Annotated in this window: 52 protein-coding genes and 2 tRNA genes (2 of these 54 running past the window's edge); 29 read left to right on the top strand and 25 right to left on the bottom strand. The window is 67.1% G+C overall.

All coding sequences use genetic code 11. The annotated features are described in order from the left end of the window. From AC07PR_RS18510 to AC07PR_RS18485, 6 genes are all read left to right on the top strand, one after another. On the top strand, positions 1–415 hold the 3' portion of the coding sequence (locus AC07PR_RS18510; protein WP_377160123.1) for an ABC transporter ATP-binding protein. It extends 428 nt beyond the left edge of the window; the window shows 415 of its 843 coding nt (coding positions 429–843); the start codon falls outside the window, past its left edge; it ends in the stop codon at positions 413–415. Then, complete coding sequence (gene mlaE / locus AC07PR_RS18505; protein WP_377160125.1) at positions 412–1,191, top strand: lipid asymmetry maintenance ABC transporter permease subunit MlaE; 780 nt, start codon at positions 412–414, stop codon at positions 1,189–1,191. The genes AC07PR_RS18510 and mlaE overlap by 4 nt, the downstream gene beginning before the upstream one ends. Before the next feature lie 61 nt (positions 1,192–1,252). Further along, complete coding sequence (mlaD, locus tag AC07PR_RS18500) at positions 1,253–1,741, top strand: outer membrane lipid asymmetry maintenance protein MlaD (RefSeq protein ID WP_377160127.1); 489 nt, start codon at positions 1,253–1,255, stop codon at positions 1,739–1,741. Then, positions 1,738–2,811 carry an MlaA family lipoprotein gene (locus AC07PR_RS18495; protein WP_495136141.1) on the top strand — a complete coding sequence of 358 codons (1,074 nt, stop codon included), beginning with the start codon at positions 1,738–1,740 and terminating at the stop codon, positions 2,809–2,811. The genes mlaD and AC07PR_RS18495 overlap by 4 nt, the downstream gene beginning before the upstream one ends. A gap of 127 nt (positions 2,812–2,938) precedes the next feature. Next, entirely contained in the window at positions 2,939–3,583 is a 645-nt protein-coding gene (locus AC07PR_RS18490; RefSeq protein ID WP_483107856.1) for an MlaC/ttg2D family ABC transporter substrate-binding protein, read from the top strand. Between the two features lie 4 nt (positions 3,584–3,587). Beyond that, the gene (locus AC07PR_RS18485; RefSeq protein WP_431100213.1) at positions 3,588–3,902 is read left to right on the top strand and encodes an STAS domain-containing protein; all 315 of its coding nucleotides are present in this window, start codon (positions 3,588–3,590) and stop codon (positions 3,900–3,902) included. Positions 3,903–3,984: 82 nt separating this feature from the next. Here AC07PR_RS18485 and AC07PR_RS18480 read toward each other — a convergent pair whose 3' ends face one another. Together AC07PR_RS18480 and zwf are read right to left on the bottom strand one after the other, a co-directional pair. Next, positions 3,985–4,845 carry a MurR/RpiR family transcriptional regulator gene (locus AC07PR_RS18480; protein ID WP_377160135.1) on the bottom strand — a complete coding sequence of 287 codons (861 nt, stop codon included), beginning with the start codon at positions 4,843–4,845 and terminating at the stop codon, positions 3,985–3,987. 10 nt (positions 4,846–4,855) lie between these two features. Continuing rightward, positions 4,856–6,301 (bottom strand): glucose-6-phosphate dehydrogenase, encoded by a 1,446-nt coding sequence (gene zwf, locus AC07PR_RS18475; protein ID WP_377160137.1) that lies wholly within the window; start codon positions 6,299–6,301, stop codon positions 4,856–4,858. A 228-nt stretch (positions 6,302–6,529) separates the two neighbouring features. Between zwf and tal the strand changes: the two genes are divergently transcribed. Genes tal through AC07PR_RS18460 form a run of 3 tightly spaced genes read left to right on the top strand, consistent with a single transcriptional unit; the run spans position 6,530 to position 9,765 of the window. Next, a complete protein-coding gene (gene tal / locus AC07PR_RS18470) occupies positions 6,530–7,480 on the top strand; it encodes a transaldolase (protein WP_431100211.1) in 951 nt (316 codons plus the stop codon). Next, the gene (gene pgi / locus AC07PR_RS18465) at positions 7,477–9,105 is read left to right on the top strand and encodes a glucose-6-phosphate isomerase (RefSeq protein WP_495136140.1); all 1,629 of its coding nucleotides are present in this window, start codon (positions 7,477–7,479) and stop codon (positions 9,103–9,105) included. The genes tal and pgi overlap by 4 nt, the downstream gene beginning before the upstream one ends. A 39-nt stretch (positions 9,106–9,144) precedes the next feature. Continuing rightward, positions 9,145–9,765 carry an HAD family hydrolase gene (locus AC07PR_RS18460; protein ID WP_483107853.1) on the top strand — a complete coding sequence of 207 codons (621 nt, stop codon included), beginning with the start codon at positions 9,145–9,147 and terminating at the stop codon, positions 9,763–9,765. 38 nt (positions 9,766–9,803) lie between these two features. Here AC07PR_RS18460 and AC07PR_RS18455 read toward each other — a convergent pair whose 3' ends face one another. The 8 genes from AC07PR_RS18455 to AC07PR_RS18420 all read right to left on the bottom strand — a co-directional run bounded on the left by AC07PR_RS18455 (position 9,804) and on the right by AC07PR_RS18420 (position 16,885). Then, entirely contained in the window at positions 9,804–10,013 is a 210-nt protein-coding gene (locus tag AC07PR_RS18455; protein WP_377160145.1) for a DNA gyrase inhibitor YacG, read from the bottom strand. Between the two features lie 56 nt (positions 10,014–10,069). Next, entirely contained in the window at positions 10,070–10,825 is a 756-nt protein-coding gene (gene zapD / locus AC07PR_RS18450; RefSeq protein WP_088407952.1) for a cell division protein ZapD, read from the bottom strand. Between the two features lie 70 nt (positions 10,826–10,895). Then, positions 10,896–11,489, bottom strand: a complete 594-nt coding sequence (gene coaE / locus AC07PR_RS18445; protein ID WP_377160147.1) for a dephospho-CoA kinase — start codon at positions 11,487–11,489, stop codon at positions 10,896–10,898. A gap of 19 nt (positions 11,490–11,508) precedes the next feature. Further along, positions 11,509–12,453 carry a prepilin peptidase gene (locus AC07PR_RS18440; RefSeq protein ID WP_495136139.1) on the bottom strand — a complete coding sequence of 315 codons (945 nt, stop codon included), beginning with the start codon at positions 12,451–12,453 and terminating at the stop codon, positions 11,509–11,511. Next, the gene (locus AC07PR_RS18435; RefSeq protein ID WP_377160151.1) at positions 12,454–13,689 is read right to left on the bottom strand and encodes a type II secretion system F family protein; all 1,236 of its coding nucleotides are present in this window, start codon (positions 13,687–13,689) and stop codon (positions 12,454–12,456) included. Between the two features lie 125 nt (positions 13,690–13,814). After that, positions 13,815–15,548 carry a type IV-A pilus assembly ATPase PilB gene (gene pilB, locus AC07PR_RS18430; protein ID WP_483107850.1) on the bottom strand — a complete coding sequence of 578 codons (1,734 nt, stop codon included), beginning with the start codon at positions 15,546–15,548 and terminating at the stop codon, positions 13,815–13,817. A gap of 305 nt (positions 15,549–15,853) precedes the next feature. Continuing rightward, positions 15,854–15,930: transfer RNA gene (locus tag AC07PR_RS18425), tRNA-Pro, on the bottom strand. Positions 15,931–15,955: 25 nt separating this feature from the next. Further along, positions 15,956–16,885, bottom strand: coding sequence for a polyprenyl synthetase family protein (locus AC07PR_RS18420; RefSeq protein WP_431263802.1), 930 nt, complete (start codon positions 16,883–16,885; stop codon positions 15,956–15,958). Between the two features lie 374 nt (positions 16,886–17,259). Between AC07PR_RS18420 and rplU the strand changes: the two genes are divergently transcribed. The 4 genes from rplU (at position 17,260) to proB (ending at position 20,481) form a co-directional block, all read left to right on the top strand. Continuing rightward, positions 17,260–17,571, top strand: a complete 312-nt coding sequence (rplU, locus tag AC07PR_RS18415) for a 50S ribosomal protein L21 (RefSeq protein ID WP_297531896.1) — start codon at positions 17,260–17,262, stop codon at positions 17,569–17,571. A 38-nt stretch (positions 17,572–17,609) separates the two neighbouring features. Further along, positions 17,610–17,867 (top strand): 50S ribosomal protein L27, encoded by a 258-nt coding sequence (gene rpmA / locus AC07PR_RS18410; protein ID WP_088407914.1) that lies wholly within the window; start codon positions 17,610–17,612, stop codon positions 17,865–17,867. Between the two features lie 232 nt (positions 17,868–18,099). Next, positions 18,100–19,296 carry an Obg family GTPase CgtA gene (cgtA, locus tag AC07PR_RS18405; RefSeq protein ID WP_431100203.1) on the top strand — a complete coding sequence of 399 codons (1,197 nt, stop codon included), beginning with the start codon at positions 18,100–18,102 and terminating at the stop codon, positions 19,294–19,296. Positions 19,297–19,335: 39 nt separating this feature from the next. Then, entirely contained in the window at positions 19,336–20,481 is a 1,146-nt protein-coding gene (gene proB, locus AC07PR_RS18400; RefSeq protein ID WP_377160156.1) for a glutamate 5-kinase, read from the top strand. A gap of 89 nt (positions 20,482–20,570) precedes the next feature. Here the strand turns inward: proB and AC07PR_RS18395 are convergent, their stop codons facing one another. Beyond that, the gene (locus AC07PR_RS18395) at positions 20,571–21,284 is read right to left on the bottom strand and encodes an RNA pyrophosphohydrolase (RefSeq protein ID WP_377160158.1); all 714 of its coding nucleotides are present in this window, start codon (positions 21,282–21,284) and stop codon (positions 20,571–20,573) included. Between the two features lie 136 nt (positions 21,285–21,420). Between AC07PR_RS18395 and AC07PR_RS18390 the strand changes: the two genes are divergently transcribed. The 3 genes from AC07PR_RS18390 (at position 21,421) to AC07PR_RS18380 (ending at position 24,977) form a co-directional block, all read left to right on the top strand. Then, positions 21,421–23,163, top strand: coding sequence for a proline--tRNA ligase (locus AC07PR_RS18390; protein ID WP_495136138.1), 1,743 nt, complete (start codon positions 21,421–21,423; stop codon positions 23,161–23,163). Further along, positions 23,160–24,260, top strand: coding sequence for a DUF418 domain-containing protein (locus tag AC07PR_RS18385; protein WP_495136137.1), 1,101 nt, complete (start codon positions 23,160–23,162; stop codon positions 24,258–24,260). Before AC07PR_RS18390 ends, AC07PR_RS18385 begins: the two co-directional genes overlap by 4 nt. A gap of 75 nt (positions 24,261–24,335) precedes the next feature. After that, positions 24,336–24,977, top strand: a complete 642-nt coding sequence (locus tag AC07PR_RS18380; protein ID WP_483107847.1) for a lytic transglycosylase domain-containing protein — start codon at positions 24,336–24,338, stop codon at positions 24,975–24,977. A 24-nt stretch (positions 24,978–25,001) separates the two neighbouring features. Here the strand turns inward: AC07PR_RS18380 and AC07PR_RS18375 are convergent, their stop codons facing one another. The 6 genes from AC07PR_RS18375 to hemA form a co-directional block, all read right to left on the bottom strand. Next, a complete protein-coding gene (locus tag AC07PR_RS18375) occupies positions 25,002–25,595 on the bottom strand; it encodes a UbiX family flavin prenyltransferase (protein WP_483107846.1) in 594 nt (197 codons plus the stop codon). Continuing rightward, on the bottom strand, positions 25,595–25,909 hold the full coding sequence (gene grxD / locus AC07PR_RS18370) for a Grx4 family monothiol glutaredoxin (RefSeq protein WP_377160166.1): 315 nt from the start codon (positions 25,907–25,909) through the stop codon (positions 25,595–25,597). Before grxD ends, AC07PR_RS18375 begins: the two co-directional genes overlap by 1 nt. Before the next feature lie 180 nt (positions 25,910–26,089). Next, positions 26,090–26,707 (bottom strand): hypothetical protein, encoded by a 618-nt coding sequence (locus AC07PR_RS18365; protein ID WP_377160168.1) that lies wholly within the window; start codon positions 26,705–26,707, stop codon positions 26,090–26,092. Positions 26,708–26,913: 206 nt separating this feature from the next. Then, positions 26,914–27,753: a peptide chain release factor N(5)-glutamine methyltransferase gene (gene prmC, locus AC07PR_RS18360; protein ID WP_495136136.1), complete on the bottom strand. Its 840-nt coding sequence runs from the start codon at positions 27,751–27,753 to the stop codon at positions 26,914–26,916. Then, entirely contained in the window at positions 27,750–28,841 is a 1,092-nt protein-coding gene (gene prfA, locus AC07PR_RS18355) for a peptide chain release factor 1 (protein WP_431100194.1), read from the bottom strand. The genes prmC and prfA overlap by 4 nt, the downstream gene beginning before the upstream one ends. A 121-nt stretch (positions 28,842–28,962) precedes the next feature. Then, the gene (hemA, locus tag AC07PR_RS18350) at positions 28,963–30,291 is read right to left on the bottom strand and encodes a glutamyl-tRNA reductase (RefSeq protein WP_431100193.1); all 1,329 of its coding nucleotides are present in this window, start codon (positions 30,289–30,291) and stop codon (positions 28,963–28,965) included. A 140-nt stretch (positions 30,292–30,431) separates the two neighbouring features. Here hemA and AC07PR_RS18345 point away from each other — a divergent pair, with 140 nt between their 5' ends. Continuing rightward, entirely contained in the window at positions 30,432–30,704 is a 273-nt protein-coding gene (locus AC07PR_RS18345) for a hypothetical protein (RefSeq protein WP_495136135.1), read from the top strand. Between the two features lie 49 nt (positions 30,705–30,753). Here the strand turns inward: AC07PR_RS18345 and miaB are convergent, their stop codons facing one another. The 3 genes from miaB to AC07PR_RS18330 form a co-directional block, all read right to left on the bottom strand. After that, positions 30,754–32,094 carry a tRNA (N6-isopentenyl adenosine(37)-C2)-methylthiotransferase MiaB gene (gene miaB / locus AC07PR_RS18340; RefSeq protein ID WP_495136134.1) on the bottom strand — a complete coding sequence of 447 codons (1,341 nt, stop codon included), beginning with the start codon at positions 32,092–32,094 and terminating at the stop codon, positions 30,754–30,756. A gap of 20 nt (positions 32,095–32,114) precedes the next feature. After that, positions 32,115–32,579, bottom strand: a complete 465-nt coding sequence (locus AC07PR_RS18335) for a hypothetical protein (RefSeq protein ID WP_495136133.1) — start codon at positions 32,577–32,579, stop codon at positions 32,115–32,117. A 171-nt stretch (positions 32,580–32,750) separates the two neighbouring features. Next, on the bottom strand, positions 32,751–33,416 hold the full coding sequence (locus tag AC07PR_RS18330) for a L,D-transpeptidase (protein WP_495136132.1): 666 nt from the start codon (positions 33,414–33,416) through the stop codon (positions 32,751–32,753). 466 nt (positions 33,417–33,882) lie between these two features. Here AC07PR_RS18330 and AC07PR_RS18325 point away from each other — a divergent pair, with 466 nt between their 5' ends. Genes AC07PR_RS18325 through AC07PR_RS18315 form a run of 3 tightly spaced genes read left to right on the top strand, consistent with a single transcriptional unit; the run spans position 33,883 to position 39,840 of the window. Further along, positions 33,883–37,134, top strand: a complete 3,252-nt coding sequence (locus AC07PR_RS18325) for an efflux RND transporter permease subunit (RefSeq protein WP_483109302.1) — start codon at positions 33,883–33,885, stop codon at positions 37,132–37,134. After that, positions 37,124–38,344: an efflux RND transporter periplasmic adaptor subunit gene (locus tag AC07PR_RS18320; RefSeq protein WP_495136131.1), complete on the top strand. Its 1,221-nt coding sequence runs from the start codon at positions 37,124–37,126 to the stop codon at positions 38,342–38,344. Before AC07PR_RS18325 ends, AC07PR_RS18320 begins: the two co-directional genes overlap by 11 nt. 26 nt (positions 38,345–38,370) lie before the next feature. Beyond that, positions 38,371–39,840: an efflux transporter outer membrane subunit gene (locus AC07PR_RS18315; RefSeq protein WP_495136130.1), complete on the top strand. Its 1,470-nt coding sequence runs from the start codon at positions 38,371–38,373 to the stop codon at positions 39,838–39,840. A gap of 25 nt (positions 39,841–39,865) precedes the next feature. Here AC07PR_RS18315 and AC07PR_RS18310 read toward each other — a convergent pair whose 3' ends face one another. Together AC07PR_RS18310 and AC07PR_RS18305 are read right to left on the bottom strand one after the other, a co-directional pair. Then, entirely contained in the window at positions 39,866–40,174 is a 309-nt protein-coding gene (locus AC07PR_RS18310) for an addiction module antidote protein (RefSeq protein ID WP_495136129.1), read from the bottom strand. Between the two features lie 3 nt (positions 40,175–40,177). After that, a complete protein-coding gene (locus tag AC07PR_RS18305; protein WP_483109301.1) occupies positions 40,178–40,366 on the bottom strand; it encodes a type II toxin-antitoxin system RelE/ParE family toxin in 189 nt (62 codons plus the stop codon). A 448-nt stretch (positions 40,367–40,814) separates the two neighbouring features. Here AC07PR_RS18305 and AC07PR_RS18300 point away from each other — a divergent pair, with 448 nt between their 5' ends. Then, positions 40,815–42,287 carry a pectate lyase family protein gene (locus tag AC07PR_RS18300; RefSeq protein WP_495136128.1) on the top strand — a complete coding sequence of 491 codons (1,473 nt, stop codon included), beginning with the start codon at positions 40,815–40,817 and terminating at the stop codon, positions 42,285–42,287. Between the two features lie 167 nt (positions 42,288–42,454). Here the strand turns inward: AC07PR_RS18300 and AC07PR_RS18295 are convergent. After that, positions 42,455–42,531: transfer RNA gene (locus AC07PR_RS18295), tRNA-Met, on the bottom strand. A 100-nt stretch (positions 42,532–42,631) separates the two neighbouring features. Here AC07PR_RS18295 and ftsY point away from each other — a divergent pair. Continuing rightward, positions 42,632–43,870: a signal recognition particle-docking protein FtsY gene (gene ftsY, locus AC07PR_RS18290; RefSeq protein WP_495136127.1), complete on the top strand. Its 1,239-nt coding sequence runs from the start codon at positions 42,632–42,634 to the stop codon at positions 43,868–43,870. Between the two features lie 177 nt (positions 43,871–44,047). On the opposite strand, the gene ffh is transcribed toward ftsY, so the two are convergent. After that, entirely contained in the window at positions 44,048–45,442 is a 1,395-nt protein-coding gene (gene ffh, locus AC07PR_RS18285) for a signal recognition particle protein (RefSeq protein ID WP_377160192.1), read from the bottom strand. Positions 45,443–45,487: 45 nt separating this feature from the next. Between ffh and AC07PR_RS18280 the strand changes: the two genes are divergently transcribed. The 7 genes from AC07PR_RS18280 (at position 45,488) to AC07PR_RS18250 (ending at position 55,843) form a co-directional block, all read left to right on the top strand. After that, a complete protein-coding gene (locus tag AC07PR_RS18280) occupies positions 45,488–46,321 on the top strand; it encodes a cytochrome C assembly family protein (RefSeq protein ID WP_377160194.1) in 834 nt (277 codons plus the stop codon). A 50-nt stretch (positions 46,322–46,371) separates the two neighbouring features. Continuing rightward, positions 46,372–46,686: a PP0621 family protein gene (locus AC07PR_RS18275; protein ID WP_495136126.1), complete on the top strand. Its 315-nt coding sequence runs from the start codon at positions 46,372–46,374 to the stop codon at positions 46,684–46,686. 14 nt (positions 46,687–46,700) lie between these two features. After that, positions 46,701–48,449: a sensor histidine kinase gene (locus tag AC07PR_RS18270; RefSeq protein ID WP_495136125.1), complete on the top strand. Its 1,749-nt coding sequence runs from the start codon at positions 46,701–46,703 to the stop codon at positions 48,447–48,449. Further along, positions 48,439–50,091, top strand: coding sequence for a sigma-54-dependent transcriptional regulator (locus AC07PR_RS18265; RefSeq protein ID WP_483107835.1), 1,653 nt, complete (start codon positions 48,439–48,441; stop codon positions 50,089–50,091). The genes AC07PR_RS18270 and AC07PR_RS18265 overlap by 11 nt, the downstream gene beginning before the upstream one ends. Positions 50,092–50,636: 545 nt before the next feature. Continuing rightward, a complete protein-coding gene (locus AC07PR_RS18260) occupies positions 50,637–53,564 on the top strand; it encodes a ribonucleoside-diphosphate reductase subunit alpha (protein WP_495136124.1) in 2,928 nt (975 codons plus the stop codon). Between the two features lie 281 nt (positions 53,565–53,845). Then, a complete protein-coding gene (locus AC07PR_RS18255; RefSeq protein WP_377160204.1) occupies positions 53,846–55,018 on the top strand; it encodes a ribonucleotide-diphosphate reductase subunit beta in 1,173 nt (390 codons plus the stop codon). A 219-nt stretch (positions 55,019–55,237) separates the two neighbouring features. Continuing rightward, a complete protein-coding gene (locus AC07PR_RS18250) occupies positions 55,238–55,843 on the top strand; it encodes a histone (protein ID WP_377160206.1) in 606 nt (201 codons plus the stop codon). A gap of 148 nt (positions 55,844–55,991) precedes the next feature. Here AC07PR_RS18250 and AC07PR_RS18245 read toward each other — a convergent pair whose 3' ends face one another. Next, on the bottom strand, positions 55,992–56,491 hold the 3' end of the coding sequence (locus tag AC07PR_RS18245; protein WP_495136123.1) for a zinc-ribbon and DUF3426 domain-containing protein. 1,018 nt of this gene lie beyond the right edge of the window; only the last 500 of its 1,518 coding nucleotides appear in the window; the start codon falls outside the window, past its right edge; it ends in the stop codon at positions 55,992–55,994.

Raw genomic sequence — 56,491 nt, 5'->3', positions numbered from 1 at the left:
TGCCCGCGACCTGATGCCGAACGAGGTGTCCGGCGGCATGGCACGTCGCGTTGCTCTGGCGCGCGCGATCGCCCTGGATCCGGATCTGGTGCTGTACGACGAACCCTTCGCGGGCCTGGACCCGATCTCGCTGGGCGTGACTGCGCGGCTGATCCGCGATCTCAACGACGCGTTGGGCCTGACCAGCGTGATCGTCTCCCATGACATCCACGAGATTTTCGGCATCGCCGATCACGTCGTGATGGTGGCCAACGGCGGTGTCGTCGCCCAGGGGACGCCGGACGAGTTGCGCCACAGCACGGATCCGCTGGTGCATCAGTTCGTCAATGCCGAAGCCGACGGCCCGGTGCGTTTCCACCAGCCCGCCAAGCCTGTCCGCGAGGACTTCGGTCTTCCGCAGGAGGCATCGGCATGATCGGTTTCGCCACTTCGATCGGGCGCGGCCTGCGCCTGAAGCTTGGCGATTGGGGCGCCTCGGCCCGGCTCCTCGGTACGCTGATGCTGCATCTGGGCGCCTGCCTGCGCCGCTTCTCGCTGGTGCGGGAGCAGATCTACTTCCTCGGCAACCGTTCGCTCTCCATCATCGGCGTGTCCGGACTGTTCGTCGGTTTCGTCCTGGCACTGCAGGGCTATTACACGCTGCAGCGCTATGGATCGGCGGAGGCCGTCGGCCTGCTGGTTGCCCTGAGCCTGGTGCGCGAACTCGGCCCGGTCGTGGCGGCTTTGCTGTTCGCTGGCCGCGCTGGGACCTCGTTGACCGCCGAGATCGGCCTGATGAAGGCCGGCGAGCAGCTCAGCGCCATGGAGATGATGGCTGTCGACCCGGTGCAGCGTGTGCTCGCGCCGCGCTTCTGGGCCGGCTTCATTGCGATGCCACTGCTCGCGGCCGTGTTCTCCGCAGTCGGCATCATTGGCGGCTGGCTCGTGGCCGTGCCGCTGATCGGCATCGACGCGGGTTCGTTCTGGTCGCAGATGCAAGGCGGCGTCGACGTGTTCAAGGACGTCGGCAACGGGTTCGTCAAGAGCGTCGTGTTCGGCGTGACGGTCAGCTTTGTCGCCCTGTTGCAGGGATACGCCTGCAAGCCCACGCCCGAGGGAGTGTCCCAGGCGACGACGCGCACCGTGGTGCTGTCGTCGCTGGCGGTGCTGGGTCTGGATTTCATCCTGACCGCCATGATGTTCTCGATCTGACGCGCAGCGCGCGATCCATCGACACCACAATCGAATTCAAGAGATATCTCGGAGTTGCCTGATGCAATCCTCTCGTTATGACGCGCTGGTCGGATTCTTCGTGCTGCTGGGCGGCGCGGCCCTGCTGTTCCTGGCCCTGAAGGCGGGCAACCTGCTGTCGTTGAACTTCCAGGACACGTACACCGTGACGGCCAAGTTCGACAACATCGGCGGACTGAAGCCTGGTGCGGCCGTGAAGAGTGCGGGCGTTGTCGTCGGCCGGGTGGGCACCATCAGCTTTGACGACAAGAGCTTCCAGGCGCGTGTGATCCTGAACATGAACCAGGGCGTCGCGTTTCCGAAGGACAGCTCGGCCAAGATCCTCACGTCCGGCCTGCTGGGCGAGCAATACATCGGCCTCGAGCCGGGTGCGGAAGAAAAGAACCTCGCCACGGGCGACATCATCACGCAGACGCAGTCGGCCGTGGTGCTGGAGAACCTGATCGGCCAGTTCCTCTATAACAAGGCGGCCGACGCGTCCTCGACGCCGGCCTCGGGAGAGAAGCAATGACCACCACCACCACGGTCGGGATCGCCGGAGCGGCCCGGACTGAACTCGCGGCTGCGCTGCTGAGTGCCACGCTGCTAGGCGCGGCGGCACCAGCGATGGCGCAGACGGAGCAGCCGCTTGAGCGGCCCCACACGTTTGCCTTGACGGCGCTGCCCGTCCATCAGGCCATCGAGCAACAGCAGGCCGTCGAGCAACAGCAGGCTGACGAATCGAAGGCTGCTGAGCCGCAGGCCGACCAGGAAGAGAAGACCCAGGATCAGGCAGCAGTCGCGGCGTCCGCGGCCTCCGCCGCTGCGCCTGCGTCAGGCGCCTCGTCCGCTGAGCCTGCCGCGGCGGGACAAGCCGGCGCGGCTGCGGCTGCGGCCCAGGATGCGCCAGCGCCGGGCCCGCGGGTGCGCAATCGCCTCGACCCCTGGGAAAGCTGGAACCGCAAAGTCTTCAACTTCAACGAGAAGCTCGACGAGAACCTGCTGCGTCCCGTCGCCACGGCGTACTCGGACCTCGTGCCGCAGCCGGCGCGTCAGGCCGTGGACAACTTCTTCGGCAACTTCTCGGACGCCTGGTCGGCGGTCAACCTGTTCCTGCAGGGGCGCTTCAAGACTGGTGCATCCCAGACGATGCGCGTGGCCGTGAACTCGGTGTTCGGCATCGCCGGCCTGATCGACATCGCCACGCCCGCAGGCCTGGAGAAGACCTCCGAGGACCTGGGGCGTACGCTCGGCTACTGGGGCGTCAAGACAGGTCCGTACATCGTGTGGCCCTTGCTGGGGCCCTCGTCGTTGCGTGATTCGGTGACGCTGCCGGCCAACATCTACTACTCGCCGGCCTATCTGTTCGACGATGGCGAATACAAGTTTGCGATCTCGGCGCTTCAGCTGATCAACACCCGCGCCAACCTGCTGCGAGTGACCGACATGCTGGATGGCATCGCGCTGGACAAGTACACCTTCGTGCGTGACGCCTACATGCAGCGTCGCAACGTCAAGACGCACAAGGAACAGGAAGAAGACGATGACTATGAAGTCATCACCCCGGACGAGAAGCCGGTCAACCCTCAAGGCGATCGCTGAGCGACGCGTGAGAGATCGTTGAGTGTCGCAACAACCGGTAACGCCCATTGGGCGCGGCCGGTGAACCGGTACCGAACTTGCCGCGTTGTGATCCGGTCCGTGTCATGAAGAGAAAGAAAGGACAAGCATGAATGCCACCAAACGACTGCTGCTGGGCGCGATCGTCTCGATCGCCGCGCTGAGCCCGCTGGCCTCCTTCGCAGCCGACAGCTCGGCGCCAGATCAGTTGATCCGCGATCTGTCGATCGAAACGCTGGACGCCGTCAAGGGCGACAAGGCCATCCAGGGCGGCGACGTCAACAAGATCATGCAGCTGGTCGACAGCAAGGTGATGCCGCACGTGGACTTCCAGCGCATCACCGCAACGGCGGTGGGCCGCTTCTGGCGCCAGGCGACGCCGGAGCAGAAGCAGCGCCTGCAGGACGAGTTCAAGACCCTGCTGGTGCGCACGTATGCCGGCGCGCTGACGCAGGTCAAGGATCAGACGATCGCGATGAAGCCGATGCGCGCGGCGCCCGAGGACAAGGAAGTCATCGTGCGTACCGAGATCCGCGGCAAGGGTGACCCGATCCAGTTGGACTACCGCCTGGAAAAGCTGGATTCCGGCTGGAAGATCTACGACGTGAATGTGCTGGGCATCTGGCTGGCGGATCAGTACAAGAACAGCTTTGCGCAGGAGATCAACGCCAAGGGCATCGACGGCCTGATCAAGTCGCTGGCCGAACGCAACGCGCGTCCCGCGACGGCTGCTTCGGGCGCGAAGAAGGGCTGACGCGATGCTGAAGCTGCCGTCGCGGCTGCGTCTCGAGAACGTGCCTGAAGAATGGGTGCGGCTCGAGAGCGCGCTGCGCGCCGAGTTGGCTCAGGTTGGCAATGCCGCCGGACGCAGCGTGACCTTGGATGCCAGCGGGCTGATCGACTTCGATTCGGCGGCGCTGAGCTTGCTGCTCAGCGCGCTGCGTCTGTGCGGTCAGGACGGTTGGCAACTGACGCTTCAGCAGGCGCCGCGCGAGTTGCGCGAGTTGGCGCGCGTGTACGCGCTGGAACATCTGTTCTGGGCCGATGCGACGGCTCCCGCCGAGATGGTGTGACCTTCTGTCGCACTGAATGAAATCGGGCCGCTGATGCGCGGCCCGATTGTTTTTCAGCGTCGCGTGCCGACGAGCATGGGAGTCACTGTGCGTAACGCTTGGTGCGGAGGTTGCGTTTGATCTCCTGCAGCATTGGACGCAGGTTTTCGCCCAGTCGCAAAGCGACGCCGGTGGTCAGCACGTCCACGACGATCAGGTGCAGCAGCCGCGACACCATCGGGCTGTAGCGGTCGTAGTCTTCCGGGTGATCGACCGCCAGCAACACCTGGCCTGGCAACTGCCCCATCTGGGCCAGCGGCGAGCCGCTGGCGGTGATGATGATCGTCGTCGCCCCCTTCTTGCGGGCGATCTCGGCGGCATCCATCAGGTCGCGACTGCGTCCCGAGTTGGAGATGATCACCGCGCAGTCGCCCGAGCCCAGCATCGTTGCGCTCATCAGCTGCACGTGGCCATCGCTGCAGGCGAAAGTATTGGCCCCGAGCCGGAAGAACTTGTGCTGCGCGTCCTGCGCCACGATCCCGGAGTTGCCGACGCCGTAGAACTCGATGCGCTGACGCTGACGGGCCGTCTCGGACAGTGCCGCAATGGCGCGTTCGAAGGCGTGGCTGGCGGCGTCGTTGCGGTAGTGGAGCAACGCCGCGACCGCGTTGTCGACGACCTTCACGATCAGATCGCCGGGCTTGTCGTCCTCGTCGACGGCGCGGTGCACGAAGGGCACGCCTTCATTGACGCTGCCGGCGAGCTTCAGCTTGAAGTCGGCCAGGCCGTCATAGCCGACGCTGCGGCAGAAGCGCACGACGGTCGGCTTGCTGACATGCGAGCGATCGGCGAGTTCGCTGACCGGCAAGCTCGCGAACGAGCGCGGATCGGCCAGCAGCAGCTTGGCGACCCGCTGTTCGGCGGGCGGCAGCGCGGGCAGCGCGGCCTTGACTCGTTCGAGCATGCTCATCGCTTCAGCATTCCTCGATCCAGGAGTGGCCGTCGCGCGCCACCAGCGCGCTCGAGGCGGGAGGGCCCCAACTTCCGGCGACGTAGGTGCGTGGTCCGGTGCTGTCCTGCTTCCAGAAGTTCAGGATCGGCTCGACCCAGCGCCAGGCCTGCTCCTGCTCGTCGCTGCGGACGAAGAGGTTGAGGCGTCCGGCGATGGCGTCCAGCAGCAGCCGTTCGTAAGCGCCGACACGGGTGTGGGCGAAGGCCTTGTCGAAGTCCAGGTCCAACGAGACAGGGCTCAGGGCCTCTGTGCTGGAGCCGCCCTTGTTGGCCATCAACTGCAGCTCCAGGCCGTCCTCGGGCTGCAGCTTGATGATCAAGCGGTTGGGACAGCTGCTGCCCGGGAAGATCGGATGTGGCACCGGGCGGAAGTTGATGACGATCTGCGCGTCCCGCGCGGCGAGGCGTTTGCCGGTGCGCAGGTAGAAGGGAACGCCTGCCCAACGCCAGTTCTGGATCTCCGTCTTCAGGGCGACGAAGGTCTCGGTGTGGCTATCCGCGGGGATCTTGCCCTCGTCCAGATAACCCGGCACCGGCTTGCCCTCGGCGTTACCGGCACGGTACTGGCCACGCACCACGTCGCGCGCGACGCTCTCCGCGGTGAACGGCTTGAGCGCGCGCAGCACCTTCAACTTCTCGTCGCGGATCGCATCGGCGTCGTTGCTGGAGGGGGCCTCCATCGCAATCATCGTCAGCAGTTGCAGCGCATGGTTCTGGATCATGTCGCGCAGCGCGCCGGTGCCGTCGTAGAACGGACCGCGTGTGCCCACGCCCAAGCCTTCGGCCAGCGTGATCTGGATGTTGGCGATGCTCTCGCGTCGCCACAGCGGTTCGAACAGCGCGTTGCCGAAGCGCAGCGCCATCAGGTTCTGCACCGAAGGCTTGCCCAGGTAGTGATCGATACGGAAGGCCTGCGTCTCCGAAAACACCGAACGCACGACGCGGTTGATCTCCTGCGCGCTGGCCAGATCGTGGCCCAGCGGCTTCTCCAGCACGACGCGCACGTTCGCGCCGTTGAGGCCCGCAGCGCCGAGCTGCTGGCAGATCTGCGTGAACAGGTGGGGACTCGTCGCCAGATAGAACACGACGGTGTCTGCGTTGCGCTCGCCCAGCCACTCCTTCAGCCGCGCATAGTGGTCGGGCTGGGACAGGTCCATGCGCCGGTAATGCACCAGCTCGGAGAAGCGGGCGAATTCTTCGTCGTTCGGCCGCTTGCCGGCCTCGACCTCCTGGAAGCGCTCCTTGAGCCATTCGCGATAGCGCTCGTCGGATTGCTCGTCGCGGGCGACGGCCAGGATGCGGCCGCCTTCGGGCAGCTTGCCGTGGCGGAACGCCTGGAAGAGCGCGGGCATCAGCTTGCGCCAGGTCAGGTCACCAGTGCCACCAAAGAAGACGAGGTCGAAGGACATGAGCGCGGCACCCCGCATCGGGGCGTAAGAGTTGTTGGCGATGTCTTGATGTAACGAAGTTACCGGAATTATGATGCCCCAGTTTCTTGGGCCGGTCAACGGCGCGGCGCCTCGGAAGGCGGGCGCCGCAAGCAGTTCTAATACGGGTTTCCCTGTCGTCGTCGAGGGGCAAAGCCCATGCCTCCGACGCGTCCCGTCCGTTCTCGATCGCCTCAGGCGCCTACGCTCATGAACCAGCTCGAACAACTCAAGGCCTTCACCACCGTCGTCGCCGACACCGGCAATTTCAAGCAGCTGGCGCAGTTCACGCCGCGCGATGCCACGACGAATCCGTCGCTGATCCTGAAGGCGGTGCAGTCGCCGGACTACGCCCATCTGCTGGAGGACACCGTCGCCGCCAGCAAGACCGATGCGTTGGATCTGATCGTCGACAAGGTGCTGGTGGCCTTCGGCCTGGAGATCCTCAAGGTCGTCCCGGGCCGCGTGTCGACCGAGGTCGACGCCCGACTGAGCTTCGACACCGTCGCCACGCTGGCGCGCGCGCGCCGCCTGATCCAGATGTATGAGGACGCGGGCATCGGCCGCGACCGCGTGCTGATCAAGGTCGCGTCGACCTGGGAAGGGATCCAGGCCGCGCGCGAGCTGGAGCTCGAAGGCATCCACACCAACCTGACGCTGCTGTTCTCCTTCTGCCAGGCGGTGGCCTGCGGCGAAAACGGCATCCAGCTGATCTCGCCCTTTGTCGGCCGCATCTACGACTGGTACAAGAAGGCTGCCGGCCCGAACTGGGACGAGGCCGCCAATGCCGGCGTCAACGACCCTGGCGTGAAGTCGGTCGCCGCGATCTACAACTACTTCAAGAAGCACGGCATCCAGACCGAGGTGATGGGTGCAAGCTTCCGCAACATCGGGCAGATCCAGGCGCTCGCCGGCTGCGACCTGTTGACGATCAGCCCCGATCTGCTCGCCCAGCTGCAGGGCAGCGAAGCGCCGCTGGCGCGTGCGCTCGACGCCGACGCCGCCAAGGTCCAGGACTTGCCCAAGGTCTCCTTCAACGAGGCGGCCTTCCGCTTCGCCCTCAACCAGGACGCCATGGCCACCGAGAAGCTGGCCGAAGGCATCCGCCTGTTTGCCGTCGATGCCGGCAAGCTGGACCAGATGATCGAAAGCCTGCGATGACCGAGTTCCCGCGTTGCGACCGCAGCCCGACCTGGGCGGCCTTGCAAAGTCATTTCCAGCAATCCGGGCGTGCGTTCGACGTGCGCCAGGCCTTCGCGACCGATGAGGGCCGCTTCGCGGCCTGGTCGCTGCAGGCGCCGGAAGTGTTTGCGGACCTGTCGAAGAACCGCATCGACGCTCGCACGCTGGAACTGCTGCTGACGCTGGCCCGGGACGTTCAGCTGGAGTCGCAGCGCGAGGCGCTGTTCAACGGTGATCCCATCAACGCGACCGAAGGCCGCGCCGTGCTGCACACGGCGCTGCGTGCGCCGGCGGGGCTGGGGCCGCACTCGGACGAGGTGCAGGCTTCACTCGCGCGCATGCTGGCCTTCGCCGACTCGGTCCGCGATCAGGCGAGGAGCGGCATCACCGACATCGTCCACATCGGCATCGGTGGCTCGGACCTCGGGCCGGCCATGGTCGTGCAGGCCCTGCAGTCGTATGTGCCGGCTGGCCTGACGCTGCATTTCGTGTCGAACGTCGACGGGCACGACCTGGCCCCGGTGCTGCGCGGTCTGGACCCGAAGACGACACAATTCGTCGTCGCCTCCAAGACCTTCACGACGCAGGAGACGCTGGCCAACGCGATGGCAGCCAAGGCCTGGTTCCAGCAGAACGGTGGTACCGACATCGCGAAGCACTTCGCCGCCACGACCAGCAATGCGAAGGCCGCCGCCGAGTTCGGCATCACGACGACCTTCGGTTTCTGGGACTGGGTCGGTGGGCGCTACTCGCTGTGGTCGGTGATCGGGCTGCCGATCGCGATCGCGGTGGGCTCGGCCCACTTCCGCGCGCTGCTGGCCGGTGCGCATGCCATGGACCAGCACTTCCGCAGCGCTCCGCTGGAAAAGAACCTGCCGGTGCTGCTGGGCCTGCTGGACGTCTGGTACCGCAACTTCCACGGTTTCACGAGCCGCTCGGTGGCGCCGTACCACCAGGGGCTGCGCCGGCTTCCGGCCTATCTGCAGCAGCTGGAGATGGAAAGCAACGGCAAGGGTGTCGATCGCGCGGGCAATCCGCTGAGCTTCGCGACCAGTCCGGTCGTCTGGGGCGAGGCTGGCACCAATGGCCAGCATGCCTACTTCCAGATGCTGCACCAGGGGACCGATGTGATCCCGGTGGAGTTCATCGCCGTGAAGACGCCGAACTTCGGCCCGGAGGTCGGCGGCGAGCTCCTGGACAAGCTCAAGGATCAGCACGTGAAGCTGCTGGCGAACTGCCTCGCGCAATCGCAGGCGCTGATGCAGGGCAAGACCGCGGAGGCCGCGCGTGCGGAGAAGGCGCCGACCGCGTCGCAGGATCTTGATCCGGACGTCTTGGCACGGCATCGGAGCTTCACCGGCAACCGGCCGAGCACGACGCTGCTGCTCGATGCGCTGACGCCATCGTCGCTGGGCGCGTTGATCGCGCTGTACGAGCACCGCGTGTTCGTCAGCGGTGCCGTGTGGAACATCAACAGCTTCGACCAGTGGGGCGTGGAGCTGGGCAAGGCGCTGTGCAACAGCCTGCTGCCGCGCTTGACCAGCGGCGATGTGTCGGGCTTGGATGCCTCCACGGCCGGACTGCTCGCCAAGGTGCGCGGCTGACCTATCTTCCCGATTCCCACGCAGTAGAGAACCCGTCAGATGAAGATCGTTTTTGATTTCGGCGCGGTGCTGTTCCGCTGGCACCCGCCGAGTTTCCTGGCCCGCGTCTGGGCCCACCGTGTCGCCGACGAAGTCGAAGGCGCGGCCATCGCCAAGGACTTCTTCCAGGCCTACAGCGGCGATTGGGGGGCGTTCGACCAGGGTCTGGCCGATGCGCCGACCACGGCCGATCGCATCCATGCGCGCACCGGCTGGTCGCGCGAGGACATCGTCGCCGTGATGGAGGCGGTGCCGTCGGAGCTCAAGCTCATCGAAGGGACCGCGGCGCTGATCCAGGAGTTGAAGGCACAGGGTCACACGCTGCACTTCCTCTCCAACATGCCGGAGCCTTATGCCGACTACCTCGAGCAGAGCTTCCCGCTGAAGGAGTGGTTCGTCTCGGGTGTCTTCTCGGGCCGCGTGAAGCAGTCGAAGCCGTCACGCGAGATCTTCGACCTCGCGCTTGAACAGTTCGGCGCCAAGCCCGAAGAGGTGCTGTTCCTCGACGATCATCCGGCCAACATTGCGGCAGCAAAGGAACTCGGCTGGCACACACACCTGTTCACGACGCCGGAACTGGCGCGGGAAGACCTGGTGCGTCGGGAACTGCTTCCGGCTTGAAGGACGTCGGCTGGCGCGCAGCCCGCGCGTGAAGCGGCCTACTTCGAGGCGTCGTCCTCGTCGATCGTCGTCGGCGGCGCGGCCACACGGAAAGATTCGTCGGACCAGTGGCCCAGATCGATCTGGCGGCATCGCTCGCTGCAGAACGGGCGCCAGAGATTGCTTGGTGCGAACAGGCTGTCACCGCCGCAGGTCGGGCAGGGCACGATGCGGGGCGCCGGCGTGGCGGGGATGAATTTCTCGGTCATGACGAATTCGGAACTGCGGCGTGCGGCGGGGCGCATTCAGCGCCGAGCGCACCAGGTCAGGAACACAGGGTCAGTTCGAAGGTGGCGTCCACGGGCGCTGGTTTCAAGCGTCCGTCCTCGTCCTGGCGCATCAGCCGGATCGAGACCATCAGACGGTGGCCGCTGATCTCCGGAATCAGGCCCAGGCTGGGGTCGATGCGCATGCGCAGCATGTGGAAGCTGCGCCCCGGCGGCAGGCTCTGCTGGTACTGGCCGCCGTGGGCGGCCACCTTGTGCGGCGAGCCGCTGTCCCGCAGCAGGCCCAGCAGCACGTTCAGCGCTTCGGCCAACGGCATCAGCGTCTGTGCCCACTGCATCAGGTCGTTGCGGCGACGCACTGGCAGCAGCTGCTGCCACGCGTAGTAGGCGGGCAGGTCGAACTCGCAGGTGCCGCCCGGGATCGAAATCCGGCTGCGGATGCTCATCAGCCACTCGTTGGTCGTGAGCGCATGACCGGCCTTGCCGGGCAACTGGTTGAGCTTGTCGAAGGCGGCATCGATGCGGCCGACCACCTCGTCCAGCACGGCTTCAGACACCGCGGGATTGCCGCGGTAGCTGTTGAACTGCGTGCGGTGGCGCTCCAGCTCCTTGAGCAGGTCGGCCTTGAGGTCGGCACGCGAGGCGACGTCCATCACCTCGAAGATGGTGGCCAACGCGAAGTGGTGATCCATCGCGGTGTCGCGCGCCATCAACTGACCGAGCCGATCGAACAGGTGTTCGAGTCTGAGCATCGTGCGGATGCTCTCGTTGAACGGGTATTCGTAGAGGACCAAGTCGACATCCCTTTGCGGCAAGTGACCATTGTTCCACAGTGTCACAGTGCCCCCCGATCCGGTAGCGGGGTCAGAGCAGGGGACTGGTCAGCAGCATGCGGACTTCTTCTTTCAACTGTTCGAGCGTGAGACCGTCGTTGTGGATGACCGCGTCCGCGGCGGCTCGGCGTTGAGCGCGCGTCGCCTGCTGCGCCAGGATGGCGCGCACGGCCGGCTCGCTCAGGCCTGATCGCGCGATCACGCGGGCGAGCTGAGTCTCTTCCTGGCAGTCGACGACCAGCACGCGGTCGACCAGGCGCCGCCAACGGCCGGATTCGACCAGCAGCGGCACATCGAACACGACCCGTTGCCCCGGCGTCGCGAGCGCTGCCTGCCGCGCCGTTTCCGCGCCGATCATCGGATGCAGGATGGCTTCGAGCGCGCGTTTGGCCTCCGGGTCCCGGAAGGCCAGTTCCCGCATCGCGGCCCGGTCCAGCGCACCGTCAGGCGCGACGAAGGTCGGACCGAATCGCATCGCGATGGCCGGCATCGCGCCGCCGTCAGGCAGGGTGAGTGCGCGGGAAATCGCGTCGGTGTCGATCAGCAGCGCGCCGCCCAGCGCCACCAGTGCCGACGCCACGGTGCTCTTGCCGCTGCCGATGCCGCCGGTGAGACCGATGCGCACGAGTTGCTCCGAGGAGAGATCAGACTGGCTGAAGTCCCAGCCAGACCGCGACCTTCGCAGTCCCGAGGAGCAGCACCGCAAGTCCGCCGCCGGCCAGGAAAGGCCCGAACGGCACATAGCGACCCTCGCGCAATCCCCCTCGGAGTTTCAGTCCGATGCCCACGAAGGCGCCGATCAGCGAGGCGAACAGCGCGACCGGCAGCACCATCTGCCAGCCCAGCCACACCCCCAGGGCTGCCAGCAGCTTGAAGTCGCCGTAGCCCATGCCTTCCTTGCCGGTGGCCAGCTTGAACACCCAGTAGATGGACCATAGCGAGAGATAACCCACGAGCGCCCCGATCAACGCATCGGTCAGCGAGACCGGAATCCATCCGGCGTACGCCGCGATCAGGCCGGCCCACAGCAGGGGCTGGTTGATGCTGTCGGGCAGCAGCGTGGTGTCCCAGTCGATGCCGGCCAACGCGACCAGCGCCGCGGCGAAACCGCAATACAACAGGCTGGTCGGCTGAGGGCCCAGGCGCCAGGCGATGCCCGCGAACAGAAGGCCGGTGAGCAGCTCGACGAACGGGTAACGCGCGGAGATCGGCGCCTTGCAGGACGCGCATTTCCCACCCAATCGCAGCCATCCGAGCAGTGGCAGATTCTCGTGCCAGCGCAACTGGTGGCCGCAATGCGGGCATCGCGATGGCGGACGGACCAGCGAGAACGCGGGCTGGCGATCGAGCGACTCCCGCAAGGGGCCCGCCGCGGCCGCCAGGTGACGCGCCGCGGCCTCGTCGAGTCCGGCGTGGGTGCGCAGATCGCTTTCCAGCGCCAGTTGGTCAGCGCAGTCGGACAGCCACTCGCGGTGCAGCATCACCGGCAACCGGTAGATGACGACGTTGAGGAAGCTGCCGACACACAGGCCGATGAGGCCAAGGAACGCGGGCGAGAGCAACGCGTCCAGCAGAGCCGGGTCCAGCACTTACACCACCGCGCCCAGCTTGAAGATCGGCAGGTACATCGAGATCACGATGCCGCCGATCAACGTGCCCAGGAACACGATGATGATGGGTTCCATCAGGCTGGACAGCGCCTTGACGGCGTCATCCACCTCTTCTTCATAGAAGTCGGCCGCCTTGCCCAGCATGTGGTCCAGCGAGCCGGATTCCTCGCCGATCGACGACATCTGCAGGACCATGATCGGGAAGATGCCGGTCGTCTGCATCGATGTGGTCAGCGAAGCGCCGGTCGACACGTCTCGCTGGATCTTTTCGGTCGCCTCGACGAATACCGCATTGCCGGAAGCGCCCCCCACCGAGTCCAGGGCCTCCACCAGCGGCACGCCCGCAGCGAACATCGTTGCCAGCGTGCGTGTCCAACGTGCGACCGCCGACTTGTAGATCAACTGGCCGAACACCGGGATTTTCAGCAGGAGCCGGTCCATGAACTTCTGCATCTTCTCCGAGCGTTTCCAGCTCTGGAAGAAGAAGTACAGGCCACCGCCGATGACGCCGAAGATCAGCCACCAGTACGCGACGAAGATCTCCGACATCGCCATCACGAACAGCGTCGGAGCCGGGAGGTCAGCACCGAAGGACTTGAACACGTCCTTGAAGGCCGGGATCACGAAGATCATGATCACGGCCGTCACGACGAAGGCCACGATCAGCACCGCGATCGGATAGGTCAGGGCCGACTTGATCTTGCCCTTCAACGCAACGGTCTTTTCCTGGTAGATCGCCAGACGGTCCAGCAGGGCTTCCAGGATACCGCCCTGCTCGCCGGCCTCGACCAGGTTGCAGTACAGCGCGTCGAAGTAGAGCGGGTGCTTGCGGAAAGCGGCCGACAGCGAAGTGCCGGTCTCGACGTCCTGACGGATGTCGGTCAGCAGCTTGGTCAGGCGGGGATTCGGGCTGCCGCGGGCGACGATGTCGAACGACTGCAGCAGCGGGACGCCCGCGCGCATCATCGTCGCGAGCTGACGTGTGAAGACCGAGATGTCCTTCTGCTTGATGGACTTGCCGCCGGAGCTGCGCCGCTTCTTGATCTTGCTGACCAGGATGCCCTGGCGCCGCAGCGACGCGCTGATGACGGCTTCGCCGCCGGCCCGCATCTCTCCGCGAACGATCTTGCCGTTGCGGTCCTTGCCTTCCCATTCGAAGACGTATTCCTTGATGCCCTTGGCCGCGCTCTTGGCGCCTGCGGTGGTCGTCGCCATATCACCTCCTGCCGTCGCGCCAGACGAGTGGCGCTCCCAATCTTTGACTCGTTCGATCGGTCCTGGTGACCTGACGCCGGACATGCGAACGCGGCGCCCGAGGACGCCGCGTCATGCTCCCAGTGTCATTCGTTGGTGGCCGCCAGCACCTCTTCCAGTGTCGTGACGCCCGCCCGGACCTTGACCAGCCCGGACTGCCGCAAGTCCCGCACGCCATCCGCGCGGGCTTGCTGGGCGATGTCCACGGCCGTTCCCTCGGACAGGATGATCCGCTGGATCGCCTCCGTGATGGGCATCACTTGGTAAAGGCCGACGCGTCCACGATAACCATTGTTGCAATTCGAGCAGCCGACGGCCCGATAAGGCTTCCAGCTGCCGTCGAGGTCCGACTCCACGAAGCCGGCGCGAAGCAGTGCTTCGCGCGGATATTCGGCCGGCGCCTTGCAGTTCTCGCACAAGCGGCGCGCCAATCGCTGTGCGGTGATCAGCAGCACGCTCGAGGCGATGTTGAATGGCGCGACGCCCATGTTCAGCAGGCGGGTCAGCGTTGTCGGCGCGTCGTTGGTGTGCAACGTCGACATCACCATGTGACCGGTCTGTGCAGCCTTGATGGCGATGTCCGCCGTCTCCAGATCCCGGATTTCACCGACCATGATGATGTCGGGATCCTGGCGCAGGAAGGCCTTGAGCGCGGCCGAGAAGGTCAGCCCCGCCTTGTCGTTGACGTTGACCTGGTTGATGCCGGGCAGGTTGATTTCCGCCGGATCCTCGACGGTGGAGATGTTGGTGCCGGGAACGTTCAGGATGTTCAGGCAGGTGTACAGCGACACCGTCTTGCCCGAGCCGGTCGGCCCGGTGACCAGGATCATTCCGTAGGGCCGCTGGATGCAATGCAGCAGCCGTTCTTTTTCAATCTTCTCGTAACCCAGGGCCTCGATGCCGAGCTTGGCCGAGGAGGGGTCCAGGATCCGGATCACGATCTTCTCGCCGAACAGCGTCGGCAGCGTCGAGACCCGGAAGTCGATCGCCTTGGAGCCGAACTTCAGCTTCATCCGGCCGTCCTGGGGGACGCGGCGTTCGGAAATGTCCATCCGCGAGATCACCTTGATCCGCGATGAGAGCTTGTCCTTGATCGCGATCGGCGGCTGCGTGATCTCGCGCAGCTCGCCATCGACCCGGAACCGGACGCGGTAGTGGTATTCGAACGGCTCGAAGTGCAGGTCCGAGGCCCGCATGTTGATGGCGTCCACCAGCATCTTCTGGAGGAAGCGCACGACCGGCGCATCCTCGACGTCGGTGATTTCCTGCGTTTCCTCGGGCGGTGGTGCGTCGTCCTCGGCGATGTCGAAGTCGAAGTCCTCGCCGGAGATCGCCTCCAGGGCCTCGGCGGTCGAAGCGGCGGCGATGCCCAGCAGTTTCGTGAGCTTGTCGTGCTCGACGATGATCCATTCAGGTGTCAGCTGGGTGGCGAATTTGATGCGCTCGACGACTTCCTGCTCGGTCGGATCCGCCCCGCCGATGAACAGCCGGTTGCCACGGCGCGCCAGTACCACGACCTGATACTGCGCCGCGAGCTTCGCGTCGATGATGTTCTGCGGCAGCTTGTGCCCGTCGACCGCATTCAGATCCAGCAACGGCAAGGCGAGCGCATGCGACAGCGTGTGGGCGAGGTCCGTCGGCGAGACGGTGCCCGAGGCCATGACCGCATTGATGAAGCTGGTCTTCTTTTCCCGCGCGAGTTTGACCAGATCCTCGGCCGCCTGCGGCTTGAGCTTGCCGGCGTGCACGAGCACGCGGGCAACGCCTGACAGGGCGGACTGAGGGGGTTCGGCCAGAGTGGTGTCCACGGATATCGCCATCGGGTAGGGTCTTGCCGGATGCCGGCGCGCGCGCCGGAGCAGCCCCTCACTTTACCCCCATGAACGGAGGGCCGGCAGCAGGGGCTGTCCTGGCTTTCACTGAAGTCAGACGCTTCGTGCAATTTCGGCCTTGGTCACTGGAAATTGAGCGCGAAATGTGCGAGACACCCCACTGCCGCCGGCTTCTGCGCAAGGCCTGACCCTCGGATCGTCGGAGCATCGCGCGACGACGCCTTGCGTGGCGTGATCTGGCGCGCAAAGAAAAACGCCGCGAATCTTGCGATTCGCGGCGTCATCGATGTGCCTGGTCGGGGTGAGAGGATTCGAACCTCCGGCCTCTACGTCCCGAACGTAGCGCTCTACCAGGCTAAGCTACACCCCGTTTTGTCACTCGATCGAGAGTCTGTTCAAGAACTTCTCTCCACCGACTGAGCCGCAAATTCTAGCAGGCTTTCTTTCCACTTGGAAAGAGGCAGTGCGGACAAATGTTGTCTCGCCTGTGCGACTTCCGCGCGGGCGGCTTCGCGCGTCGCTTCCAGCGCGCCGGTGCGGCGCACGATCGCGACGATGTCCTGCAGGCGCTCGACCTCGCCGTGCTCGATGGCGTGGCGGATCAGCGCGCGGTCGTCCTCGGTGCCGCGCTCCATCGCGATGAGCAACGGCAGCGTGGGCTTGCCCTCGCGCAGGTCGTCGCCGACGTTCTTGCCCAACGATTCGCTGGTGCCTTCGTAATCCAGCGTGTCGTCGATCAGCTGGAAGGCTGTGCCCAGGGCGCGGCCATAGCCGGCGCAGGCTTCCTCCAGCGCGGGCGGGGCATCGGCCAGCACCGCGCCGAGGCGCGCACTGGCCTCGAACAGCTTGGCCGTCTTGTAGCGGATGACACGCAGATAGCTGTCCACCGCGACGTCCGGATCATGCATGTTCATCAACTGCAGGACTTCGCCTTCGGCGATCACGTTGGTCGCGTCCGCCAGCACTTCCAGCACGCGCATCCGGTTCACGGACACCATCATCTGGAAGGCGCGCGAATACAGGAAGTCGCCCACCAGCACGCTCGCCGCGTTGCCGAACAGCGCGTTGGCGGTCTGCTTGCCGCGACGCAGCGCGGACTCGTCGACGACGTCGTCATGCAACAGCGTCGCGGTGTGGATGAACTCCACGACCGCGGCGAGTTCCCGGCTGGCGGGGGAGTCGGCATCCAGTGCGTTGGCGAACATCAACACCAGCTTGGGCCGCATCCGCTTGCCACCGGCGTGGATGATGTAGGCGGAGATCTGGTTGATCAGGGCGACGTCCGAGCGAAGCCGCTGCGCGATCACGGCGTCGACTTCATTCATCTGCGCATTCAGCGCCTCGAGGACCTCGGTAACTGGGGTAGAGGCAATGGGCTGCACTCTGGACTCACTGTGAGGGGAAGCGCGGATTATAGGAAGGTGCGGACGCGGGCCCGTCCGTGAAGTCCACGCCTTCGCACGGGCGCGTCGTCGTTGCCAGTGGGGCGGGTTCCGGCGCGTGTCGCATCGGCCGCGGATTTCCGCGGACGCGCTGCGGAAGGCCGGTGGTTGCGGGCTTTGCGGCTGCTCAGGGTTTGCATCAGTGCAGCAGGTTGTGCTACATTCTTGGGCTCCGCATCTTTGTGCGGTGTTTTTTCTTGGGCGGTCGGCAGGCGCTTCTGGCACCTGATGCGCCGCTCTCATGTGAAAGGGCTGATATGTACGCGGTCATAAAAACCGGCGGCAAGCAATACAAAGTTGCTGCTGGCGAAAAGATCAAGGTAGAACAGATTGCTGCGGACGTTGGCCAAGAGATCGTGATTGACCAGGTGCTGGCCGTCGGAAACGGCGCGGACCTGAAGATCGGGACTCCCTTGGTTGCGGGTGCAAGCGTCAAGGCCACTGTGGTGGCTCACGGCAAGCACGACAAGGTGCGCATCTTCAAGCTGCGTCGTCGCAAGCACTACAAGAAGAGCCAAGGCCATCGCCAGACGTTCACCGAGCTGGAAATCAGCGCGGTCAACGGCTGATTCCCTGACTCTCTCGTAATCTGATCAAGGAGTAATCCATGGCACAGAAAAAGGGCGGCGGCTCGACACGAAACGGCCGCGACTCGAAGCCGAAGATGCTTGGCGTCAAGGTGTACGGCGGCCAGACCATCTCGGCTGGCTCGATCATCGTCCGCCAACGCGGCACGAAGTTCCACGCTGGTACCAACGTGGGCATGGGCAAGGACCACACGCTGTTCGCGCTGATCGACGGCACGGTGTCCTTCACCGTCAAGGGCGAAAACAGCCGCTCCACGGTCGTCGTCACGGCGATCTGAGCGACTTGATGTCCTGACGCCGCGACGCGGGAGACCTGGTCTCCCGTGTTCGGCGGACCCAGAGCCCCGGCATCGTCCGGGGCTTTGTTTTTCTCGGTGCCTGATACCGTCGGGCGCCGCGCCGACCGCGAGTCCCGGCGAAACCTGACTCGCTCCGATTCAAAGCATGGCCTCGCGCGGGAGCGCGGGGGCGTGAATTACGATAGCCCCGCTCCGGGACTGAAGGCCATCCATGAAGTTCGTTGACGAAGCCACCATCGATATCGCCGCCGGCAACGGCGGGGCGGGCTGCGCCAGTTTCCGCCGCGAGAAGTTCATTCCGTTCGGCGGTCCGGACGGCGGGGATGGCGGCCGCGGCGGCAGCGTCTTCGCGGTGGCCGACCGCAACCTGAACACGCTGATCGACTACCGCTACGCGCGCCGCCATGAGGCCCGCAACGGCGAGGCTGGCCGTGGCTCGGACCAGTTCGGCGCTGCCGCGGACGACATCACGCTGAAGGTGCCGGTGGGCACCATCGTGCGCGACCTGGAGACCGACGAGATCATTGCCGAGCTGCTCGAGCCCGACGTGCCGGTGCTGCTGGCCAAGGGCGGCGACGGCGGCTTCGGCAACCTGCACTTCAAGACCTCGACGAACCGGGCGCCGCGTCAGAAGACGCCCGGCTGGCCCGGCGAGATCAAGAAGGTGAAGATGGAGTTGCGCGTGCTGGCCGACGTCGGCCTGCTAGGCCAGCCCAACGCCGGCAAGTCGACGCTGATCGCGGCTGTGTCGAACGCACGTCCGAAGATCGCCGACTACCCGTTCACGACCCTCTACCCGAATCTGGGCGTGGTGCGTGTGGGTCCGGAGAAGAGCTTCGTCATCGCCGACATCCCGGGCCTGATCGAAGGTGCCGCAGAAGGCGCCGGCCTGGGCCATCAGTTCCTGCGTCACCTGCAGCGCACGCGCGTGCTGCTGCACGTGGTCGACCTGGCGCCGTTCAACCCGGACGTGGACCCGGTGGCCGAGGCCAAGGCCATCGTCAAGGAACTGAAGAAGTACGACGAGGCGCTGTACGAGAAGCCGCGCTGGCTGGTGCTGAACAAGCTGGACATGGTGCCCGCGGAAGAGCGCGCCGCCCGTGTGAAGGACTTCGTGAAGCGCTACAAGTGGAAGGGGCCCGTCTTCGAGATCTCCGCGCTGACGCGCGAGGGCTGCGAGCCGCTGATCCGCGCCATCTACGAGCACGTGGCAGCGATCCAGTCACCGCCGGTGGAAGACCCGGATGCACGGTTCGACGCACCGACGATCGATCCGCCCAAGGCCTTCCAGGAAACGCGCAAGACGCGCGCCACGAAGGCCAAGGTGATCAAGGCGGCGAAGGCTGAGAAGGCCGACAAGGCGGAAAAGCCGCCCGAGCGCGATCCGCGCTTCGATCCGCTGCCCTGACTTCCGTCTTCGACCTCACGGCACCCTGAACCTCCGCGCATGAGCAACGACAACTTGAACGGCCACTCGACGGGTGTCTTGAAGGACGCACGACGCATCGTCGTGAAGGTCGGCTCGAGCCTGGTGACCAATGAAGGCCGTGGCGTCGACGCCGAGGCCATCGGCAACTGGTGCCGGCAGCTCGCGGAACTCGCCCGCGAAGGGCGGGAGGTGGTGATGGTGTCCAGCGGCGCGATCGCCGAGGGCATGAAGCGCCTGGGCTGGGCGAGCCGGCCCAAGGAACTGCACGAACTGCAGGCTGCGGCGGCCGTCGGCCAGATGGGCCTCGCGCAGATGTACGAGACCAAGCTTCGTGAGCAAGGCTTGACGAGCGCGCAGGTGCTGCTGACGCACGCCGACCTGGCCGACCGCGAGCGCTATCTGAACGCGCGTTCGACATTGCTGGCCTTGCTGCAGCATCGCGTGCTGCCGGTGATCAACGAGAACGACACCGTCGTCAACGACGAGATCAAGTTCGGCGACAACGACACGCTCGGCGCGCTGGTCGCGAACCTGGTCGAGGCGGACGCGCTGGTGATCCTCACGGACCAGAAGGGCCTGTACTCGGCGGACCCGCGCAAGGATCCGAACGCCCGCTTCATCGATCGTGCGACGGCGGGCAAGCCCGAGCTCGAAGAGATGGCCGGCGGTGCGGGCACCAGCATCGGGCGCGGCGGCATGATCACGAAGATCCTGGCCGCCAAGCGCGCGGCCAGCAGCGGCGCCAACACCGTGATCGCCTGGGGTCGCGAGCCCGATGTCCTGCTCCGCCTGGCGGCCGGCGAGGCCATCGGTACGGCGCTGATGGCATCGACCGCGAAACTCGCGGCGCGCAAGCAATGGATGGTCGATCACCTGCAGTTGCGCGGGAAGGTCGTCGTCGACGCGGGCGCGGCGATCAAGTTGCGGGAAGAGGGCAAGAGCCTGCTGCCGATCGGCGTGCAGGAGGTGTCGGGTGAATTCCATCGCGGCGACGTCATCGCGATCGTTGATCTGGCCGGGCAGGAGCTCGCACGTGGCCTGACCAACTACGGCAGTGCGGAGGCCCGGCTGATCGCGCGCAAGCCGTCGTTCGACATCGAGCGCGTGCTGGGTTACGCGGCCGAGCCCGAGCTGATCCACCGCGACAACCTGGTGCTGCGCTGACGCAGCGTCAATGCGGCGCCGAAGCGCGAACACCAAGAACAATGGCGCCCGAGGGCGCCATTTTCATTTCCACGGCGGGTTGCGGGCCGTCAGTCCTTCGCGGGCTCCACCGGACCACCATGGGCCGCCGCGGGGGGGGCGACCTCACGGGCGTCGCGCGATTCCTGATGGGAAACCTCTGCATGCGCGGTGCCGTCGTGCTCATGGGGCCGGTGATCGAAGCGCTCATGCCGGTGATGGTCCTGATCACCATGGTCGCCATGTCCGCCCTGGCGGTCGCCGCGCGGAGGCGGCCGCATGCCGGCGCGCAGGTAGCGGTTGTGGTGATTCAGGCGCGGCAGGAAACGCGCCAGTTCAGTCAGCGCCATCTGATACACGCCGCGCTTGAATTCGATCACAGCCTCCAGCGGCACCCAGTACTCGTTCCACCGCCAGGCATCGAACTCGGGATGGTCGGTGGCGCGCAGGTTCATGTCGCTGTCACGCCCCATCATCTGCAGCAGGAACCAGATCTGTTTCTGCCCGCGGTAATGACCGCGCGCGTCGCGCCGGATGAAGTGGTCGGGAACCTCGTAACGGAGCCAGTCCCGCGTGCGCGCGATGATGCGCACGTGGTCCGCAGTGAGGCCAACTTCCTCATGCAGCTCCCTGAACATCGCCTGCTCGGGCGTCTCTCCATGCTTGATGCCCCCTTGGGGGAACTGCCAAGAATGGGTGCGTATGCGCTTGCCCCAGAACACCTCGTTCTTGTGGTTGAGCAGGATGATGCCGACGTTGGGCCGGAAGCCTTCACGGTCGAGCATAATCAACCTTCAAATCATTCGTTGGATTGATTATTGCACCGGGGCTGCAACCCGGCGCGATCATCGCTAACCCTCGGTGATGCACGGTTTTTTCCGCGGCGGCCTGGCTGACCGCGGACTTTTATTTTCTGCGCCCATGAAAGCCTCCCAGTTCTTCATCTCCACGCTCAAGGAAGCGCCCGCCGATGCGGAAATCGTCAGCCACAAACTGATGATGCGGGCCGGCATGATCAAGCGCCTGGGCGCGGGCATCTACAACTACATGCCGATGGGCCTGCGGGTGATCCGCAAGGTCGAGAACATCATCCGCGGCGAGATGAACCGCGCTGGCGCGGTCGAACTGCTGATGCCGGTCGTGCAGCCGGCCGAGCTGTGGCAGGAGACGGGTCGCTTCGACAAGATGGGCCCGGAGCTGCTGCGCGTGAAGGATCGCCACGGGCGTGACTTCATCATCCAGCCGACGTCGGAGGAGGTCATCACCGACATCGCGCGCCAGGAGCTCCGCAGCTACAAGCAGCTGCCGAAGAATTTCTATCACATCCAGACGAAGTTCCGCGACGAGCGCCGCCCCCGCTTCGGGATCATGCGCGGCCGCGAGTTCACGATGAAGGATGCGTACTCGTTCGACCGCGACAAGGAGGCGGCCGGTCGCAGCTACGACGCCATGTACACGGCCTACGGCAGGATCTTCGACCGCCTGGGTCTGCAGTACCGCGCGGTGGCGGCGGACACCGGCGCGATCGGTGGCGATCGCTCGCATGAGTTCCAAGTCATCGCCGAGACCGGCGAGGACGCGATCATCTATTGCCCGACCAGCGACTACGCGGCCAACATCGAGTTGGCCGAGGCGCTCTCGCTGATCGCCACCCGCGGCGCCGCGACGCAGACGCTGGCGAAGACGCCGACGCCCGGCAAGGCCACCTGCGCCGATGTCGCCGAGCTGCTGAAGCTGCCGCTGTCGCAGACGGTGAAGTCGCTGGTGCTGGCGACCGACGAGCTCGACGAGCACGGCACGATCGTCAAGTCGCAGGTCTGGCTGCTGCTGGTTCGCGGCGATCACGACCTGAACGAGGTGAAGGTCGGCAAGCTCGAGGGCCTGAAAGGCGGTTTCCGCTTCGCGACCGCCGCGGAGATCGACGCCCACTTCGGCTGCAAGCCCGGCTACCTCGGCCCGATCGGCCTGAAGCAGCCGCTGAAGATCATCGCCGACCGGACCGTCGCGAACATGGCGGACTTCGTCTGCGGCGCCAACGAGGCCGACTTCCACTTCACCGGTGCGAACTGGGGCCGTGACCTGCCCGAGCCCGACCTGGTGGCCGACATCCGCAACGTCGTCGAAGGTGATCCCTCGCCGGACGGCAAGGGCGTGCTGGCGATCCAGCGCGGCATCGAGGTCGGCCACGTCTTCTATCTCGGCACGAAGTATTCGGCCGCGATGAACGCGAGCTACCTCGACGAGAACGGCAAGCCGCAGCTGATGGAGATGGGTTGCTACGGCATCGGCGTGACCCGGATCCTGGGTGCGGCGATCGAACAGAACCATGACGAGCGTGGCATCGTCTGGCCCGACGCGATCGCGCCCTTCACCGTGGTGGTCTGCCCGATCGGCATGGATCGCAGCGACGATGTGAAGGCGGCCGCGACCAAGCTGCACGAAGAGCTGCTGGATCTTGGCATCGACGTGCTGCTGGACGACCGCGGCGAGCGCCCCGGCGCGATGTTCGCGGACTGGGAGCTGGTCGGCGTGCCGCACCGCGTGGTGATCTCCGATCGCGGCCTCAAGGAAGGCCAGGTCGAGTATCAGGGCCGCCGCGATGCCGCCGCGACCAAGCTGCCGCTGGCCGAGGTCATCGCTCATCTGAAGCAACGCCTGGCGTGAATCCGGCCCGTCCGCCGCAGCGCGTCGCGGCGGTGGACGCGCTGCGCGCGATCGCACTTTTCCCGGTGATCGCCGTCAATTGGGTCGGCTACCCGGCCCTGCCGGATGCCGGACCGCTCAGCCCGCCATCGCCGGCCGATGGGGTCGTGGCCCAGGTGATCTCCTGGTTCCTGCATGCGCTCATCGCGGGCAAGGGCATCGCGCTGCTCGCCTTCCTGTTCGGCTACAGCCAGGGGCTGTCCCAGTCGCGGGGCGATGAGGCCTTGGGCAAGCGCCGGCGTCGGCTGGTCAAGATGCTGACGCTCGGCCTGCTGCACGGGACCTTTCTCTACATGGGCGACATCCTGACGCTCTACGCCGTCGCCGGCGCGGTGCTGGCGATCTGGGCCGGGCATTCGATGGCGATGCTGAAGGTTCGACTGCGCGTGTTGATCGCGCTGGAACTCGCGGTGATCGCGCTCACCGTCCTGATGGCCAGCATGCCGCTGTCAGGCGAGCCGTCGATGCCGCTGTCGGCGCCGGCGTCATGGGGCGACTGGACGCTGCGCAACGCGGGACACTTCCTCGCGTCGACCATCGCCTTCGCCACCCTGGGTCTGCCGACGCCGCTGCTCTTGATGACCGCGGGATTGATGGCGGCACGCTTGCGGCTGTTGTCCCACCCGCGCTGGGAGCCTGCGCTACGGCGTTGGTCGCGCCGCTGGCTCTGGCCGGCGGTGGCGACGAACATCGCGTTCGCCACGCTGCTCTGGCCCGGGCTGCGAGATGGCGACACCTCCGTCACCAGCCGCTACGCGATCTTCTATCTCTATCCGACGATGCTGCTGTTGAGCGCCGCCGTGCCCGCGCTGGTGCTGCGGTTGCGCGGCAATCCGCGACTGCTGAACGCGCTCGCGCCGCTGGGGCGGCACACGCTCACGCTGTATCTCTCCAGTTCGGTCCTGAGCTTTGGGCTGTTCGGCGGTGCCGGCCTGGCGTGGCAGCCGGGGACGGTGGTGGTGGCCGGTCTCGCGCTCGCGTACTGGACCGGGGGCCTGCTGCTCGCACGGGCGCGCGGTCCGAGACCTTTGCCGCTGGAGCGCTGGCTGTCCCGCTGACGGCGGCGGCTCGCGCCGTTATGCTGCCGCGCCTCTTCCTTCCGCATTCCGATCGATACCGATCCCGCTGTTCCCGTGACTGATCCTGGCTTCAAGACGATTGCCCCGACTTCGCGCCGCGCGCTGCTGCTCGCCGGCGCGGCCGTCTGCCTGCCGCGCCAGGCGCTCGCCGGCGCCCAGGTGGAGGAGCCGTTGGCCGACGCGGTCCGCTCCGCGCTGTCCGCGGCGATCGCCTCGGACGCGCCGCCCAAGCCGCATTTCGATTCGATCGAGCCGCGCCTGGCTTACCTGCGCTGGCTCGGCGAAATGAGCGAGCGCATGAAGCGCAAGAAGAGCGAGACGCAGACGCGGATCGAGTTTCTCGAGACCATCTGGTACGAGAGCGCCCGCGCGGGCCTCGAGACGGCGCTGGTGCTGGGACTGGTGCAGGTGGAGAGCGGTTTCCGCAAGTACGCGATCAGCGTCGCGGGCGCGCGCGGCTACATGCAGGTGATGCCGTTCTGGACGCGCTCGATCGGCGATGGACAGGTCTCGCGGCTGTTCCACATGCAGACCAACCTGCGCTTCGGCTGTGTGATCCTGCGGCACTACCTCGACCGCGAGAAGGGGGACCTCTTCCTCGCGCTGGGACGCTACAACGGCAGCCGTGGACGGCCCGAATACCCCAACATGGTGATGGGCGCCCGCAAGGCCTGGCTGATGCCTGGGCAGACCTGACGCCAGGTCAGGCCCGATCTCAGATCAGGATTGAGGCCGCAGGCCCAGCCACGCCTGCGGCGTCGCGCCGGGCAGTTGCGCCAGTTCGAGCACGCGCTCGACGGTCTCCGCCACCATCTCGTCGATCGACTTGGGCTTCAGGTACAGCGCCGGCAGCGGCGGAAAGATGATGCCGCCCATCTCGGTCACCGCGGTCATGTTGCGCAGGTGGGCGAGGTTGAACGGCGTCTCCCGCACCATCAGGATCAGCCGCCGGCGTTCCTTGAGCGTGACGTCGGCGGCTCGGGTCATGAGGTTGTCCGACAGCCCGTGCGCGACCGCGGCCAGCGTGCGCATCGAACAGGGCGCGACAACCATCGCGGCGGTCGGGAAGCTGCCGCTGGCGACACAGGCACCGACGTCGCCGGGCGCGTAAGCGAAGTCCGCCTCGCGCTCCAGCGCGTCGCGTGCGAGCCCCAGTTCATGGTGGGCGTTGAGCACGCCGGCGGGGCTGAGGATCAGGTGGGTCTCAGCGCCGATCGCCCGGGCCCGGCGCAGCAGTTGCAGCCCGTAGGCGGCGCCGGTCGCGCCGGTGATGCCGACGATCAGGCGTGGCCGAGGCGCCGCAGCTGCCGTCATCAGGCCTTGGCCAGCAACTGCTGCAGCTCGCCGCTCTCGTACATCTCCATCATGATGTCGGAGCCGCCGACGAATTCGCCGTCGATGTAGAGCTGCGGGATCGTGGGCCAGTTGGCGTAGTCCTTGATGCCCTGGCGGACGCTTTCGTCCTCGAGCACGTTGAAAGTCTTCAACTCGCTGGCACCGCTGGCCTTGAGGATCTGGATCGCGCGCCCGGAGAAGCCGCACATCGGGAACTGCGCAGTCCCTTTCATGAAGAGCACGATGCGGTTGCCCTTGACCAGGTCGTCGATGCGTTGCTGAACGTCGCTCATGGCGGAGATCCTCTGAAAGCTGATGCGGGAAGGCGTATGCGCTGCACGGCAGGATCCGTTCCGGGCTACGAAGCCTGGGCCGGCGCGGTGCCGCGCGATTCGTGGATTATCAAGCAGCGCGCAAGCCCGCGCTGCGCAGGGCTCAAGTCGCTCGCGCGGCGTCCGGCCAGCGGGAGAGGATCAGAAGCTGTAGCTGACGCCGAACTGGACGACCGGCTTGTAGCGCAGGTCCTGCGACAACTCGCCTTGCGGGGCGCTGTTGCCCAGGCGAAGGCTGGAAGCACCACCGCCCACCACGCCGACGTCGGCGCTGAAACCCCAGCCGCCGCGCAGCGAGTAGCTGGTATAGCCGACGCCCACGTAGGACAACGACAGGTTGGGCTCGCGCTCCGGTCCGGTGAGCAGACTGAGGCTCCGACGGCCGGCCGACAGCGATGGCGAGACCGCCGCGCTCTGGCCCAGTGCCAGGCCGGAACTGCTCTGCAGCAACGACATCGGGCCGAGCATCAGCCCGCCGGTGGCCCGCAGGCCGCCGCGCGTGCCGGCGCCCAGGCCGGATCCGGTGAGGTAATAGTCCGCCAGCAGGTTCGCGCTCAGCAGGCGGCTGCCATTGCGGGCGTCGAAGGAGAGACTGCCGCTGTCCTGGCTCTGGCTCAGCTGAAGCCGGCCTTGCCAGTTGGTGAACGCCTTGCGATCCGGTTTCAGTTGCAGGCCCTGTTGAGCCCAGGCGGCGCCAGCCATGCAGACACTGCCGGCCAGGACCACGGCAACGCGCAGGAGCAAGGGGGCGGCGCTCATGACAGGTCTCCCAGACAGACGACGAACCCGTTTCAAGATGGATCAAAACGGGCACCAAGTCAGACCATGCTACGCCCGCCCCGATGACCGCGCCAGATCGAGTTGAGGGGGATTCCCGGCACTGTTGCGGATTCCCGGCGCGGTTTCTCGCAGTGTGGAAACAGTCTGTGAGCCGCGCCACATTCCTGTGAGGCGCGGCACATTCCTTACGCCGTCCAGCGGCCGCCGGTGGCGCGGGCTTGGCCGCCCAGGTCGCGGCGGTTCTCCACGTCGACGAAGCCGCGTGCGCTCAGCAGATCGGCCACCGCGTCGGACTGGTCATACCCGTGTTCCAGGAGCAGCCATCCGTTGGCGCGCAGCCAGACCGGGCCTCCCTCGATCAGTTGCCGCAGATCGGCCAGCCCGTCGCCTTCCGGCGTCAGCGCCATGCGCGGCTCGTGCCGCAGGGCGTCGAGGTGATGATCGTCGCCGGCAACGTACGGCGGGTTACTGATGATCAGGTCGAACGCCAATTGACCCGCCAGCGGCTCATACCAGCTGCCGAGATGCGCGTCGACCGACAGGCCCAGCCTGCGCGCGTTGTCCTGGGCGACGGCGAGGGCCCCGGCGCTGGCGTCGACCATCCGGACGTCCGCTTCGGGGCGTCGCGACTTGATTGACAGCGCGATCGCACCGGTGCCCGTGCCCAGGTCGACAACTCTCGGCGCGGGCAGGTCGGCGATCCGTTCGAGGGCCCATTCCACGAGCACCTCGGTGTCCGGCCGCGGGATCAGCGTGTCCGGCGTGACGCGCAGCGTCAGGCCGAAGAATTCCTTTTCGCCGCTCAGGTAGGCGAGCGGCACGCCGTCGAGGCGGCGGGCGAGCCATTCCTGGAAGCGCTCACGCCGCGGCGCATCGAGCGGATCCGTGTCGTGTGCGATCAGCCAGGCGCGCGAGACGCCCAGCAGCGCCTGCAGCAGGTATTGCGCCTCGCCGCGAGGCAAGCCAGCGGTGATCGCGGCGCGTTCGGCTGCTGCAACCGTCATCGCATCGTTGGAAGCGCTCATCCCTGGCCGCCTTCCAGCGCCGCGAGCTGTTCCGCGGCTTGTGCCTGTTGCAGGCCGAGCAGCACGTCGGCGAGATCGCCGTCCATGATCGCGCCGAGCTTGTAGAGCGTCAGATTGATCCGATGGTCGGTCAACCGTCCCTGAGGGAAGTTGTAGGTGCGGATGCGGTCGCTGCGGTCGCCGCTGCCGATCAGGCTCTTGCGCTGCGCGGCTTCCTTGGCGGCACGCTCGTTGCGGTCCTTGTCGCGCAGCCGCGCGGCGAGCACCGCCATCGCCTTGGCCTTGTTGCGGTGCTGGCTGCGGTCGTCCTGGCACTCGGCGACCAGACCGGTCGGCAAGTGGGTGATCCGGATCGCGCTGTCGGTCTTGTTCACGTGCTGCCCGCCCGCGCCGCTCGCGCGGAAGGTGTCGATGCGCAGCTCGGCGGGGTTGAGCTGGATCTCCTCGGCCTCGTCGGGCTCCGGCATCACCGCGACCGTGCAGGCGCTGGTGTGGATGCGGCCCTGCGACTCGGTGGCGGGCACCCGCTGCACGCGGTGGCCGCCCGACTCGAACTTCATCTGCCCGTACACGCCGTCACCGTCCAGGCGCATCACGATTTCCTTGTAGCCGCCGAGGTCCGATTCACTCGCCGACAGCACCTCGCAGCGCCAGCCCCGGCCCTCGGCGAAGCGCGTGTACATGCGGGTCAGGTCGCCCGCGAAGAGCGCCGATTCGTCGCCGCCGGCGCCGGCGCGGATCTCGAGGAACGCGGGCCGATCGTCGTCCGGATCCTTGGGGATCAGCGCGAGCTGCAGTTCCTGATCGAGTTGCGCCAGATCCGCTTCGGCGCCGGCGATCTCCTCGCGCGCCATCTCGATCATGTCGGCGTCGCCGCTGTCGAGCAGCTCGCGGGCGGCGGCAAGGTCCTGCTCGCGCTGGACATAGCGGCGGTAGCGCTCGACCAGCGACGACACCTCCGACTGCTCGCGCGTCAACGCGCGATAGCGCTTCATGTCGGCGGCGACGCTGCCGTCGGCGAGCGTGCTGTCCAGTTCCGCCAGCCGATAACCGAGGCGGTCGAACTTCTGGCGCAGGGCGTCTTTCATGGGCGTGGGCAGGGGAAAAGCGGAGGGACGACGGTGCGGTCCGTGGACCGCGAGCGGAAAGGCACGGCGTGCCCCGAAGAGAGCGACCGGAGCCGGTCGCCCGTGCGCGAGGAACGCGCCGCTACGAATCCGCTTCGTCGCCGAGTGCGTCCGGACGGGCGCCCGACGCCTTTGCGCTGCCGCGCAGGAACAGGCGCGACACCGTCTGCGCCATCTGCAGCCGCTGCTCGCCATCGCTGCCGTTGAGCTCGGCCATCGCGCCGTGCAGCATCTTCTGCGTGAGGCCGCGTGCCAGCGCGTCCAGCACATCGTCGATGTCCTCGCCCTTGGCGATCAGCTTGCGTGCGCGCTGGATCTCGGCCTGACGCCAGCTGTCGGCCTGCTGGTGCAGGGCCTGGATCAGCGGGACCGTGTGGCGCTGGCCCAGCCAGTGGACGAAGCTCTGGACGCCGGTCTCGATGATGGCCTCGGCCTGCTGGACCGCGGCTTGGCGCTTCTCGCCGGCGGTCTGGACCAGCTTGGACAGGTCGTCCACGGTGTAGAGGTAGACGTCGTCCAGCTTGGCCACTTCCTGCTCGATGTCGCGGGGGACCGCCAGGTCGACCATGAACATCGGCTTGTGGCGGCGCTTCTTCAGGGCGCGCTCGACGGCGCCGAGGCCGATCAGCGGCAGGCTGGACGCGGTGCAGGAGATCACCGCGTCGAATTCGTGCAGGCGGTCGGGCAGGTCCGCCAGCCGGAAGGCTTCACCGCTCAACTGATGGGCGAGCTTCTCGCCGCGCTCCTGCGTGCGGTTGGCAATGGCGATCGCCTTCGGCCCCTTGGCTGCGAAATGCGTGCCGACCAGTTCAATCATCTCGCCCGCGCCGACCAGGAGCACCCTGATGTCAGTGAGGTTCTCGAACAGTTGCGAGGCCAGTCGCACCGAGGCCGCGGCCATGCTGATCGAATGGCTGCCGATCTCCGTGGAGCTCCGGACTTCCTTGGCCACCGAGAAGCTGCGCTGGAACAGCTGGTGCAGCGTCGTGCCGAGCGTGCCGGCCGAATCCGCCTCACGCACGGCCTGCTTGAGCTGGCCGAGGATCTGCGGTTCGCCCAGCACCATCGAGTCCAGCCCGCTGGCGACCCGGAAGGCGTGCCGCGCGGCGGCGCCGTCCTCGACCACGTACGAGTGGTCCATCAGCGTCGAGCTGCCAACCCCGCCGACCTGAGCCAGCCAGTCGACGGCGGGGCGGACCATGTCGGCGTCGCCGGCGACATAGAGTTCGGTGCGGTTGCAGGTCGAGAGGATGGCCGCTTCAGCCGCGGCGGTGCGGCGGCGGTGGGGCGTGCCGATCTGGTCCTGGAAGCGCAGCAGCGTCGGGGCCAGTTGCTCGAGCGTGAACGCGAAACGTCCACGCAGATCGAGCGGCGCGGACGTGTGGTTCAGACCCAGGGCAAAGACGGACATGCAGCGATTATAAAATTCCCGCCCGACCCGTGTCTCGCACGGGCCTTGGCGGCGCGCTCATCGCCCCGGGATGCGTCAAGAATGACGTCGCTCGACCGCCGTCCTGTTACATCTACCCCTCGCGCGGAGCGTACCGACCTGTGGATCCACTCGACGCCGTCTGGCATTTCGGCAACCTGTTCCTGCCCGCCTGGGGTGTCGCGGCGCTGATGGCGTCAGCGCTCAAGCTGATCTGGCGTGAGACCGTCTCCGGCATGCGTTGGCGCACGCTGGCGTCCTGGGGCGGGCTCGGCGGCACGTTCGGCCTCTGCGCCGCGTTGATGCTCACCGGCCGCGACGGCACGATGGCCGGCTACGGCCTGATGCTGATCGGCATCACCGCCACGCAGTGGGGCGTCAGTTACAAGCGCTGAGGGAACGCGCTACCGCTTTCGAGGGAGGGGCCGCCGCCCCTCCAACGCTTCAGCCCGGGAGATCCTCGGTCACCGGCACCTCGCCGCGCAGCGAATGCGCGAAGGCTTCGGTGATGTGCATCGGGATGATCTGGTGCATCAGCCGCTCGTGGCCCTTGAAGTTGACGATGCGGTTGCACTCGGTGCGGCCCATCAACTCGGTGGCGTCCTTGCGGGCATGACCTGACACCAGCACAGGCACGGTCTTGCCGACCATGCTGTGGTTGTAGCGGATGGCGGTCGCCTCGATCTCGGCCTGCAGCTCCTGCAGGCGGCGGACCTTCACCTCGTGCGGCGTGTCGTCGGCGAGGTTGGCGGCCGGGGTCCCGGGACGCGGGCTGAAGATGAAGCTGAACGACGCATCGAAGCCGACGTCCCGCACCAACTGCATGGTCTTGGCGTGGTCCTCGTCGGTCTCACCGGGGAAACCGACGATGAAGTCCGACGCGATGCGGATGTCCGGTCTCACCGCGCGCAGCTTGCGGACGATGCTCTTGAACTGCAGCGCGGTGTAGCCGCGCTTCATCGCCATCAGGATGCGGTCCGAGCCATGCTGCACCGGCAGGTGCACGTGGTTCACCAGCTTGGAGATCGTGCCGTAGGCGTCGATCAGGCGCTGGCTGAACTCGTTGGGGTGACTGGTCGTGTAGCGGATGCGCTCGATGCCGGGGATCTCGGCGACGTATTCGAGCAGCAGCGCGAAGTCGGCGATCTCGTCGGTGCCGCCCATCGATCCGCGATAGGCGTTGACGTTCTGGCCCAGCAGCGTCACTTCCTTGACGCCCTGGTCGGCCAGTCCGGCGACTTCCTCGAGCACGTCCTCGAAGGGCCGGCTGACCTCCTCGCCGCGGGTGTAGGGCACGACGCAGTAGGAGCAGTACTTCGAGCAGCCTTCCATGATGGACACGAAGGCGGACGCGCCCTCGACCTTGGCCGGCGGCAGGTGGTCGAACTTCTCGATCTCGGGGAAGGAGATGTCCACCTGCGGGCGCAGCTGCTGCTGGCGCTGGGCCAGCATCTGCGGCAGGCGGTGCAGCGTCTGCGGACCGAAGACGACGTCGACGTAGGGGGCGCGTTCGATGATCGCCGCGCCTTCCTGGCTGGCGACGCAACCGCCGACGCCGATCATCACGCCCTTGGCCTTCAGGTGCTTGATGCGGCCGAGGTCGGAGAACACCTTCTCCTGCGCCTTCTCTCGGACGGAGCAGGTGTTGAACAGCACCAGATCGGCCTGCTCGACGTCGGTGGTGGGTTCGTACCCTTCGGCGGCGCGCAGGACGTCGGCCATCTTGTCCGAGTCGTACTCGTTCATCTGGCAGCCGAAGGTCTTGATGAAGACTTTCTTGCTCATGGCTTCAAGGCCTCACGACATCAGGGCTTGCGCCAGACCTGGCTGGCCTGGTCGAACACCAGCTTCGAGGCCTGGTCCGGCGTGGTCGGCCAGGACTTGTTGGTGAGCTCGACCTCGCTCAGCAGCCAGATCTCCATGAGCAGGCCGTTGATGTCGCGGGTGTAGAGCACGGTGGCCTTCTGCTCGTAGAGCGAGCCCGGCGTGGCGACCAGATCGACCGCGTTGCGGATGCGGGCGCCGGGCGCGAGCCGCGCCGGCTTGCCGTTGAGCAGCACGTCGGGCGTGACGCCGAAGACGATCTCGCCGCGCAGCGCGCGCTGCGGGAAATAGCGGTGGCCCGGGGCGATCTGGGCCTGGGCGGAAGTCGGCGTCGCGATCGCGGCGACGCCGCCGAACGTGGCGACCAGCGAGAACAGGGCGGTGCTGGCGGCCGCCGCCATCATCGAGCGACGGCGGGGCGGGACGGGCGGGGCACAGCGGTACATGGTGTAGATCCAGTGGCTGCGGAAATGCGCAAGGGCGCAAGTGTAGCGGGCGTGGTCCCGTCGCCGGCTGGGGCGGGCTCCCGGTTTCCGATGGTGGCCGGGCGGTCCGGAGCGATTCAGAGGGCCGCTCGAAGACGGGTCAGTGGGGGCTCAGGGCGGCCCAGGCGCGGCTCAAAGGCGCCCGCTGGCCGTGTTCTGTGCCACGGCCGCGGAGGCCGGTTCGGGCAGCACGTAGACGACGCCCGGCCCATGGCCGAGCACCGGCGCGACGACGCGGTCGAAGAAGTCGCCCGTCACGACCACGCAACCCAGCGAGATCCGGTTGTCGTCCGGCGACAGCGAGGCGAGCCGCTCGGCACGGCGCTCGTAGGCCGGGCCCGGGCGCAGACGGTGGATGGCGAACGCGGCGTCGTAATCGACCCAGATGACGGTCTCGCCCTTCAGATTGGGACCGGGTTGGCTGTCGTAGCGACCGGAAGGGGTGGTCCGCAAATCCGGCGGGATGCCGGTGCTCACCATCTGACCCACGCCGGGCGCGACCGTGTCGCCGCGAGCCAGGCCCAGCAGCGCCGATGCGGCACCGATCAGATGGCCATCGGCGCTGAAGACGAAGAGTTTGGCTTCCTTCTTGTCGACGACGGCGAAGGGCAGGCCCTTGGCGTCGGCGTGTTCGAAGGCGACCCGGGCCATGGCGCGGGCCTCGGGGGACGCCGCTTCGCCATGGAAGTCGACGGTGGCCGGCGCCATCTGCGCAGAAGGCTGCGAAAGCTGCGTCCGGAGTGCGGGCTCGGCGTTGACGCCTGGAGCGACCGTCGACAGTGCGACGGCCGCTGCCATCGCCATCCATGCCTGTACCGCTTGTTTGGACTGACCCAACGACCCGATCGACTTCATGCTGCCCGATGTCTTTCTGGCGGACGGTCTTGCTTGCTCCGGCTGGGGCCGGGCGGGTCCGCTCGGGCCGCATATTAAGGAGCAACCGGGTGTTTCAACGGTCGATCTGTCGGCAAAAACGGCAGGACTTTCCCGGGAATTTGTAAGGCGTGCGCGTTGCGGCACGAGTTGGCGTACGTTAGGTACGAGATAGGAACTTCCGTCCGGTCGCTGCCCGCTTTTGCGACAGGTTTCGCACCACCTCGATGCCTGCCGCCCAAACGCGGGGTGCGATCCCCCGTACGCGTACGGTCATTACCGATCAGCAATACAGGGCGGCGCGTCGACACACAAAATCCGCGCTCTGCATGACCGGGAAGCGGTCAAAGAAGAGAGCAACGATGACACCGATCGTGGGAACCCGTCCATGCTGATGGCCGCCGTGCGCGTCGCGCTGCGACGTCCTTACACCTTCTTCGTGCTGGCGCTGCTGCTGCTGATCCTGGGCCCGCTGGCAGCCCTGCGCACGCCGACGGACATCTTCCCGGAGATCCGGGTGCCGGTCATCGCGGTGGCCTGGCAGTACACCGGGCTGCCGCCGGACCAGATGGCCGGGCGCATCTCGACGCTGTTCCAGCGCACGCTGACGACCACCGTCAACGACATCGAGCACATCGAGGCCAACACCTATCCTGGTGTCTCGGTGGTGAAGATCTTCTTCCAGCCGGGTGTGAACATTGCGGTGGCCAACGCGCAGGTCACCGCGGTCGCGCAGGTCGCCGTGCGGCAGATGCCGGCCGGCACGACGCCGCCGCTGATCCTGAACTACAACGCCGCCACGGTGCCCATCCTGCAGCTGGCGCTCTCGGGCAAGGGGCTGTCGGAGCAGCAGCTCTTCGACCTTGGCTTCAATACCATCCGCACGCCGCTGGTGACGGTGCCGGGCGCGGCGATCCCGCTGCCCTACGGCGGCAAGCAGCGCCAGGTGCAGATCGACGTCAACCCGGCCGCGCTGCAGGCGCGTGGACTGTCTGCGCAGGACGTGGCCACCGCGCTGGCGACACAGAACGTGCTCACGCCGATCGGCACGCAGAAGATCGGCGAACTCGAATACACGCTGCAGCTCAACAGCGCGCCGTCGGCGATCGAGGAACTGGGCCGGCTGCCCGTGAAGGTGGTCAACGGCTCGACCATCTACCTGCGCGACGTGGCCGACGTGCACGACGGCAATGCGCCGCAGACCAACATCGTCCATGTGGACGGCGGGCGCTCGGTGCTGATGTCGGTGCTGAAGAACGGCGCGGCGTCGACGCTGGCGATCGTCGACGGCGTGCGCGCCAAGCTCGGCGAGTTGCGGCCCTCGCTGCCCGACGAGCTCGAGGTCAAGCCGATCAACGACCAGTCGGTCTTCGTGCGCGCCGCCATCAAGGGCGTCGCGATCGAGGGCGCCATCGCCGCGGCGCTGACCAGCGCGATGATCCTGCTGTTCCTGGGCAGCTGGCGTTCGACGGTGATCATCGCGGTGTCGATCCCGCTGTCGATCCTCGGGTCGATCATCGGCCTGGCGGCGATCGGCGAGACGCTGAACCTGATGACGCTGGGCGGATTGGCGCTTGCGGTGGGCATCCTGGTCGACGACGCGACGGTGACCATCGAGAACATCAACTGGCACCTGGAGCATGGCAAGGGCGTCGAGGAGTCGATCATGGACGGTGCGCGCCAGATCGTGACGCCGGCCTTCGTCTCGCTGCTGTGCATCTGCATCGTGTTCATCCCGATGTTCTTCCTGGAAGGCGTGTCGCGCTTCCTGTTCGTGCCGATGGCCGAGGCGGTGATCTTCGCGATGGTGTGCTCGTTCATCCTGTCGCGCACGCTGGTGCCGACGATGGCGAAGTACCTGCTGCAACCGCACGCGCCGTTGACCGACGGCCACGGGCATCTGGCGCAGGCGCCATCGCGCAATCCGCTGGTGCGCTTCCAACGCAATTTCGAAGCCCGCTTCGAACGCGTGCGCGAAGGCTACCGCCGGATGCTCGAGACCGCGCTGGGCAGCAAGAAGCCCTTCCTGATCGGCTTCGCGGCGGTGGTGCTGCTGTCCTTCGCGCTGGTGCCCTTCATCGGAAGCAACTTCTTCCCGCAGGTCGATTCCGGCCAGATCCTGATGCACGCGCGGGTGCCGGTGGGCACGCGCGTCGAGGAGACCGCCGCGCGCTTCGCGAAGATCGAGCAGGCGATCCGCCGCGTGATCCCGTCCGAGAAGATCGAGACGATGGTCGACAACATCGGTCTGCCGCCGTCGTCGATCAACCTGACCTACAACAACACCGGCGTGCTGGGCACGTCCGACGGTGACTTCCAGATCGCGCTGAGGGAAGGTCACGCGCCCACGGCCGACTACGTGAGGCAGCTGCGCCAGATCCTGCCGCGCGAGTTCCCGGACACGACCTTCTCCTTCCCGCCGGCCGACATCGTCAGCCAGATCCTGAACTTCGGCGCGCCCGCGCCGATCGACGTGCAGGTGCGCGGACGCGATGTCGAGTCCAACTTCGCCTACGCGCAGCAGCTGCTCAAGCGCATCAAGGCGATCCCCGGCGTGGCCGATGCGCGCATCCAGCAGTCCAACAAGGCGCCGACCTTCAATGTCGACGTCGACCGCACGCAGGCGCAGCTGCTGGGACTGACCACGCGCGACGTGGCCAACAGCCTGGTCGTGAATCTCGCCGGCAGCAGCCAGGTCGCGCCGACCTTCTGGCTGAATCCGCAGAACGGCGTGAGCTATTCGATCGTGATGCAGACGCCGCAGCACCAGCTCGATTCGCTGGCCTCGCTGAGCAATCTGCCGATCGGCAACGGCAACCAGGCGGGCACGTCGACGCTCGGCGGCCTGGCGAGCTTCCAGCGCGTCAACAGCCCGGCGCTGATCAGCCAGTACGACGTTGCGACGATGGTGCAGATCCATGCGACGACGCAGGACCGCGACCTCGGCGCCGTCGCGCGCGACATCCGCAAGGTGCTCGCCGACACGCAGGCCGACGTGCCCAAGGGCTCGAACGTGCAGCTGCTCGGCCAGGTGCGCACGATGGACCGCGCGTTCTCGGGGCTGCTGTTCGGGCTGCTCGGTGCGGTGGTGCTGATCTACCTGCTGATCGTCGTGAACTTCCAGTCGTGGCTGGATCCGGCGGTGATCGTGTCGGCGCTGCCGGCGGCGCTCGCGGGCATCGTGTGGATGCTCTTCGCGACGGGGACGACGCTGTCGGTGCCCGCGCTGACCGGGGCGATCATGTGCATGGGTGTGGCCACCGCCAACAGCGTGCTGGTGATCAGCTTCGCGCGGGAGCGGCTCGAGGAACTCGGCGACGCGACCGCCGCCGCGATGGAAGCCGGCTTCGTGCGCTTCCGGCCGGTGCTGATGACGGCGCTGGCGATGGTCATCGGCATGCTGCCGATGGCGCTGGGCCTGGGCGAGGGTGGCGAGCAGAACGCGCCGCTGGGACGCGCCGTGATCGGCGGACTGGTCTTCGCCACCTTCGCGACGCTGGTCTTCGTGCCGGTCGTGTTCAGCATCGTGCACCGACACCACCGCAAGACCGGACCTGCTTCCGACCTTTCCGAATCGAACGACTTGACTGCCGGTGCCGCGACTGCGCTGCCCGGGGCCGGAGATCCTTCCCATGCGAACTGATGCCGACAACGCCGTTGTGTCTTCCCGTCCTCCCGCGCGCTTCAAGCTTGCCGCGACCGTCGCGGTCGTGATCGCGATCGCGGTGGTGGCGGCGGGCCTGTGGGCCCGCAAGTCCAACGCCGAGCAACTGCAGACCACGGCCGACGAACGCAGTCAGCCGAGCGTCGCGCTGGTCACGCCGCAACCCTTGACCGAAGGCGGCCTGGAGCTGCCCGCGCGGATCGAGGCTTGGTCGCGCGCGCCGATCTATGCGCGGGTCAGCGGCTACCTGAAGCGCTGGAACGTGGACATCGGTGGCAAGGTCAAGACCGGGCAGCAGCTCGCCGAAATCGAGACGCCCGACCTCGATCAGCAACTGATGCAGGCCAAGGCCGAGCTGGCGACCGCGCGCAGCAACGCCGCGCTGGCGGCGAGCACCGCCAAGCGCTGGCAGGGGCTCCTGGAGTCGGACTCCGTGTCCAAGCAGGAGGTCGACGAGCGCACCGGCGACATGACCGCCAAGCAGTCGCAGGTCAATGCGCTGCAGGCCAACGTCGATCGCATCGAGGCGCTGAAACGCTTCACGCAGTTGACGGCGCCGTTCGACGGCGTCGTCACCGCGCGCAATACCGACGTCGGCGCGCTGATCAACATCGGCGGTGCGCCGGGCAGCGAACTGTTCGTCGTTTCCGACATGCGCAAGCTGCGCGTCTACGTCAATGTGCCGCAGCGCCAGGTGGCGCAGGTCCGTGCCGGCGGCAAGGCTGTGCTGACGGTGCCCGAGCGGCCCGGCCAGCGTTTCGCCGCGACGGTGCAGTCGACCTCGCAGGCCATCAACACGGCCAGCGGCTCGATGCTGGTGCAACTGGCCGTCGACAACGAGAAGGATGAATTGCTCCCGGGCGGTTTCGCGACGGTGCGCTTCGACGGCGCGGCCTCGGCCGGCGCTGACGCGCCGGCGAATGCCGCTGTCTCGCTGCCGCCGGGCGCCGTGATCATCAACAAGGACGGCGTGCAGGTCGCGACCGTCGACGCGAGCAATCGCGTGAAGCTGCGCAAGGTCACGATCGCGCGCGACATGGGCACGAGGATCGAGCTTGGCGGCGGGCTGACCGCCTCGGATCGCGTTATCGCGAATCCGCCGGACGGCATCGCCGATGGCGACGTGGTGCGCGTCGCGCAGCCCGCGGCCGCGTCGGGTGCTGCGGCTTCGGCGAAGGGGCGTTCATGATGGAGCGCCGGTCAACCCGCCAGGCCGTGCACGTTGCTCGTGGCGTCTCGCTCGCCGCTGGCACCTTGATGGCCGCGCTGATCGCGGGCTGCGCCCAGCCGCCGAAGACGGCGTTGCCCGAGGTGCCGATGACGACGGCCTTCAAGGAAGCCCGTGGTCCCTGGGTCGAGGCTGGCGCCGCAGCCGCCGCCGCCGCGCCGATCGCGTTCGATGGTTGGTGGAAGGGCTATGGCGACCCCGAGCTCGACGCGCTGCAGCAGCGCCTGGTCGAGAACAGCCCTGACCTCGCCTCCGCGCTCGCCCGCTACCAGCAGGCGAAGGCGGCGACAGACAGTCTGCGTTCGGCGCAGTCGCCGACGCTGAACAGCTCGCTCAACGGCCAGCGCGACCGGCAGTCGGAGCGTCGCCCGTTGCGTGTGCTCGGACCGACCTCGCCGGATTGGTACAACAGCGCGACGCTCGGCCTGGACCTGAGCTACGAAGTCGACCTGTGGGGCCGCATTTCGGAACAGGTTCGCGCGGGCCTGGCGACGGAGCGGGCGGCTGCCGCGGACCTCGCCGCCGCGCGACTCGCCCTGCAGGCGCAGCTCGCGGATTCGCTGCTGCAGCTGCGGGGCCTGGATCGCGACAACGCGCTGCTCGCCGATGCCGAAGAGGCCTACACGCGTGCCTTCGATCTGATTTCTCGCCGGCATCAGGCCGGCATCGCGTCGGGCCTGGATCAGGCGCGGGCCGAGGGCCAGCTCGAATCGGCGCGCTCGCAGCGCCGGCAGTCGCAGGCACAGCGCGCGGTGCTGGAGCACGCGATTGCCGCGTTGGTCGGGGCCAACGCGTCGAGCTTCCGCATCGAGCCGGCCTCGTCATTGGATCTGGCAATGCCGGTGGTGCCGCCGGGGCTGCCCTCGACCTTGCTGGAACGCCGTCCCGACATCGCGGCGGCGCAACAGCGCGTGGTGGCGGCGACCGCGACGTTGGGCGTGGCGAAGACGGCGTTCTTCCCGTCCGTCGTGCTGAGCGCGCAGGGCGGATTCCAGAGCAGCGACTTCAGCCGCTTCCTCGAAGCACCGAACCTGTTCTGGGCCATTGGTCCGACGCTGGCCTACAACCTGTTCGACGGCGGCCGCCGCAAGGCCGAGGAAGCGCGCGCGAGCGCGGCGCTGGACGAGTCGGCGCAGCGCTATCGCAGCACCGTGCTCGCGGCGTTCCAGCAGGTCGAGGATCAGTTGGTGCTGCTGGATCGCTTCGGCGAGGCGCTGGTGGCGGAGAACAAGTCGGTCGACGCAGCGGAGCGCTCGCTCGCGCTGGCGACGAACCGCTATCGCGCCGGTGCGGCGGCTTACCTGGAGGTGGTCACCTCGCAGACGGCGGGACTGCAGGCGCGGCGCAGCGCGGTGGATCTTGCGACGCGGCAACGCCGCGCGACGGTGGCGCTCGTGAGGGCGCTCGGCGGCGGATGGAATGCGCCGGTGGAGATGAAGGCGGACGCGCAGCGCTGAGCGCCTCACGCGAGGCCCTTTGCGATCAGGCCGGATGCATGGGCATCGCCACGAGGCGCAAGCCCAGTGCCGCGCAGACCTTGCTCACCGTATCGAAGCGGGGCGAGGCGCCAGGCCGCAGGGCCTTGTACAGCGCCTCGCGGGTGATCCCGGAGTCCTTGGCGATCTGCGTCATCCCGCGAGCGCGGGCGATGTCGCCGAGCGCTGCCGCCAGCAGCGCGGAATCGTTCTCTTCGAGCACCACCGTGAGATAGATGGCGATGTCTTCTTCGGAGGTCAGATATTCGGCGGCGTCGAATTCCTGAAGGTCTGAAATCTTGATCTTCTCGCTCACGGCTCACTCCTCAAGTTGGGTCGCCACTTGAATGGCCCGCTGGATGTCGGCCTGCTGCGTGCACTTCTCGCCGCCGCCCAGCATCCAGATCGCCGTGCTGCTCCGACGCACGTAGTACATGCGCCAGCCGGGACCGAAGTGCTCACGCATTTCATGGATCACGCCGCCGCCGACAGGCGCCACGTCACCCAGGTTGCCGAACTGGACTTTGCGCAGGCGGTTGGTCAGACGCAGCCGGGTGGTCGGGTCTTCGCAGGCTCCGGAGCCAGTGCGAGAACTCGTTCACCTGCATGACCGTATAAGACATGCGCGAAGTGTAATCGAACGATGACACTCACCAGGTCGGTGCGGCGTTTGATAGCGATCCGTAACGCCAGATCGGCAAATGTAAAACGGCTTTTCGAAAATTCGCGTTCTCGTTAGTCTGCGCCCGTTGTCGACGTGGCCGCGCCTGCGCGCTGGCGCATCGACACGTGGCCTGTGCCGACGGCCACCGTCCCCGACGCGGATCCTGCAGGTCCGTGCCGTGCGAGGCGGAGGAAACGGCGTTGGGTTCCCGAACATTTTTTGATTCACCGCTGACCGGTGAGGGCGGAGCCATGTCCGCGCCGGTCGCTTCAACGACTTTGGGAGACATTCGATGAAGAGCACCCGTAATGACGAGTCCGGCGCGCTGATCGCGCCGAAGCCGCCTACCTCTGGCGCGCTGCGCGCGCCGAGCCCGCGGCAGGGACTGATGGCGATGGCGGTCGTGGTCGGCGCCGTTGCGCCGATCGGCGCGGCGCACGCGGTCGATTGGCCGTCCGGCTATTCCAAGTGCGCGGACGAAGGCGGCACCTGCAAGGTGGGCGACACGGCGCGTCAGGTGTCCTTCGGCGTGAAGGACAAGTGGGTCATCAAGACGTTGAGCGGCAACGTGGCCTGCGCGTCGGCCACCTTCGGCGGCGCGGATCCGAATCCGGGCAAGGCGGAGAAGTGCGCGGTGGGACCGGCCGGTTCGCCCGCGCCATCGCCGTCTCCGGCACCGTCTCCCTCGCCGGCGCCTTCCCCTGCGCCTTCACCCGCGCCGTCGCCTTCTCCCGCACCGGCTCCGGCGGGTCACAGCGGCGGCTACGCGGGGCAGGTCACCGGCGGCGGCTCGGCAACGCCGATCACCGTCACGACCGCCGCGCAGATGCAAGCCGCGATCGATGCCTACAGCGGCACCGGTGGCCTGGTGATCCGCTACGCGGGGACCTTCGATTTCGGCACGATCCCCGATCCCTGCGCGCAGTGGAAGAAGGCGGCAGGCGCCGTCGTCGAGGTCAAGAACAAGAGCAACGTCACGATCGAGGGCGTCAACGGTTCGGCGGCCAACTTCGGGCTCGCGATCAAGGCCGCGGCGACCAACATCATCATCCGCAACATGACGATCGGGCTGCTGCCCGGATCCATCGATGCCATCGGCATCGAAGGCCAGAGCGGCAAGTTCCCGGGCTACGTCTGGATCGACCACAACACGCTGTTCAGCTCGACGGCCGAATGCTCCGGCGCCGGCGACCTGGAGTTCGACGGCCTCATCGACAGCAAGGCGGGTGCGCATCACATCACCTACTCGTACAACTACCTCCACGACCACCACAAGGTCGGCCTGATCGGCTCGAGCGACAGCGACGCGAGCGACCGCTACATCACCTTCCACCACAACGTGTACAGCAACGTCGGCTCGCGGCTGCCGCTGCAGCGCGGGGGCTACACGCACCTGTACAACAACCTGTACTCGGGCGTGCTGACCTCCGGCGCCAACATCCGGATGGGGGCGTATGCGCTGATCGAAGGCAATTACTTCGAGAACGCACAGAACCCGGTGACCTCGCGGGACAGCTCGTCGATCGGCTACTGGGAACTGCGCAACAACAACGTGCGCAGCCCGGCCGACTTCGCGACCTACGGGATCAAATGGGTGGCCAGTGGTTCGAGCCCGTCGCGCGACGCGACCGATTGGGTGACGACGGCGAACTTCCCGGTAGGGATCCCGTATGCGTACACGGTGCACGCGCCGGCCTGCGTGAAGCAAAAGCTGCTCACCGTGGCGGGAGCGGGGAAGAACTACGCGACCTTGAGCTGCAATTGAGTTGCCGTTGATCAGTCATTGAGTGACTGACCATGAAGGGAAGGGGCCGTCGCGACGCGATGGCCCCTTGTCGCTGATGGGTGCTGGAGACACCGATCCGGCGACCCCCAAACGGCGACCCCAAACGGAAAACCCCGCAGAACTTGCGTTCTGCGGGGTTTCGTATTTGGTGGCGCTTCAGGGATTCGAACCCCGGACCTGCGGATTATGATTCCGTCGCTCTAACCGGCTGAGCTAAAGCGCCTTGCGAAGACAGCGACTATAGCAAAGTTTTCGCAGACAATGCAAGCCCCGCCGATCACGGCATCGACAGTTCGGCGCGCGAGTCCCACTCGACCCCCTCCATGTTCAGCTTCCTCAAGAAAAAACTGGGCTTCGGCTCCGCCGAACCCACGCCGGCCCCCGCTCCCGAAGCGGCGCCTGTCGTCGATACGGCGCCCCCGCCGGCCTCGGCCTCGGCTTCGGCTTCGGCCGTTGTGCCATCGCCGGTCCCGGCCCCTGCGCCCGCAGCGCCGCAAACCCTGACCTCATCGCCAACGCCAGCGCCCGCTCCGGTCTTGGCACCGACACCCGTTGCTCTGGCTCCGGTTGCAGCGCCGACGCAGCCCAAGCTTCCACCCACCGTAGCGCCTGTTCCCGCTCCCGCACCGGCGCCTGTGACGCCGCCGGTCGTCGAGGTGGCGCCGCGCAAGAGCTGGATGGACAAGCTCCGCCAGGGACTGCGCAAGACCGGGTCCAGCATCTCCCAGGTCTTCACCGGCACGCAGATCGACGACGCGCTGTATGAAGAGCTGGAGGCCGCGTTGCTGATGGCCGACGCGGGCGTGAAGGCGACCGAGTTCCTCCTCGAGGACCTGAAGCGCCGCGTGAAAGACGCCAAGGCCACCGAGCCGGCCGCCGTGCGGCAGTTGCTCGTGGACGCGCTGACCGAGCTGCTGCAGCCGTTGCAACGTCAGCTCGTGATCGGCGAGCACTCGCCGACGGTGATGATGGTGGTCGGCGTCAACGGCGCCGGCAAGACGACCAGCATCGGCAAGCTCACGCGCCACCTGGCCGATGCCGAGGCCAACGTGCTGTTGGCCGCGGCGGACACCTTCCGCGCGGCGGCGCGCGAGCAGCTCGCCGTCTGGGCGGACCGCAACCGCGTGCAGATCGTCAGCCAGGAGGGCGGTGATCCGTCCGCGGTGACCTTCGACGCCGTGGTCGCCGGCAAGGCGCGCGGCTGTGACGTCGTCATCGCCGACACCGCCGGCCGCCTGCCGACGCAGCTCCACCTGATGGAGGAGCTCAGGAAGATCAAGCGCGTGATTGCCAAGGCCCAGGAGACGGCGCCGCACGAAGTGCTGCTGGTCGTCGACGGCAACACCGGCCAGAACGCGCTGACGCAGGTGAAGGCCTTCGACGACGCGCTCGGCCTCACCGGCCTGATCGTCACCAAGCTCGACGGCACGGCCAAGGGTGGCGTGCTTGCGGCGATCGCGCGCGAGCGTCCGATCCCGGTGTACTTCATCGGCGTCGGCGAGAAGCTCGAGGATCTGCAGACCTTCGACGCGCGCGAGTTCGCGCAAGCGCTGCTGGAGTAACGACCGAAGTCCCCGGTCGCAAAACCGTCGAAGGACGGGGATGGTTGGGGACGGTGAGTCGTGGGGTTTCGGCGCTTGCCGCCGGGGCCCCATGACTCGCCGGCCAGCGCGCCGAACCAAGCAGGCAGCAAAAGAAAAGGGCTCCGTGTTGGAGCCCTTGTCATTGGTGACTGACGGTCACATCGGGAACCCGCCGCCTCCGCCGCCCATGAGGTTCTTGAGCCCGCCCATCTTCTTCATCATCTTCATCAGCCCGCCCCCCTTCATCTTCTTCATCATCCCCTGCATCTGGTCGAACTGATTGAGCAGGCGGTTGACTTCCTGGATGTGGACGCCGGCGCCCGCGGCGATGCGGCGCTTGCGGCTGGCCTTGGACTTGCCGTCCATCAGCAGCGACGGCTGGCGGCGCTCCTTGGCGGTCATGGCGTTGAGGATGCCTTCCATGCGCTTCATGTCGCGCTCGGCCTTGTCCATGTCGGGCTGGCCGGCCTTGGCGGTCATCTGCGTGGGCAGCTTGTCCATCAAGCCGGACAGCCCCCCCATCTTCTTCATCTGCGAGATCTGCGCGAGGAAGTCGTTCAGGTCGAATCCGTCGCCGGACTTGAGCTTCTCGGCCAGCTTCTGCGCTGCCTCGACGTCGACGCCCTTCTGGACTTCCTCGACCAGCGCGACGATGTCGCCCATGCCGAGCACGCGGCCCGCGTGGCGGTCGGCGTCGAAGACCTCGAGGCCGTCGATCTTCTCGGACACGCCCGCGAACTTGATCGGCGCGCCGGTGATCTGCTTCACCGACAGCGCCGCGCCACCGCGCGAGTCACCATCCAGCTTGGTCAGCACGATGCCGGTCAGCGGCAGCGCTTCCTTGAAGGCCTTGGCGGTGTTGATCGCGTCCTGACCCTGCATCGCGTCGACGACGAACAGCGTCTCCACCGGCTTGAGCGTCGCGTGCAGGTCGCGGATCTCGGCCATCAGCGCCTCGTCGATCGCGAGCCGGCCGGCCGTGTCGACCAGCAGCACGTCGAAGAAGTGGCGCTTCGCATGATCGAGCGCCGCCAGCGCGATGTCGTGCGGCTTCTGGTCCGGCGCCGACGGGAACCATTCGGCGCCCGCCTGCTTGGTCACCGTCTTGAGCTGCTCGATCGCGGCGGGGCGGTACACGTCCGCGGAGACCGTCAGCACCTTCTTCTTGCGCTTCTCGGTCAGGTGCTTGGCGAGCTTGGCGGTCGTCGTCGTCTTGCCGGCGCCCTGCAGGCCGGCCATCAGGATGATGGCGGGCGGCTGCGCGGCGAGGTTGATGTCGGCGACGCCTTCGCCCATCGTCGCGGCCAGTTCCTTGTGGACCACCGAGACCAGCACCTGGCCCGGATTCAGCGAGGCGACCACCTCCTGGCCCAGCGCCTTCTCCTTCACGCGGGCGATGAAGTCGCGCACCACGGGCAGCGCGACGTCGGCCTCCAGCAGCGCCATGCGTACCTCGCGCAGCATGTCCTGCACGTTGGACTCGGTGATGCGGGCTTGGCCCCGCATGGTCTTGACGAGCCGGCTCAGTCGATCGGTCAGGGTGGATGCCATCGTTTCGGCGCCGCGCAAGCGGGCGCGCCTCATTACACTTTGCGGATGATTTTATCGTCCGCCTCCGCCGAGCCCAGCGGCCTGCTCCTCGCCGCCCTCAGCGCCGCCGGGGCGTTGGCCTATGCCGCCGCCGCCGTCTTCGCCCACCGGCGGCCTCGCACCTGGCGCGCGGTGCTGGTCCTGGCGTGGCTGCTGCACCTGGCCGCGCTGGTCGTGGACATCGGCGGCATCGGGGCCGAGCCGGTCAACGGCGGTCATGCCGCGCGCTTCGGGTTCGCGCCGTCGCTGTCGATGACGATCTGGCTGATGATCGGCGTCTATCTGGTCGAGAGCCGCTTCCTCCCGCTTCCGTCGGCGCAGCGGCTGCTCAGCGTGCTGGGGCTGGTCGTCATGATGGTGGCCTGGGCCTTCCCCGGCGAATACCGGCCGCAGGCGGGCTCGCCGCTGGCGCCGCTGCACTGGGCGATGGGCCTGGCGTCCTACGGCCTGTGCGGCGTCGCGGTGATGCACGCGGTGATGCTCAACCGCGCCGAGCGCCAGATGCGTTCGCAGAAGGGGCAGGGCGCGCCTGCCTTCGGCACGCCGCTGCTGCGGCTCGAACGTCTGACCTTCCAGTTCGTGGGGGCGGGTGTCGTCGTGCTGTCGATCGCCCTGCTGCTGGGCGTGGCCTTCACGCCGCAATGGCGCTGGGACCACAAGACCTTGTTCGCCGTGCTTGGCTGGATCGTGCTGACCGGGCTGCTCACCGGACGTCGCGTCTTCGGCTGGCGCGGCAGGCGCGCCACGCGGTGGCTGTACTTCGGCGCCGCGCTGCTGCTGCTGTCCTACGCCGGTTCGCGCTTCGTGCTGGAAGTCGTGCTGCAACGTCCGCCGGTCTGATCGCAGATCGCCCCCGTGTTCCTCTCCTCGATCCTCCCGACGCCCTCATCGTGATCAAGCTGCTCTTCTGGATCGTCCTGCTGGCGGTGGTCGCCTTCATGCTCGGCTTCAAGCGCGGGCGGCCGGCCTCGCGCGAGGAGCGCGGCCCGACCGCGCCTCCGCCGTCCGCACCGGCGCCCGCGCCGTCCGCGCGCGAACTCGAGTCCATGGTGAGCTGCGCCGAATGCGGCACGCACCTGCCTGCCGGCGAGGCGGTGCCGGGTCGCGGCGGCCAGTTCTGCAGCGTCGCGCATCGCGCCGCCCATGAAGCGCGTCTGGACGTGGCCGAGGCGGAGCGCGCCCGCGGCGGCGGTGCCGGGACTTGACCGCCGGAGCGCGCATGGCCACCAACGAGGCCCGCGGCGCCATCAGCGCCAGCACCATCCAGCGGCTGTACCGTGCCTTCATGGGCGCGCGCGCCGCGCTCGGCCTGGCCTTGCTGGCCACGCAATCGCTGGCCGGCCTGATGGGCGCGCGGCCGACGGGCTGGGTCGCCCTGCTGGCGCTCATCTACGGCGTGCAGACGGTGCTTGCGTGGCTGCTGCCGCGCTGGTTCGGCGGCGGCGAAGCGCCGCCCAAGGACCGCGCGGGCCTGAGCGCGCGCCAGTTCCTGGTCAGCATCGGGGCCGACCTGCTGCTGTTCACGGGACTGCAGTTGCAGGAACCCGGAGGACCCTACGGCGCGCTGTTCTTCATGCCGGCGCTGATGGCCGGGGCGCTCTTGCCGCGCCTTCGGGCGCTGGGCTGCGCCGCGCTGCCGAGCCTGGTGCTGCTGACGCTCTCCGGCTGGGCCGTGCTGAGCGATCGCGACGGCGCGTTGCGCATCAGCCAGGCGGGTCTGCTGGGCTGCGGGCTGTTCGTCGTCACGTTGCTGTCCAACGAGATCGCGTCCCGCCTGGCACGCGAGGAGCGCGCCGCGCGCGGCAGCCTCGAGTACGCCCGCCAGCAGGCCGACCTCAACCGCCTGGTCATTGAGGAGATGGAGGAGGGCGTCCTCGTCGCGGACCGCCGCGGGCTGGTGCGCACCGCCAATCCGGCGGCGCGCGCGTTGCTGGCGGAGGGCGCCGCGCTGCGCTCCGGCGCCTTCCGGCTCGACACGACGCCGGCCTGGAAGCCGCTGCTGCGAGCCATCGAGAAGGCCTTCGGCGGCGAGCACTGGCCCGAGTCCGGCCGCGACCTGCTGCTGGACTTCGGCCGCGGCAAGCAGCGCTCGTTGCGCGCGCGGATGCGTTTCACGCAGCGGCCGGTGGACGGCGACGACCTGTGCGTGCTCTTCCTCGAGGACAACCGGATGCTCGAGGCCCGCAACCGCCAGGAGAAGCTCGCCGCGATGGGGCGCGTGTCGGCGGGCATCGCGCACGAGATCCGCAATCCGCTGACCGCGATCGCACAGGCCAATGCGCTGATGGCCGAGGACCTCGCGGACGACCCGCGGCTGGAGCCGCTGACCCGCATGGTGAGCTCCAACGTGGAGCGGCTCAAGCGGCTGGTCGAGGACGTGATGGAGGTCGCGCCCGGCATCGCGCCGGTGTCGCTGACGCTGGCCGCCGCGCCGCTGGTGCGCGAGTACTGCGCCGACTGGGCCGCGACGCAACGCCTGCCCGAAGGCGACGCCAGTCCGCTGCGCATCGAGATCTGGCGTGACGGCCTGCTCATCAGCTTCGAGCCCGAGCATCTGCGTCGCGTGCTGATCAACCTGCTGGACAACGGTCTGCGCCACGCCCGGCCCGGGCCCGGCGCTCTGCGCGTGCAACTGGCCGAGTCGGACGAGTGGGTGCGACTGTCGGTGTTCAGCCGCGCGGAGGCGATCCCGCCGGAAGTCGAACGACATCTGTTCGAGCCCTTCTTCTCGACGCGCAGCCGTGGGTCGGGTCTCGGCCTGTACATTTGCCGCGAGCTGTGCGAGCGCTACGGCGCCCGCATCAGTTACCACCGCCATGCCGCGCCCACCGGCGGCCCGGCGGATGCCGAAGCCAACGAATTCCGCGTGCTGCTGCCGCGGCCGGCGACGCCGGCCGGCGTGCTGGCCTCGATCCCGTCCGCGGGGCCGGACTCCTACTTCCCTGACACCGAACTCCATGAGCGCTGATCCCCGCCTGCTGGTCGTCGACGACGAGCCCGACCTGCGCACCCTCTACGAGATGACGCTGCTGCGCGAGGGCTTCACGCTGGACAGCGCCGGCACCGTCGAGGATGCGCTGGAGCTGCTCGGTTCACGCCGCTACGACGCCGTCATCACCGACATGCGGCTGCCCGACGGCAGCGGGCTGGACATCCTGCGCTGGCTCGAGCAGCAGGGCCGCAGCGAACGCGCGCTGGTGATCACCGCCTACGGCTCGGCCGAGAACGCGGTCGAGGCGCTCAAGGCCGGCGCGTACGACTACCTGACCAAACCGGTCGACCTGCGCCAGTTCCGCATGGTGGTCGCGTCGGCGCTGGGGCGCGCGTCCAAGACCGAAGGCACGGTGCCGAGGCCCTTCTCGTCGGCCCCGCCCGCCGTGGCTGGTGGCCTGTCCGGTGGCGCCTCGCGCGGAGCCGCTGCTGCCGCCGCCGCCGACACCGATGCGGACACCGACGCGTTCGCTCCGACCGCGCCGGCCACCTTCGACGTGCTGCCCCCGGTGGATGCACCCAGGCCCGGGACGCCGGAACGGCGCAAGGCCCCGCGCCCCGCGCCGCCGCTGACTGGGTCGACCTCGGCGCTGGAGCGGCTGGTCGGCGATTCGGCACCGATGCGGCAGGTGCGAGAACTGATCGAGAAGGTGGCCCGCAGCATGGCGCCGGTGCTGATCAACGGCGAGTCCGGCACCGGCAAGGAACTGGTCGCGCGCGCGATCCACGACGTCAGCGCGCGCCGTCCGCAGCCGTTCATCGCGGTGAACTGCGGCGCGATTCCGGAGCAGTTGCTGGAGGCCGAATTCTTCGGCTATCGCAAGGGCGCATTCACCGGCGCGAGCGAGGACCGCGAGGGCTTCTTCCAGGCCGCGCAGAACGGCACGCTGTTCCTCGACGAGATCGGCGACCTGCCGATTGCGATGCAATCCAAGCTGCTGCGCGCGCTGCAGGAGCGTTCCGTGCGTCCGGTCGGCGCGGTGGCCGAGATCCCCGTCAACGTGCGTCTGCTCAGCGCCACGCACAAGGACCTGGCGGCGGAGGTGGCGGGCGGTCGCTTCCGGCAGGACTTGTATTACCGGCTCAACGTCATCCAGATCCGCGTCCCGCCGCTGCGCGAGCGCATGGAGGATCTGGCGCCCATCAGTGCGCGGATCCTGCTGCGCATCGCCGCCGACGCGGGCGTCGCGCCGGTTCCGGTGTTGACGACGGCCGCGCTGGCGACCCTGTCGCGCTACAGCTTCCCCGGCAACGTGCGTGAGCTGGAGAACCTGTTGCATCGCGCGCTGGCGCTGTCCAGCGGCGATGGCATCGATCTCGCGGATCTCGGTCTGCCCGACAGCGTGCTGGGCCCGGACGACGCGCCGGTCGATCCTGCCTTCGGCAGCATGGATCCGTCGCTGGCGGCTGTGCTGCCGGCCGAGGCCGGCGGCGGCGCACCGCTCCCGTCCGATCTCGCGGCCTACCTGGACGAAGTCGAGAAGCAGATCCTGCTGCGGGCGCTCGAGCGCCATCGCAACAACCGCACGGCGGCCGGCGCGAGCCTGGGTCTGTCGCTGCGCCAGATGCGTTACCGCATGGCGCGCCTGGCGATCTCGATCGGCGGCGACGAGTCCTGACCCCGACTGTCTTCTGCGCGCATTGCGACCATGACCCCACCGCAGGTGGCGACTCAGGGAAGGTCCTCATCGGACTTGTCCTAGCCCCCAGGGACACCCTGCGAAGTCGTCATCGAATTGCCATCGTCGCAAGCGCAGCAACCATGGGCGTTCGCAGCGCATTCGGTCCGCCAGCCCGCGTGGATCCTGGCGCTCCGGACGCGATGTGCGAATCCATCGGGCATGTGCGGGGTCAGGTCTTCCGGCTAGCCCAGCGGGTGGCGGACGTCAAGCGGGGAGGACGCTACCGCTAGTTCCTTGAAGGTCCGGAGACCACTAGATATAGTGTTTTGCATGCTATCCTGCTGACTTCGCAAACACGGCGATGAATGCTCCATCAGAAGTCTTGTCCGCAGTGCCGGCCCCCCAGCCGGAGGAGCGGAATCACCAAGCCAAGGCGCATCTTCAGCATCGCGAGCACCACCTGACCCCCTGATCGTTTGGCCCTTCGGAAAAGCCGGGCCGGGCGCAGCATTTTTTGTTTTCCAGACCAGAACGAGGATCCCATGCAGACAGTCGCCGCCACACCGACCGCTGAAACGGGCCTGGCGCAGGCTCCCCGCGAGTCCGCCGCCGCTTCGGCCAGCTTCCCGCAGCACCAGATCATCCGCCGCAACGGCGCGGTGGTGCACTTCGAGCCGAGCAAGGTGGCGGTGGCGATGATGAAGGCGTTCCTCGCGGTGCACGGCACCAGCGGCGCCGCCTCCGCGAGCGTGCGCGAGACCGTCGACGCGCTGACCGACTCCGTGACCCGCGGCCTGCTGCGCTCGCGTCCGGCCGGCGGCACCTTCCACATCGAGGACGTGCAGGACCACGTCGAGCTGGCGCTGATGCGCGGCGGTCACCATGAAGTGGCGCGCGCCTACGTGCTGTACCGCGAGCGCCGCACGCAGGAGCGTGCCCGCCAGGGTGAACAGCAGCAGGCCGCCGTGCTGGAGTCCGGCATCTCGGTGACCGAGAACGGCGTGCGCGTTCCGCTCGACCTGAACAAGCTGGCCGCGCTGATCGCGTCGAGCTGCGAGAACCTGGGCGCCGACGTCAAGCCGGACCCGATCCTGGCCGAAACGAAGCGCAACCTGTACGACGGCGTGCCGATCGACGAGGTCTACAAGGCCGCCATCCTGGCCGCCCGCACGCTGATCGAGAAGGACCCCGGCTACACGCGCGCCACCGCGCGTCTGCTGATGCACACGATCCGCCGCGAGATCCTGGGCGAGGACGCGACGCAGGCCGAGATGGCCACCAAGTACGCCGACTACTTCCCCGGCTTCATCAAGAAGGGCGTGCAGGCCGAGCTGCTCGACGAGAAGCTGCAGCAGTACGACCTGGCCAGGCTGGGCGCCGCGCTGAAGGCCGAACGCGACCTGCAGTTCGACTACCTGGGCCTGCAGACGCTGTTCGACCGCTACTTCCTGCACGTCGACGGCACCCGCATCGAACTGCCGCAGGCGTTCTTCATGCGCGTCGCGATGGGCCTGGCCCTGGGCGAGATCGACCGCGAAGCCCGCGCCATCGAGTTCTACGAAGTCCTGTCGACCTTCGACTTCATGAGCTCCACGCCGACGCTGTTCAACGCCGGCACGCGCCGCTCGCAGCTGTCGAGCTGCTACCTGACGACGGTGGCCGACGACCTGGACGGCATCTATGAAGCGCTGAAGGAAAACGCGCTGCTGTCGAAGTTCGCCGGCGGCCTGGGCAACGACTGGACGCCGGTCCGCGCGCTGGGTTCGCACATCAAGGGCACGAACGGCAAGTCGCAAGGCGTGGTCCCGTTCCTGAAGGTGGTCAACGACACGGCCGTCGCCGTGAACCAGGGCGGCAAGCGCAAGGGCGCCGTCTGCGCTTATCTGGAGACGTGGCATCTGGACATCGAGGAATTCCTCGAGCTGCGCAAGAACACCGGCGACGACCGCCGCCGCACGCACGACATGAACACGGCGAACTGGATTCCCGATCTGTTCATGAAGCGCGTCATCGAGGGCGGCGACTGGACGCTGTTCAGCCCGTCGACCTGCCCGGACCTGCACGACCTGTTCGGCAAGGCCTTCCAGACCGCCTACGAGGCGTACGAAGCCAAGGTCGACCGCGGCGAGCTCAAGCTCTACAAGCGCATGCCGGCCCGCGACCTGTGGCGCAAGATGCTGACGATGCTGTTCGAGACCGGCCATCCCTGGATCACGTTCAAGGACGCCTGCAACGTCCGCAGCCCGCAGCAGCACGTGGGCGTGGTGCACTCGTCCAACCTGTGCACCGAGATCACGCTGAACACCAACGACAACGAGATCGCGGTCTGCAACCTCGGCTCCGTCAACCTGGCGCAGCACGTCAAGGACGGCCACATCGACCAGGAGAAGCTGAAGAAGACGGTGTCGACGGCGATGCGCATGCTCGACAACGTCATCGACATCAACTACTACGCGGTCAAGAAGGCGCGCGACTCGAACCTGCGCCACCGTCCGGTGGGCCTGGGCATCATGGGCTTCCAGGACGCGCTGTACCAGCTGCGCGTGCCTTACGCCTCCGACGCCGCGGTGGAGTTCGCCGACCGTTCGATGGAAGCCGTCTGCTACCACGCGTACTGGGCCTCGACCGAGCTGGCCGCCGAACGTGGCCGCTACAGCAGCTATCGCGGTTCGCTGTGGGACCGCGGCATCCTGCCGATCGACTCGCTGGACCTGCTGGCCGAAGCCCGCGGCGGCTTCGTCGACGTGGACCGTTCGTCGACGCTGGACTGGGACGCGCTGCGCGCCAAGATCGCCCGCGACGGCATGCGCAACAGCAACTGCGTGGCGATCGCGCCGACGGCGACGATCTCCAACATCATCGGCGTCGACGCATCGATCGAGCCCTGCTTCGGCAACCTGTCGGTGAAGTCCAACCTGTCGGGCGAGTTCACCGTGGTGAACGAGCACCTGGTCCGCGACCTCAAGAAGCTGGGCCTGTGGGACGACGTGATGGTCATGGACCTCAAGCACTTCGACGGTTCGCTGCGCCGCATCGACCGCGTGCCTGAAGAGCTCAAGCAGCTCTACGCGACCGCGTTCGAAGTCGACACCGTGTGGCTGGTGGAAGCCGCCGCGCGCCGTCAGAAGTGGATCGACCAGGCGCAGAGCCTGAACATCTACATGGCCGGCGCGTCGGGCAAGCGCCTGGACGACACCTACAAGCTGGCGTGGCAGCGCGGTCTGAAGACCACCTACTACCTCCGCACGATGGGTGCGACGCACGCCGAGAAGAGCACGGTGCAGAACGCCGGTCAGCTCAACTCGGTGAGCAGCGGCGGCAGCGGCGTGAGCGCCGCGCCGGTCGCGGCGGCACCGATCGTCGTCGCTCCGATCGCTGCATCGGCGGCGCCGGAACTGGGGAATGCGACGCCGGCCACCGACGTCACGTTCTGCGCGATCGACGACCCCGGTTGCGAGGCCTGCCAGTAATCGAAACAGGAGGTGTCGGCGTCATGCGCCGGCACCTCCGACGCTCGCGATGCGAGTGTTCATCGATGTTTGCGGCGATCGACGGTTTTTTCCGCGACGCTTGCCGACGATCGATGAACGCTTGATACGACGCCCCGCCGCGCTCATCAGAAGGCGCGCAGCACACGGTCCCACGCCACCAATGCGATGCGGACCAGCAACAGCGAAGCGGCGTCAAAGTCAAGAAGTCCTTTGTGTTTGAACACAACACTCCGATAATCCGCGACCATAGGAAGACCACCATGCTGGTTTGGGAAGAAGACCGTAAATCCTCGAGCAACGCGCCGCAGTCGGGCGCATCGATCCACGCAGCGACGCCCGCCGTCGCGCGTGATGCCGCCACCGCCGCGGCTGGCTCGGTGTCCTCTTCTGAATCGACGACCAGCACCGCGAGCGAGCGCCGCGTGAACGTCGCCGACAAGCGCATCATCAACGGCCAGACCGACGTCAATCAGCTGGTGCCGTTCAAGTACAAGTGGGCGTGGGAGAAGTACCTCGCCACCTGCGCGAACCATTGGATGCCGCAGGAAGTGAACATGTCGCGCGACATCGCGTTGTGGAAGGACCCGAACGGTCTGACCGACGACGAGCGCCGCCTGATCAAGCGCAATCTGGGCTTCTTCGTCACCGCCGATTCGCTGGCCGCCAACAACATCGTGCTGGGCACCTACCGCCACATCACGGCGCCCGAGGCTCGCCAGTTCCTGCTGCGCCAGGCCTTCGAGGAAGCGATCCACACGCACGCGTACCAGTACATCGTCGAGTCGCTGGGCCTGGACGAGAGCGAGATCTTCAACGCCTATCACGAGGTGAAGTCGATCCGCGACAAGGACGAATTCCTGATCCCGTTCATCGACGCGATCATGGATCCCAACTTCGTCACCGGCACGCCGGAGAACGACCAGACGCTGCTGAAGTCGCTGATCGTCTTCGCCTGCCTGATGGAAGGCCTGTTCTTCTACGTCGGCTTCACGCAGATCCTGGCGCTGGGTCGCCAGAACAAGATGACCGGCGCGGCCGAGCAGTACCAGTACATCCTGCGCGACGAGTCGATGCACTGCAACTTCGGCATCGACCTGATCAACCAGATCAAGCTCGAGAACCCGCACCTGTGGACGCCTGAATTCCGCGCGGAGATCAAGGCGCTGTTCCAGAAGGCCGTGGAGCTCGAGTACCGCTACGCCGAGGACACCATGCCGCGCGGCGTGCTGGGTCTGAACGCGGCCATGTTCAAGGGCTACCTGCGCTACATCGCGAATCGCCGTGCGACGCAGATCGGCCTGGAGCCGCTTTTCCCGAACGAGGAAAACCCGTTCCCGTGGATGAGCGAAATGATTGACCTGAAGAAGGAACGCAACTTCTTCGAGACGAGAGTGATCGAATACCAATCGGGCGGCGCCCTGTCCTGGGACTGAGTTCCAGGCGGAGCGACCTCCGAGCATTGTTTATTGAAGAAGAGATCAAGCTTGGCGATGCACTTTGAGACCGACGCAGAAGCGGCTCGAGCGCATCGCACCCCGATTCACCGCACCGCGGATCGCAACTCCCGCGAGTCGTGGGCGGTGAATACCTGCACCGGCATCAACCGGTTGATGACGGGCAGGGCTATTTCCACTTGATCAAGGAGAACTGAAATGGCAACTGCGAAGAAGGCCGCTCCGGCCAAGAAGTCGGCTCCGGCCAAGAAGGCCGCCGTGAAGAAGGCTCCGGCCGCGAAGAAGGCCGCTCCGGCCAAGAAGGCTCCGGCCGCCAAGAAGGCCGCTCCGGCCAAGAAGGCTGCGCCGGCGAAGAAGGTCGCTGCGGCGAAGAAGGCTGCTCCGGCAAAGAAGGCCGCTCCGGCGAAGAAGGCTGCTGCCGCGAAGAAGGCGGCTCCGGCGAAGAAGGTTGCAGCGAAGAAGGCTGCACCGGCGAAGAAGGTTGCTGCCGCCAAGAAGGCTGCACCGGCCAAGAAGGTCGCCGCCGCCAAGAAGCCCCCGATCAAGGCCAAGGCTGCGAAGCCCGCCGCGAAGAAGGCTGCTGCTCCGGCGAAGAAGGCCGCTGCTCCGAAGAAGGCTGCTCCGAAGGCCGCCGCCAAGCCTGCTGCGAAGCCGGCCGCCAAGAAGGCTGCTGCTCCGAAGAAGGCTGCCGCCAAGCCTGCCGCTGCCCCTGCCGCGAAGCCTGCCGCTGCTCCGGCGCCTGCCGCGAAGACCGCGCTGAGCCCGCAAGCCGCGTGGCCCTTCCCGACCGGCAACAAGCCCTGAGCTTGAACGATGACCGGGCCTTCGGGTCCGGTCCTCTCCCGAAACCCGGCTCACGCCGGGTTTTTTCTTTTGGGCTCCCGCAAGGACGCCACAAAAGCGAAGGGCGCCGAAGGCGCCCTGGGAGGATGGAGCGGGGCCTGCGGCGCGCTCAGGGATAGAACAGCTCGACGGAATAGCCGCTGATCTTCTGCGTGCCGCTGTCGAAGACCAGCTGCAGCTGCTGGTCCGCGCCCCCGGGCAGTGCCGTGCGCCCGGCCTGCATCTCCGTCGGCGACAGCATCCGGCGCACGACGAGCACGCCGCTCGCGTCGGTCAGGCTCAGGTCCACCCACGGTTGCGCGACTTCCCAGTTGCTGCGGTTGCGCAGGCTGATGCTGAAACGGTAGTGGTTGCCGGCGCCGGCCGGATTGAGGCTGCTGCTCTCGACGCTGAGGGCCTCGATGTGCTGCCAGGGCTTGATCTCCTGGCCCATTGCCTGCGCGACGGAGACCAGCACCGGTTTGGCGTCCGGGTACTGTGCGGCGATCGCTTCGCGCGCATGCCACAGCAGTTGGCCCATCAGTCCGAGCGCCAGCACCGTGGCCGTGCCGCCGAGGGCGATGCGCACGCCGGGGCGGCTCCAGCGGCGTGCCGCTTCAGCCTGGCGCA

Source organism: Roseateles sp. GW821-FHT09H11 (assembly GCF_059415845.1).
This window is presented reverse-complemented; position numbering and strand designations above follow the sequence as displayed.

What these genes read in the sequence shown, in the direction of transcription:
- mlaE (WP_377160125.1), top strand. Translation starts at nt 412, where the DNA reads ATGATCGGTTTCGCCACTTCGATCGGGCGCGGCCTGCGCCTGAAGCTT.
- mlaD (WP_377160127.1), top strand. Translation starts at nt 1,253, where the DNA reads ATGCAATCCTCTCGTTATGACGCGCTGGTCGGATTCTTCGTGCTGCTG.
- AC07PR_RS18495 (WP_495136141.1), top strand. Translation starts at nt 1,738, where the DNA reads ATGACCACCACCACCACGGTCGGGATCGCCGGAGCGGCCCGGACTGAA.
- AC07PR_RS18490 (WP_483107856.1), top strand. Translation starts at nt 2,939, where the DNA reads ATGAATGCCACCAAACGACTGCTGCTGGGCGCGATCGTCTCGATCGCC.
- AC07PR_RS18485 (WP_431100213.1), top strand. Translation starts at nt 3,588, where the DNA reads ATGCTGAAGCTGCCGTCGCGGCTGCGTCTCGAGAACGTGCCTGAAGAA.
- AC07PR_RS18480 (WP_377160135.1), bottom strand. Translation starts at nt 4,845, where the DNA reads ATGCTCGAACGAGTCAAGGCCGCGCTGCCCGCGCTGCCGCCCGCCGAA.
- zwf (WP_377160137.1), bottom strand. Translation starts at nt 6,301, where the DNA reads ATGTCCTTCGACCTCGTCTTCTTTGGTGGCACTGGTGACCTGACCTGG.
- tal (WP_431100211.1), top strand. Translation starts at nt 6,530, where the DNA reads ATGAACCAGCTCGAACAACTCAAGGCCTTCACCACCGTCGTCGCCGAC.
- pgi (WP_495136140.1), top strand. Translation starts at nt 7,477, where the DNA reads ATGACCGAGTTCCCGCGTTGCGACCGCAGCCCGACCTGGGCGGCCTTG.
- AC07PR_RS18460 (WP_483107853.1), top strand. Translation starts at nt 9,145, where the DNA reads ATGAAGATCGTTTTTGATTTCGGCGCGGTGCTGTTCCGCTGGCACCCG.
- AC07PR_RS18455 (WP_377160145.1), bottom strand. Translation starts at nt 10,013, where the DNA reads ATGACCGAGAAATTCATCCCCGCCACGCCGGCGCCCCGCATCGTGCCC.
- AC07PR_RS18435 (WP_377160151.1), bottom strand. Translation starts at nt 13,689, where the DNA reads ATGGCGACGACCACCGCAGGCGCCAAGAGCGCGGCCAAGGGCATCAAG.
- pilB (WP_483107850.1), bottom strand. Translation starts at nt 15,548, where the DNA reads ATGGCGATATCCGTGGACACCACTCTGGCCGAACCCCCTCAGTCCGCC.
- AC07PR_RS18420 (WP_431263802.1), bottom strand. Translation starts at nt 16,885, where the DNA reads ATGAATGAAGTCGACGCCGTGATCGCGCAGCGGCTTCGCTCGGACGTC.
- rplU (WP_297531896.1), top strand. Translation starts at nt 17,260, where the DNA reads ATGTACGCGGTCATAAAAACCGGCGGCAAGCAATACAAAGTTGCTGCT.
- rpmA (WP_088407914.1), top strand. Translation starts at nt 17,610, where the DNA reads ATGGCACAGAAAAAGGGCGGCGGCTCGACACGAAACGGCCGCGACTCG.
- cgtA (WP_431100203.1), top strand. Translation starts at nt 18,100, where the DNA reads ATGAAGTTCGTTGACGAAGCCACCATCGATATCGCCGCCGGCAACGGC.
- proB (WP_377160156.1), top strand. Translation starts at nt 19,336, where the DNA reads ATGAGCAACGACAACTTGAACGGCCACTCGACGGGTGTCTTGAAGGAC.
- AC07PR_RS18395 (WP_377160158.1), bottom strand. Translation starts at nt 21,284, where the DNA reads ATGCTCGACCGTGAAGGCTTCCGGCCCAACGTCGGCATCATCCTGCTC.
- AC07PR_RS18390 (WP_495136138.1), top strand. Translation starts at nt 21,421, where the DNA reads ATGAAAGCCTCCCAGTTCTTCATCTCCACGCTCAAGGAAGCGCCCGCC.
- AC07PR_RS18375 (WP_483107846.1), bottom strand. Translation starts at nt 25,595, where the DNA reads ATGACGGCAGCTGCGGCGCCTCGGCCACGCCTGATCGTCGGCATCACC.
- grxD (WP_377160166.1), bottom strand. Translation starts at nt 25,909, where the DNA reads ATGAGCGACGTTCAGCAACGCATCGACGACCTGGTCAAGGGCAACCGC.
- AC07PR_RS18365 (WP_377160168.1), bottom strand. Translation starts at nt 26,707, where the DNA reads ATGAGCGCCGCCCCCTTGCTCCTGCGCGTTGCCGTGGTCCTGGCCGGC.
- prmC (WP_495136136.1), bottom strand. Translation starts at nt 27,753, where the DNA reads ATGAGCGCTTCCAACGATGCGATGACGGTTGCAGCAGCCGAACGCGCC.
- prfA (WP_431100194.1), bottom strand. Translation starts at nt 28,841, where the DNA reads ATGAAAGACGCCCTGCGCCAGAAGTTCGACCGCCTCGGTTATCGGCTG.
- hemA (WP_431100193.1), bottom strand. Translation starts at nt 30,291, where the DNA reads ATGTCCGTCTTTGCCCTGGGTCTGAACCACACGTCCGCGCCGCTCGAT.
- miaB (WP_495136134.1), bottom strand. Translation starts at nt 32,094, where the DNA reads ATGAGCAAGAAAGTCTTCATCAAGACCTTCGGCTGCCAGATGAACGAG.
- AC07PR_RS18335 (WP_495136133.1), bottom strand. Translation starts at nt 32,579, where the DNA reads ATGTACCGCTGTGCCCCGCCCGTCCCGCCCCGCCGTCGCTCGATGATG.
- AC07PR_RS18330 (WP_495136132.1), bottom strand. Translation starts at nt 33,416, where the DNA reads ATGGCAGCGGCCGTCGCACTGTCGACGGTCGCTCCAGGCGTCAACGCC.
- AC07PR_RS18320 (WP_495136131.1), top strand. Translation starts at nt 37,124, where the DNA reads ATGCGAACTGATGCCGACAACGCCGTTGTGTCTTCCCGTCCTCCCGCG.
- AC07PR_RS18300 (WP_495136128.1), top strand. Translation starts at nt 40,815, where the DNA reads ATGAAGAGCACCCGTAATGACGAGTCCGGCGCGCTGATCGCGCCGAAG.
- ftsY (WP_495136127.1), top strand. Translation starts at nt 42,632, where the DNA reads ATGTTCAGCTTCCTCAAGAAAAAACTGGGCTTCGGCTCCGCCGAACCC.
- ffh (WP_377160192.1), bottom strand. Translation starts at nt 45,442, where the DNA reads ATGGCATCCACCCTGACCGATCGACTGAGCCGGCTCGTCAAGACCATG.
- AC07PR_RS18280 (WP_377160194.1), top strand. Translation starts at nt 45,488, where the DNA reads ATGATTTTATCGTCCGCCTCCGCCGAGCCCAGCGGCCTGCTCCTCGCC.
- AC07PR_RS18270 (WP_495136125.1), top strand. Translation starts at nt 46,701, where the DNA reads ATGGCCACCAACGAGGCCCGCGGCGCCATCAGCGCCAGCACCATCCAG.
- AC07PR_RS18265 (WP_483107835.1), top strand. Translation starts at nt 48,439, where the DNA reads ATGAGCGCTGATCCCCGCCTGCTGGTCGTCGACGACGAGCCCGACCTG.
- AC07PR_RS18260 (WP_495136124.1), top strand. Translation starts at nt 50,637, where the DNA reads ATGCAGACAGTCGCCGCCACACCGACCGCTGAAACGGGCCTGGCGCAG.
- AC07PR_RS18255 (WP_377160204.1), top strand. Translation starts at nt 53,846, where the DNA reads ATGCTGGTTTGGGAAGAAGACCGTAAATCCTCGAGCAACGCGCCGCAG.
- AC07PR_RS18250 (WP_377160206.1), top strand. Translation starts at nt 55,238, where the DNA reads ATGGCAACTGCGAAGAAGGCCGCTCCGGCCAAGAAGTCGGCTCCGGCC.